Consider the following 57,671-nt stretch of genomic DNA (forward strand, 5'->3'; position numbering starts at 1 on the left):
ATCACCGTTCCTGCAGAGAACGTTGAGACCGAAGTAAAAAAACGCTTACAACAACTGTCAAAAACGCAGCGTATCGATGGCTTCCGTGCTGGTAAAGTACCAGTTTCAGTAATTAACAAGCGTTTTGGACCTGCGGTTCGTCAAGAAGTAGCTGGCGAAGTAATGCAGCGTAACTACATTGAAGCAATTGTTGCTGAAAAAATTAACCCTGCTGGCGCACCATCATTTGCACCTAAATCACTTGAAGCAGGTAAAGATTTAGAGTTTACAGCAACGTTTGAAGTATACCCTGAAGTTGAAGTTCAAGGTTTAGACAAAATTGCAGTAGAAAAACCAGCGGTAACAGTAACTGACGAAGATTTAGCAAACATGCTAGAAACACTTCGTAAGCAACACGCTTCTTGGGCTGATGTTGACGCAGCTGCTGGCGAAAACGACCGTGTAACAGTTGATTTCGTAGGTACTATCGACGGTGAAGAGTTTGAAGGCGGCAAAGCTGAAGACTTCCCACTTGAGCTTGGCCAAGGTCGTATGATCCCAGGTTTTGAAGACAACATCGTTGGTAAAAAAGCAGGCGAAGAAGTAGTTGCTGATGTAACTTTCCCTGAAGATTACCACGCTGAAAACCTGAAAGGTAAAGCGGCTCAATTCACTATCACAGTGAAAAAAGTTGAAGCACAAGAGCTACCTGAATTAAGCGAAGAGTTTGCAACTAAGTTCGGTGTTACCGAAGGCGGCGTAGACGCGCTTAAAGAAGAAGTTAAAAAGAACATGACACGTGAGCTAGACCAAGCGGTTAAAGCTAACGTGAAAGACCAAGCGATTAAAGGTCTTTTAGAAAACAACGAAATCGAAGTGCCTAAAGCACTTATTGATCAAGAAGTTGACGCATTACGTCAGCAAGCAGCTCAACGTTTTGGTGGCGACGCTAAAAACATGCCTGAGCTTCCAGCTGAATTGTTCCACGAGCAAGCTGTAACTCGCGTTAAAACTGGCCTATTACTAGGTGAAGTGATCAAAGCAAACGATATCAAAGTTGATGATGAAAAAGTTGAAGCATTAATTGCTACAGTTGCATCTGCTTACGAAGATCCAACTGAAGTAGTAGAATACTACAAAGCAAATGATCAACTTATGCAGCAAATGCGTAATGTTGCAATGGAAGAGCAAGCTGTTGAAGCTATTTTAGCTAAAGCAAACGTGTCTGACGTTGAAAAAGCATTTGATGACATCATGAATCCTCAGCAAGGTGCTTAATAAGTCATTGACTTAAGCGCTCGCTAACGATTAAATGGCTCGTGTTACTCTGTTTATGCAGTGTGCCCGGGCCATTTTAGTTTGTGCCCCATAATTTGCGAAAAATGATAACTATGCTTCCTTTAGTAAGAAAAAGCATAAGCGCATAAGGAATTAAAAAAGTATGAACACTGGTATGACAGATCCCCTAAATGCATTAGTCCCTATGGTTGTTGAACAAACAGCTAAAGGTGAGCGCTCGTATGACATTTATTCGCGTCTATTAAAAGAGCGAATTATCTTTTTAACGGGCCAAGTTGAAGACAACATGGCAAACCTAATTTTAGCGCAAATGCTATTTTTAGAATCAGAGAACCCTGAAAAAGATATCTTTTTATATATTAATTCACCAGGTGGTTCGGTAACCGCTGGTATGGCAATTTACGATACAATGAACTTCATCAAACCAGATGTAAGTACAATTTGTGTTGGCCAAGCGGCAAGCATGGGCGCATTTTTGCTTACTGCTGGCGCTAAAGGTAAGCGTTTTTGTTTACCAAACTCACGTGTAATGATTCACCAACCGTTAGGTGGTTTCCAAGGTCAAGCATCTGACTTTGAAATACACGCAAAAGAAATTCTGTCTATTAAAGACAAACTTAACCGCTTAATGGCAGAGCATACAGGCCAGCCATTAGATGTTATTTCACGCGATACTGACCGTGATAACTTTATGAGTGCATCACAAGCTGTAGATTACGGCCTGGTTGACTCAGTGTTTACAAGTCGCGAAAGCAAGTAAGCGTGTAGGCAAGCAAATAATTGCTTGCCACTTTGAGTTACTATGCGAAAACCAGTAAATTTTGGTATAGTTAAAAGCGAATTTGAAATAGTTGCCAACCTTATTTGGCAGCCAACGTATAAAAGAGGTAGCTGAATGTCTGACACTCCTACAGACGGCGACAAAAGTAATAAATTGTTATACTGCTCTTTTTGTGGCAAAAGCCAACACGAAGTGCGTAAATTAATTGCAGGTCCTTCAGTATACATTTGTGATGAATGTGTAGAGCTGTGTAACGATATTATCAGGGAAGAAATCAAAGACATTGCTCCTAAGCATAATTCGTCTGATAAACTACCTGTGCCAAAAGAAATTCGTAATCACTTAGATGACTACGTAATTGGTCAAGACCATGCTAAAAAAGTATTGTCTGTAGCGGTATACAATCACTACAAGCGCCTACGTAACCAATCTACAAAGCAAGAAGTAGAACTAGGTAAAAGTAACATTTTGCTTATTGGCCCTACAGGTAGTGGTAAAACATTACTGGCAGAAACACTTGCGCGTTTACTTGATGTACCGTTTACTATGGCAGATGCAACTACACTAACCGAAGCCGGTTATGTAGGTGAAGATGTAGAAAACATCATTCAAAAACTGCTACAAAAATGTGACTACGACGTAGAAAAAGCGCAACGTGGTATTGTTTACATTGATGAAATTGACAAAATTTCGCGTAAATCAGATAACCCATCTATTACACGTGACGTGTCGGGTGAGGGCGTACAACAAGCGCTGCTTAAACTAATTGAAGGCACGGTTGCCTCAGTACCACCACAAGGTGGTCGTAAGCACCCGCAGCAAGAGTTTTTACAGGTTGATACCTCTAAGATTTTATTTATCTGTGGTGGTGCATTTGCAGGCCTAGATAAAGTAATCGAACAGCGTAGCCATAAAAATACCGGAATTGGCTTTGGTGTTAACGTTAAAGAGTCAGCGTCGAGCCGCTCTTTAAGCGAAACATTTAAAGACGTAGAGCCAGAAGATTTAGTTAAGTACGGCTTAATTCCTGAGTTTATTGGTCGTTTACCTGTTGTTGCTACATTAACTGAGCTTGATGAAGCGGCACTTGTACAAATATTAAGTGAACCTAAAAACGCCATTACTAAACAGTTCTCTGTATTGTTTGGTATGGAAGACGTTGAATTAGAGTTCCGTGATGATGCACTAAGCGCTATTGCTCACAAAGCAATGGAGCGTAAAACAGGTGCTCGCGGACTACGCTCAATTGTTGAAGGCGTACTGCTTGATACTATGTATGAGCTGCCATCAATGGATGATGTAAGCAAAGTGGTTATAGATGAAACCGTGATTAAAGGTGAATCTGACCCAATCTTGATTTATGAAAACAATAATCAAGATAAAGCTGCATCAGAGTAGTTTTTAAGCTATTTGTATAAAAAAGGAGCCTTAGGCTCCTTTTTTTATAATTAATTTGAACGAGTTGGAGAAAATTGTTGAACTTTAATTAGATTATCCCCATATACTTGAGTAATCTTTTAAATAAATGAAGTGCGAAGAGAAACTATAATGACGCTTGAGAGAACCGATCGAGTCGAAATCCCAGTGTTAGCACTGCGCGATGTTGTGGTATATCCGCACATGGTGATCCCGCTTTTTGTAGGCCGTGAAAAATCAATAAAATGCCTCGAAGCGGCAATGGATAAAGACAAACAAATTTTCTTGGTTGCACAAAAAGATGCAACTGTAGACGAACCTGAGCAAGACGATATTTACCGTATCGGTACTATTGCTACTGTACTTCAGTTATTAAAGTTACCAGACGGTACAGTTAAAGTTTTAGTTGAAGGTACGCAGCGCGCACAAATTGAAGAATTTGTAGATAACGATGAGTTTTTTGTAGCGAATGCTCAGTTCATCGAATCTGATTCAGTGGATGAGCAAGAACAAGATATTTTCATCCGCAGCGCTGTTAGCCAGTTTGAAGGCTATGTAAAACTTAATAAAAAAATTCCACCTGAGGTATTAACCTCTGTTTCAGGCATTGATGAGCCAGCACGCCTTGCCGATACAATGGCAGCGCATATGCCATTAAAAGTGCCTGAAAAACAAAAAGTGTTAGAAATTTCAAGCGTTACAGAGCGCTTAGAATACTTAATGGCACTAATGGAAGGTGAAATAGACTTATTGCAAGTTGAGAAAAAAATTCGTACCCGCGTGAAAAAGCAGATGGAAAAGTCTCAGCGCGAGTACTACCTCAACGAGCAAATGAAAGCCATTCAAAAAGAACTTGGTGAGCTTGATGATGTACCTGACGAATTTGAAGCGCTTAAAAAGCGTATTGAAGAATCAGGTATGCCAGAAGAAGCGAAAGAAAAAGCATCAACTGAGCTTAATAAGCTTAAAATGATGTCGCCAATGTCTGCAGAGGCCACTGTAGTGCGTTCATACATTGATACGTTAATTAACGTACCATGGAAAAAACGCTCGAAAGTGAAAAAAGACTTAGCAGGCGCGCAAAAAATTCTTGATAGCGATCACCACGGCTTAGATAAAGTTAAAGAACGCATAATTGAATACCTCGCGGTGCAACAACGTACTAATAAGCTTAAAGGGCCTATTTTATGTTTAGTAGGACCACCGGGTGTAGGTAAAACGTCACTAGGGCAGTCTATTGCACGCTCTACGGGTCGTAAATATGTTCGTATGGCTTTAGGTGGTGTACGTGACGAAGCTGAAATTCGTGGTCATCGTCGTACTTACATTGGCTCTATGCCAGGCAAGCTGATTCAAAACATGACAAAAGTGGGCGTTAAAAACCCATTATTCTTGTTAGATGAAATCGACAAAATGTCATCTGATATGCGCGGCGACCCAGCATCAGCACTATTAGAGGTGCTCGATCCGGAGCAAAACAGCCACTTTGCTGATCACTACTTAGAAGTAGACTACGATTTATCGGATGTAATGTTTGTAGCAACATCAAACAGCTTTAATATCCCTGGTCCATTATTAGACAGAATGGAAGTTATTCGCTTATCGGGTTACACCGAAGATGAAAAGCTAAACATTGCAAAAGAGCACTTAATTACTAAGCAAGTTAAGCGCAATGGTTTAAAACCTTCTGAGCTAGTAATAGAAGACAGTGCAATTATTGGCATTATTCGTTACTACACGCGTGAAGCGGGCGTACGTAATTTAGAGCGCGAAGTATCTAAACTATGTCGTAAAGCCGTTAAAAATATCTTACTTGATAAAGAGACTAAAACAGTCACTATCAATCAAGATAACCTAGAAGAGTTTTTAGGTGTACAGCGCTACGACTACGGTAAAGCTGAAGACGGTGACCGCATTGGCCAGGTAACAGGCTTAGCGTGGACCGAAGTAGGCGGCGATTTACTGACCATTGAATGTGCGGCTGTGCCAGGTAAAGGCAAGCTAAGCTACACAGGCTCACTGGGCGATGTAATGCAAGAGTCGATACAAGCGGCCATGACGGTGGTTCGTAATCGTGCTGATACGTTCCGTATTAATAACGATTTTTACGAAAAACGCGACATTCATGTGCATGTACCAGAGGGCGCGACCCCTAAAGATGGCCCAAGCGCCGGTGCAGCAATGGTAACGGGTTTAGTATCGAGCTTAACAGGTAACCCCGTTAAAGCCGATGTAGCAATGACAGGTGAAATAACACTGCGCGGTGAAGTACTGCCTATTGGTGGTTTAAAAGAGAAACTACTTGCTGCACACCGTGGTGGAATTAAAACAGTCATCATTCCTAAAATTAACGAACGTGACTTAAAAGAGATCCCAGATAACGTACTGGCAGGCTTAGATGTTCACCCAGTTACGTGGATTGATGAAGTATTAAAGTTAGCTTTAGTGCATCCTGTTGAGAGTTTTTCAGTCGAAACACCGAAAAACCAATAAAAAACCCAAAAAAAGTGCTTTAAAGGGCTTTTCAAATCTAATCGGTATGATAAGTTAAGCACTGGTTTTCGAGCCTAGCCCTTATGGGGCCTAGGCTTAAGAAAAATATAATCATGTGAGCATTAAAAGTTTGCTCTAAAATTTTCAAAAAAGTGATGTTAGTTTAAAAAACAATCGCTCTTGATAATAACAATGAAAGAGGATGATATTGTGAATAAATCTCAATTAATCGATCAAATCGCAGCTGACGCTGACATTTCTAAAGCGGCTGCAGGTCGTGCACTAGATTCATTCATCGAGTCTGTATCTGGAGCGCTTAAAGATGGCGATTCAGTTGCACTTGTAGGTTTTGGTACTTTCTCAGTACGCGAGCGTGCTGCTCGTTCAGGCCGTAACCCACAAACTGGTGAAACTATCCAAATCGCTGCGGCAAATATTCCTTCTTTCAAAGCCGGTAAAGCGCTGAAAGACGCAGTAAACTAATCACTGTTTAAATACAGATTAGTTATGGCGAGTGTATATAAACTTAATTATCCTAATCGATGAATTAAGTAACTTCACCGCCAGTTACTTCAAGTGAAAAAGCGTATCTGGTAAGATACGCTTTTTTTACATATGACAAGGTAAAATACCTTGATCAATAAGAGATAAACAAATGCTTGAGAAAATCAGAGAGGGCTCACAGGGTCCTGTAGCCAAAATAATTTTAGGCGCGGTGATTTTATCTTTTGCCTTAGCAGGGATCGGTAGTTACTTAGGTCAAACCCCAGAACAACCCGTTGCTGAAGTAAATGGAATTAAAATTAGCCAAACCGAATTTAATCGTGCTTATCAAAACGAACGTAGCCGTTTAGAGCAACAATTTGGCGAATACTTTGCACAAATCAGTGCAGATCCAAATTACATGGCGCAAATTCGTCAAGGTGTAATTGACCGCTTAGTACAACAAGAATTGCAATCACAATTAGCGGCAGATTTAGGCCTTCGCGTAAGCGACGACAGCGTACGTAAAACAATTTTAGAACTACCGTACTTTCAAATTGGTGAAAAATTTAATAACGACCGTTACCTACAAGTAATTCGTCAAATGAACTTTCAACCAGATGCTTTTCGTGAGTACTTACGTAAAGACATGACACGCAGCCAATTAGTGTCTGCGGTTGCTGGTACTGAGTTTGCACTTGAAAACGAGCTTAAACGCGCTGCAGCCCTGCAGCAGCAAACGCGTAGCATAGACTACCTTGTGTTAAGCAAAGAAGCGTTACAAGCAAACGTAGACGTATCTGAGCAAGAAATTGCTGATTACTACGAGCTAAACGCATCACAATTTTTATCGCCAGAGCGTGTATCGGTTGATTACATTGAGCTTAAAGCACAAGATATCACCGTAGAGTCGGTAACAGAAGACGACGTAAAAGCGTATTATGAGCAAAATAAAGCACAATACATCGAGCCTGAAAAACGCCGTGTATCACACATTTTAATTGATAACAGCGAAGATGATGATGCCGCGCTTGAAAAAGCCAACGCATTACATGAGCAGTTAGAGCAAGGTGCTGATTTTGCACAGCTTGCAGAGTCATCATCTGATGATGTTGTGAGTGGCGAAATGGGCGGCGACCTAGAGTGGATTGAGCGCGATGTAATGGACCCAGCTTTTGAAGATGCTGCATTTGCGCTTCAAAACAAAGGTGATATTTCAGAAGTTGTAGCATCAGAGTTTGGTTATCACATTATTAAACTTACTGACTTACAGCCAGAGCAAGTGAAAGCGTATGACGACGTAAAAGCCGACTTACGTGCAGAGCTTGAGCAAACTGAAAAAGTAGATGCGTTTTACGAAAAGCAAACAGAAATGGGTGCCTTAGCATTTGAGATTTCTGACCGTTTAGACGATGCAGCAGAAATGGCAGACGTTGAAGTTAAAACCACGCCACTTGTTGCACGTAATGCATTGCCAGAGCCACTTAATACACCTGCGGTAATTTCACAGTTGTTCTCAGTAGAATTACTTGAAGATAAAGTAAACTCAGAAGTGATTGAGCTAGGTGATGAGCACGTTATTGTAGTACGTGTAAATAAATACGAGCCATCTGCAACTAAACCGCTTGCGCAAGTGAGTGAGCAAATCAAAACACGTTTAGTTAATGAAAAAGCATCAACACTTGCTAAAGAAAAAGCACGTGAGTTATTTGCACAAGTCCAAGCAGGTAAAACGCTAAGCGATGTGGCCAGTGAGCAAAACCTAACGGTACGTGAAGAAGCGAGCTTAACGCGTCAAAGCTACACGGTTTCGCCTGCTATTGTAACACAAGCGTTTAAAATGCCTCGTCCTAATGATGCACCAAGCACAGACGTGGTTGATTTAAACAACGGTGATGCAGCAATTGTTGCACTTAAATCGGTAAGCGATGCGCAAGTAACCGCAAATATCGACCCGCAAGTACAGCAAAACATTACTATGGCGCAAGCTAACAAAAACTACTTAGCGTTTATTGAGTCTTTAAAGGCTAAAGCTGAGCTAAACCTACCCGTGGAAGAGCAAGCAGCAGAATAATCGCGACACATTAAAAAAGGCGCGTTACTTTATAAGTAACGCGCCTTTTTTATAACTTCAATGTGTGCTTAGTAAAATGATTAGGCAGTATTGTTTTATAAATATAAGCTTAGAATTAACAGCAAATTAGGCGCTGTGTTACTTTTGATTGCGGATTTTGAAACACCTCTTCGGTACGCCCATATTCTACTACCTCACCTTTTTCAAGCACCACTAGCTGATCGCTGATATGGCGCACTAAACTTAAATGGTGCGTAATGAGTACATAAGTTAGACCGGTTTCTTTTTGCAGCTTAAGTAATAAGTTAACTGTTTGAGCACGAACGGAGGGATCTAAAGCCGATAGAGCTTCATCAAGCACCACCACTTTAGGGTCTAAAATGAGCGCCCGCGCCAACGCTACACGCTGCAATTGGCCTACACTAAACATGTGAGGGTAATAATGTTGATGATCGATTAGCAGCCCTACTTTAGAAAGCGTGGCATCTATTTTTTCTTGGCGAGCCAGTTGGTCTGAATCGGTATTATACTGCAAGCAATCATCTAGCATATCACCTATGGTGAGACCTGGGTTGAGCGAGGCAGCGGAGTCTTGGAATATCATGCGGATATGTCGACATTGATCATCGCGCACGCCGTCATCTTCAATAATATTACTTTCTAATAAAATTTGCCCACTGTCGGCGCTATCGGCCCCTGCGAGTAATTTAGCGAGTGTACTTTTACCCGCACCGGTTTCACCGATTACTGCGATTGTTTCGCCTTTGCCCACACAAAAAGAGATATTTTTTAGTACCTCAAATTTTTTGCGGCTAAATAAACCGGCACGTATGTTAAAGGTTTTACAAAGCGCTTGTACTTTTAATACCGGTTGCATTACTTCATCTCCTTAATAAGCGGAAAATGACACGCATAGCTGTGCCCATGGTGCTTAGTAAGTGCAGGGGTAATTACACATTCTTTTTGTGCTTGAGGGCAGCGTGGGCCTAATCGGCAACCGATAGGTAAATGTTGCAAAGTAGGGATAGTGCCTTTAAGTGCATAAAAGGGTTCTTTGTGTGCTAAGCCTTGCTCGTAATTGGGTAAGCTTTTTAATAACGCTTGCGTGTAAGGGTGGCGAGGCTGGCGAAAAATACGTTGCGTTGGGCCGGCTTCAACCATTTGCCCACAATATAAAACATGAATACCGTGCGACCAGTCGGCTATTTCTTCAAGCTCATGAGAAATCATCAAAATAGACATGTTTTTTAATTGATTTAAGCTTTTTAGCAACCTAAATACCTGTGCACGGGTGGTGCTTTCAAGCGCTGTAGTCGGCTCATCAGCAATTAGTAGCTTAGGAGTGCGAGCTATGGCCATGGCAATCATCACCTTTTGGCACACGCCTTCTGAGAGCTCGTGCGGGTAACTATCAAGCACAGCGTCGTGGTTTTTAATACCCACTTTATGGATAAGTGCTTTTACGCGGTCTTTACGTTCTCTATTGCGCTTTAAAAAAAAGCCTTTAGTGGATGTTTCAGGCAGTGTTTCGGCTATTTGGTCAAATATTTTAGCGGTTGGGTCAAGGCAGCGGCTAGGGTCTTGGTAAATCATCGCAATGTCTTGGCTGACTGTTTTTCTGCGTTGCTCTGGGGTTAAGCGCATTAAATCAACACCGCGCCAATGCATTCTATCGGCTGTTATATGCCAGCGTTCGTTAAGTACCCCAACAATGGCTTTGGCTATTAAGCTTTTACCAGAGCCCGACTCTCCCACCAAGCCATGTACTTCGCCTTCTTTTAGGCTAAAGCTGACTCTGTCTACAGCGCGAATTACCGTTTCAGAGGTACGCAGCTCTATGGTTAAATTTCTAACGTCGAGTAATTGCATTAATCAGCCTTACGTGCTTTAAGCACTTTTCGTAGGCCATCACCTACTAAATTGGTAGACAAAACCGCTAAAAATAATAATACACCCGGTAGCGCAACGGTCCAAGGTGCTAAATATATAAGGCCTAAATTCTCAGCCAGTATGGCGCCCCATTCGGTAGTTGGGGGCTGTGCACCAAGTTTTAAAAAGCCTAAGGCAGCAATATCTAAAATAGCAGTAGAAAGCGCGGTGGTAAAAATAACCACAATGTGCTCATAAATATTAGGAAAAATACCCCGCGACAAAATATGCCAGTTAGAGGCACCATCAAGCCTAAAAGCGGTAATGTAGTCTTTGCTTAGCTCATCAACAATTAAATTACGAATAGAGTGAATAAATTGCGGTAATAACGCCAGTATAATGGCCCACACTGTATTCATTAAGCCCGGCCCAAGCACTGCGATAATAATAATCGCCAATAGCAAAGACGGAATAGAGAGCGTGATATCAAGCAAGTGATTTAAAAAGCTTGAGCGAAGGCCGCGGCTAATGCCGGCAAAAGTGCCAACAAGCACACCAATAATGGTAGTAATAAAGGCAGCCACCACCGATAAGCCAAACGTGTAAGTTGCGCCATTCATCAAGCGTGAGAGTACATCGCGTCCTAAATCATCGGTGCCTAAAATAAAGCGCACATCACCCATTTCTCGCCATGATGGCGGTATAAGTAAAGCATCGCTATGTTGCTGGTTAACTCCATACGGCGCTAAAAAGGGCGCACTGGCGGCCAATAACGCAAACGCCATAAAAATCCATAACCCCACCAAGGCGGGGTGATTGTTTTTAAATTTGCGCCAAAAACGCGCCAGCGGCGATTTATTCGACTCTTCAGAAAATAATTTAAACTTTACCATGTGCCTGATTCCGCGAAATTGGGTCGAACAGAGTATATGTAAGCTCGGCAACAATAGTGGCAATAATAACAAACATAGACACCGCCATTAAACCGCCTTGAATAGCAGGGTAGTCTCGTTGGTAAATACTATCGATTAGCCAACGGCCAATACCAGGCCAAGAAAAAATAACTTCGGTTATCATGGCAAGCGTAATAAGCGTACTAAATTGCAGCCCTATTTGTTTTATTACCGGCAATAGCGCATTGCGCAGCGCATGATGCATGATTAATTGGCGGCGATTAAGGCCTTTTGCCCTGGCTGTTTTTATAAAGCTTTGATCCATTACTTTAAGCATAGAGTCGCGGGTAAAGCGCACTAAAACAGTGGTAGGAAACATGGCTAGCACTATGGTTGGCAATGTTAAGTGATGCAGTGCATCTATAAATGCTTCACCTTTGTAGGGGAAGCCTGCGAGCATAATATCGATTAATATAAACCCGGTATTAGGCGGTATTTCAAATAGTAACCCCATTCTACCCGACATAGGAAACCAGCCCAGTTTGAGCGAAAAAATCATAATAAGTAACAGCGCTAACCAAAAAACCGGAATAGAGTAACCAATCATGGTGGTAGAGCTAATTAATTTATCTGGCCAACGGCGTGTATATGCTGAGGCCAAAATGCCCGCTGGTACACCTACCACAACCGATACAATAAGCGCATAAACACACAGCTCTAAAGTTGCTGGAATTAAATCTAAAATGTGCTGAAAAACGTTATCTCCCGAGGCAAACGACACGCCCCAGTCACCTTGAAATATACGCCCTAAAAACGCTAAATACTGCATAACGTAGTTGCTGTCATACATGTATTTATCTTCAAGCTCACTGTGCTGAGAAAAATTACCGCTAGGAATGCCACTTAGGTTGCTAAGCGGATCCCCTGGGAACAAGTAGCTAAGCGAAAAGGTAAATATGCTTAGCATTAAAATCATGAACAAAAACAAGCCAAGGCGGCGTAATATATAATCAAGTATCATTATTTTTTCCTCGCATTTGCGAGTGAAATCGCCCCAAATGGGCCAAGGGTTATCCCTTCTACATCGGCACTATTTGCTTGAAAACGCATACCATGAGCAATAGGCACTAACGGAAGCTGATCTACAATGAGCGCTTGAACCTGATCGTAATACTGTTTGCGTAAGCTTAAATCGGTGGTGTCGAGCGCTTGGGTAAGCAATAAGTCAAACTGCGGGTTACACCAATTGGCTGGGTTTTTACCGCTAAAAGTGGCAGTGCAGCTTAGCAATGGGCTAAAAAAGTTATCTGGATCGGGGGTATCGGCAGCCCAGCCGAGTAATACGCTATCGTGGCGGTGCTCACCTATACGCTGAATAAAAGTATTCCACTCGTACTCAACAATACTCACGTTAACACCTATTTTTCGTAAATCGCTTTGCATCAGCTCAGCCATTTTACGGGCATTAGGATTGTATATTCGACTCACCGGCATTGCCCAAATGGTCATATCAAAGCCATTCGGTAACCCCGCTTCTATGAGTAGTTTTTTAGCTAGCTCTGGGTCAAACATAGGCATGTTTTCTTGTGGTTCAAAGCCCCACGAGGTTGGCGGTAAAATAGATTGCGCGCGTATACCATTACCGTAATAAACGGCTTGCATTATTTTGTCTATATCAATTGCATGCGCAAGGGCTCTGCGTACTCTAATGTCATCAAAAGGGGCGCGCTCAGTATTAAAGGCCCAATAACCAATATTTAAATTGGTTTCTTTTTCAACGTTTATATCGTCTCGTTGCGCTAAAATACTCAGTTGTGCACTACTTGGGTGCGCGGTTACATCGCACTCTTTAGTGAGCATTTTTGCTATGCGCGTAGTGCCGTTTGTCGTAATGTCGTAAACCAGCTGTTCAAGGGCAACATCGTGCTTCCAATAAAGGGGGTTGCGGTAAAAGCGCACTAAGTGATCGCGTCGGTACTCTTTATAAATGTAGGGGCCTGTGCCAATAGGGTACTGATCAAATAAATTAGTTTGATCTCGCGCTTTTAATTGCATTGCGTATTCTTGCGACAGCACCACGGCAAAGTCGGTGGCCATGTTCGTTAAAAAACTGCTTTCTGGGTGAAATAGCTCAAAGCGCACTTGATAGTCAGACACGCGCACAATTTTACGAATAAGCTGATCGAGCCCCACACTTTGAAAATACGGGTAGTTTGCATCGCCTACAAAATGGTACGGGTTGTACACGTCAAATAATCGGCTAAAGGTAAAAATAACATCATCAGCGTTAAAATCGCGAGTAGGGGTAAAGTACGAGGTAGAATGAAATTTTACGCCTTTACGCAGCGTAAAGGTAACCGACTTTCCATCGTTGCTAATTTTCCAATCGGTTGCCAGCTCACTTTTAAAATCTGCAGTAACAGGGTCAATACTAATTAAACGGTCAAATAACTGATTAGCAATAATATCAATAGTTGAGCCAGTGGTTGTTACTTGCGGATTAAACGACACAGGGTTCGCTTCGGCGCAATAAACGAGGCCTTGGTTTTTCTCTGCTATTATTTCTTCTTTACTATCAAAGCAGCCTGTTAAGATGCTGGCTAGTAAAACAAGTAGTATTTTATGCACTCGCATAACCTCTAACTATTTATCTTCTAATAAATTGTATTTTTTAAGATAACCACGTAATTGATGATACGTTAAACCGAGTACTTCTGCAGTTTTCTTTTGATTAAATTGGCTATGCTCAAGGGCTTTATTAATCATATTTATTTCAAATTCGTTAGAGCGCTCTTTTAAGCTACACGGAAATTCAATTGGGGCGCTAAGCTCGTTACTAAGCTCGCTAACAGGTGTGGCTAGTGTTGTAGGCTCAGCTGGGGCAACCGGTGTTGCAATAGGAGCTTTAATGCGTGCTTTGGGTCTAAAACGGCTTTCAAACGGGTCTAAAATAATCTGGTGAACGGGGATATGTTCATTGCCATGACGATACAAGCTTCGCTCAACTACATTTTTAAGCTCGCGTATATTACCCGGCCAATCGTAATTTAGCAGGGTTTCGGTGGCGCTGCGGGTAAAGCCACTAAATAACTCCCACTCTAAATCGCGTGCCATATTCATGGCAAATTGCTCAGCGAGTAGCATAATATCGTCTTGACGTTCGCGCAGTGGTGGCAGGGTAATTACATCAAAGGCTAAGCGGTCAAGTAAGTCACTTCTAAATTCGCCCTGCTCAGCAAGGTGGGGTAAATCTTCGTTGGTGGCACACACTAAACGAGTATCTACCTTTACGGTGTGTTTACCACCAACCCGCTCAAATTCACCGTATTCTATAACGCGCAGAAGCTTTTCTTGTACCATGGCCGATGTATTAGCCAGCTCATCTAAAAATAAGGTACCGCTGTTAGCGCGCTCAAAGCGACCTTCGTGACGTTTACTTGCCCCGGTAAAAGCACCGCTTTCATGACCAAATAATTCGCTTTCGAGGAGGTTTTCGTTAAGGGCTGCACAGTTAAGCTTTACGTAGTTTTGATCCCAACGCTTTGATAAAAAATGTAAACGGGCGGCTATAAGCTCTTTACCGGTTCCTCGCTCGCCAATAATAAGCACTGGCTTATCTAAATTAGCTAACTGCGATACCTGATCAAGTACAGCTAAAAAGCTATCAGATTGGCCGAGTAAATTATCCTGTTGGCGATATTGGCTCATTTTTCCTAACTCTTGGTCATTTTTGCTAACAGTTAGTGTATTTCATAATCAGGGATAACTAAAGGAATTTGTATATTTAGTTTAACTTAATGAAAATAAAGTGTATTTTAGATTTTAAAAAGTTGGCAAGCATATTGATACTAGTTACAGCAGACCAACTAAGTTTATATTACAGAGGTAAATGTTATGGGAATTTTTTCGCGTTTTGCAGACATTGTTAATTCTAATATCAATGCCATTTTAGATAAAGCAGAAGACCCAGAAAAAATGGTTCGTCTTATTATCCAAGAGATGGAAGACACATTAGTAGAGGTGCGCTCTACGTCAGCTAAAACACTGGCTGAGAAAAAAGAATTAGTACGTCGTGTAGACACACTAAAAGCACAAGTAAGCGATTGGCAAGACAAAGCAGAGCTTGCACTAAGTAAAGACCGCGACGATTTAGCGCGTTCAGCATTACTTGAAAAGCAAAAATCGGCAGAAGCAGTTGCAGCAGTAGAGTCTGAGCTTGAGCATGTAGAGTCTCATATTGAGAAACTTCAGCAAGAAGTCACCACTCTACAAGAAAAGCTAGCCGATGCTAAAGCACGTCAAAAGGCAATTATTTTACGTCAACGTTCGGCTGAGTCGCGCCTTGAAGTGAAAAAAGCCCTTGATAGCTCTAAAGTAGAAGATGCACTTAATCGCTTTGAGCGCTACGAAACTAAAATTGATGGACTAGAATCTCAAATAGAGTCTTACGATTTAGGTAAAAAGTCGCTTGCAGATGAAATTGCCGACCTACAAAAAAATGAAAAGATAGATGATGAGCTTGCCGAACTTAAAAAGAAGCTAGCTGATAAATAACTTATAAAGGGGTACTTAAAGTGCCCCACTGCTTAAACATCGATTACGGATTGTCAGGAGAGGATTATGTTTGATCCAGAGATACTAATTGCACCATTTATCTTGTTCATGATTTTTGTTGCGCCACTGTGGTTAATTTTGCACTACCGTAGCAAAAAGCAAGTGAGCCAAGGGTTAAGTGAGCATGAACATCGCCAGTTATTGGAACTTGCCCACAAGGCCGAAAAAATGGCTGATAGAGTAGAAACCCTTGAAGCATTACTCGATCAAGAGTCACCACAATGGAGACGCAAAGTATGAGTGCCAAACGCGAATTATTAAGAGACCCACAGCGCGGTAAAATCGCCGGTGTATGTGCGGGATTAAGTGACTACTTTAATATGGAGTTATGGTTAGTTCGCATTATTTTTGTTAGTGCGGTACTGCTAACGGGTGGCCCATTATTTGTGGTAGCGTATATTGCAGCGTGGTTTATTTTAGATAAAAAAGACCCCACAACTATACATACTAGTAGCTCAACTAAAACTGACGATCCGCTAGAAGTTAAATTTAAAGTATGGCAAAAAGGCGAGCCACCGCGCCGCGCATTGCAAGACTTAAAAGAGCGTTTAACGCGAATAGACACGCGCCTTCAAGATATGGAGCGCCATGTTACTTCAAGCGAGTTTACGGTTAGCCGTGAAATCAACAAACTTTAAAGGATTTAATAGCACTTTGTTCGGTGATTAACAGCATCAATGAAGTGCTAGCCCATTATGAGTAGCACTTCATTTGCCAAAAAAACCTTTAAAAGCATTAAAGGTTCAGCCCAGAAAGCCCTTCATCGTAGTTTAGATCAACACGTAAAATTAGCCGTAACGGGTTTAAGTGGTAGTGGTAAAACCGCGTTTATTACCGCACTTGTTAAGCACCTTACAACACAAAGCGATGATAAAAACTTACCGTTTTTTGATGTAATGCGAGAGCACCGCCATATAGCCACCAAAGTGGTGCCGCAAGAGGCGTTAAAAGTCCCTACGTTTGACTATCCGCGCGCGCTTAATGCCTTGCTCCCAAGCGATGGGGAGCCTACATGGCCTGCATCAACCGAGCGCATTAATACCCTGCGTTTAGCGATTAAATACCAAAGCGCATCTGGGTTACGTGGGCATTTTTCGCCGCAATCTACGCTGTATTTAGATATTATTGACTACCCAGGTGAATGGCTACTTGATTTACCTATGCTTGAGCAAAGCTATAGCTTGTGGTGCGAGCAACAATATCCGCTATTGTTACAGCACCCGCGTGTGAACACCTCTACTGAATTTTTAAACGCGCTTGAACAGCTTGATTTAAATGCCCCCGTAGATGAAGCCTTACTTGCACACATTGCAGCGCTTTATCAAAGTATGCTGGTGGGCCTTAAAAAAGATACTAAGCTTGCCATGTTACAACCTGGGCGCATGCTAATGCCTGGCGACTTGCAAGGTGCGCCGCTATTGTTGTTTTTTCCGGTAAATGCGCAGCATATAAAAAGTGATGAGGTAGTGCCTGGCTCTAACTTAGCGCACTTAATTAAGCGCTTTAACGCCTATGTAAAAGAGGTGGTTAAGCCATTTTATAATGAGCACTTTAAACACTTTGACCGCCAAATTGTGTTGGTAGACGTACTCAGCGCTTTAAACGAAGGCCACGAAACACTCCATGAGCAAAGTAGTGTAATAAACCAATTACTCGCACATTTTAATTATGGCGAGTCGGGCTTTTTTAAGCGTTTATTTAAACCCAACATAGATAAAATACTGTTTGCTGCAAATAAGTCAGATCATATAAGTGCTAAGCACCATAAAGACTTAGCACTACTACTTGACTCACTAGTGCATGAGCAAAGTAATCACTTAAAGTTTGATGGCGTACAAATAGAAACCATGGCAATGTCGTCAATTGCAGCAACGCAGCCGCGCCAAGTGGCCGATAAAGGGCAAACGCTTGATTGTATTTATGGTAAACCATTAAACGAGCAAGATTGGCTTACTTATTTACCCCCACAGCCACCAAAGCGCATGCTTAATAAAAATGAGTGGCCAGCGCAGGGCTTTGAGTTTTTATCGTTTGCGCCTATGCCAAACCCCGATAAGCAACTTAAGCATATTCGCCTTGATCATGTGATGCAGTACTTGTTAGGAGATAAATTATCATGAACGACACACAGCAAACTTTTCAAGCAGGTAGGCGAATTGATAGCCAAGCTGATGAGCAGGTTGAGGCGACGCTTGCTCCTGCAAAAATAATTACCCAGGGTCAAAGTGAATACATTGAAGAGCCTGAAGATGAACTTCTTGATGATGAAATAGACCTAGAGCCGGTATATAAAAAGTCTAAATGGCAAACGCTTAAAGGGGTGTTTGCTGTAAGCTTTTTAGTGTTAGTGCTTTTAGAATTTGCGTATTCGTTAGTGTTTGCGTTTGAGCAGTCGGCCATTTTAGGCGGTGTTTATTTAACGGCGGTGGTAAGCGGTGTGTTGCTAATTGGGCGCATGCTATGGCGCGAATACAGAATGCTGCGCAGTTTAAAGCGTAATCAATTACACCGCCAAGAAGCCGACAGACTCTTAAATAGTGAGCAAGTAGGTGGCGCATTACCCTGGCTTGAAAAACTAAATAAGCACCAACAGCTCGACAACTTCGATGCGTTTAAAAACCAAGTGGCTACCCATCATAGCGATAAAGAAATAATGACCCTTTACGCAAATAGCTTACTTATAACGCAAGACACGCAAGCTAAAAAGCTTATAAACCGCTTTGCGACAGAGTCAGCGTTGCTTGTTGCCCTAAGCCCCCTTGCGCTGGTGGACATGATGGCGGTACTTTGGCGCGGTACTAAGTTAATAGAGCAAATTGGTAAAATTTATGGCATTGGTTTTGGTTACGCAAGCCGCATTAAGCTCTACCGTATGCTAATAAAACAAGTTATGTTTGTAGGCAGTGCTGAGCTTGTATCTGATTTAGCAGCCACAGCATTAAGTGCTGAGCTTTTAGGTAAGCTTTCGGGGCGTGCAGCGCAAGGTGTAAGCGCCGGTATTTTTACAGCACGTATTGGTTACAAAGCAATGGAGCTTAGCCGCCCATTACCACGGCTTGAAAACAAACGCAGCTTGTTAAAAGGCACAGTGCAAAGTATTGCCAGCAAAATTATGAGCCGTAAAAAGGCCGAGCCAACGTCCTAAAGTAGCAGTGGCAATATTTGTGTACAAAACCGCGCTGAGCGGTTTTTGCACAAATAGCCATCTGAGCATCCGGCATGCTTGTGATTTAAACTGCGGTGCGTTTTATTTATGTAATTGACACACATAATAAAAACGAGAGCACACAATGAGCAAGCAGCATATTAATACCCAATGTATTCATGGCCCGCAAAAAGCAAACGATCCGCATGGCGCACTCACGTCGCCTTTGTATCAAACCTCTACCTTTCATTTTGAAAATGCAGCACAAGGTGCCGCGCGTTTTGCAGGCGATGAGCCCGGTTATATTTATACCCGCCTGGGTAACCCAACCACCACCGAACTTGAGCAAAAAGTAGCACAGTTAGAGGGCTGCGAAGCTGCTGCTGCTACCGCCACAGGTATGGGCGCTGTATCGGCGTCGGTATTAAGCTTTTTATCGCAGGGCGATCATTTAATTGCATCAAGTGCATTGTATGGATGTACTTTTGCGTTTTTTGCTCACATGTTACCGCGCTGGGGAATTGAAGTTACTTTTGTTGATATGACCAACGAGGGCGAGCTTCGCGCTGCTATAAAACCTAATTCAAAAATGATATTTGTAGAAACGCCAATCAACCCCACAATGGCAGTCATTGATTTAGCCTTAATTGGCGGGCTCGCTAAGCAACATAATTTAATTAGTGTGGTCGACAACACCTTTTTAACGCCACTGCTGCAATCACCTAAGCAGTACGGCATAGATATTATTGTGCACAGTGCCACTAAGTACTTAAACGGACATGGCGATGTAGTAGCGGGGCTTGTGTGTGGAACGCATGAGCACATTACCTTAATAAAAATGACGGTACTTAAAGATATTGGTGCCACCATAAGCCCGCACGACGCATGGCTTATTAATCGCGGATTAAAAACTTTAGCCATACGCATGGAGCGCCATTGCCAAAGCGCGCAAACGGTTGCCGAATATTTAGAGGCGCACCCACAGGTTAATATTGTTTATTACCCTGGACTTAAATCGCACCCTGGCAACAAATATATAGGCAAGCAAATGAAAGCCGCAGGCGGCGTTATTGCATTTGAAATTAAAGGCACCCTTGCTCAAGGAGCGCAGTTTATAGATAGCATGAAGCTTTGCACACTTGCTGTAAGTTTAGGTGATGCCGAAACGCTTATTCAGCACCCCGCATCAATGACGCATTCCCCTTACACACCCGAGGAGCGAGCAGCCGCAGGCATAAGTGATGGCTTAATAAGACTCTCTGTAGGGCTTGAAGATGTTAACGATATTATTGACGACTTAAACCAAGCTTTTACATTAATTTGTTAGGTGTATTTATTTGTGTACAGTTGAATTTACCCTTAACACCTTTAATTTAGTGGTTGTATAATATTAACGCCGGTGGTGTAATATTAACTATACACTTTAGGGGGTCGTGCTAAATGTAGATATCCGCCTAACTATTAAACTTTTCTTCACTTTTGCATAGTATGGCTGCATTAGATATTCAGTAATCTTGAGTATCACACTGACACACATTTAGGGCTTAACCCCAAGAAGGTTATTATGGCTAAAGCAAGTAAATACACCTCTAAAACACCTGATGAAAACGGTGTTATTCATTGGAGCGAAGAAGAAAACAAAATTTGGTCTGAGCTTGTTACGCGCCAACTTGCGTGCATAGAAGGCAAAGCTTGTGATGAGTACATGGATGGGCTTAAAAAAATAAACCTACCACACGATCGTATTCCGCAGTTAAGCGAACTTAACGAAGTGCTTCTTGCCACAACAGGTTGGCAAGTAGCGCCTGTACCTGCGCTTATCGATTTTGATGAATTTTTTAGGTTATTGGCAAACAAACAATTTCCGGTAGCGACGTTTATTCGTAGTCGAGAAGAGTTTGACTACCTGCAAGAGCCTGACATTTTCCATGAAATATTTGGCCACTGCGCTATGCTAACAAACCCTGACTTTGCCGAATTCACACACAAATACGGCCAATTAGGGTATGCAGCGCAGAAAAAAGATCGTGTATACCTTGCACGTATGTATTGGTTTACCGTTGAGTTTGGTTTAATGCAAACCGAAAACGGCCTGCGTATATACGGCGGTGGTATATTATCAAGCCCAGGTGAAACCCAGTACGTGTATTCAGATACACCAGAGATAACGCCTATGAGCGTAATTGATGTGCTGCGTACGCCGTACCGCATTGATATTATGCAACCACAGTACTACACCATAAATTCGATTCATGATCTGTTTGATATATCGCAAATGGATATTATGACTTTGGTTGAGCAAGCTAAAGCGCTTGGTTTGCACGACCCAAAATTTCCACCTAAAGAAAAATTAGCCGGTTAACTTTAATTTAAAAGAAACGCTAAAGTAAGGATTTAAAATGTCTTCATTAAGTGAACAAAAATGCGAAGCCTGCCACGTAGATGCGCCAAAGGTATCTGAGGAAGAGCTTGCCCAACTTATTACAAAAATTCCAGACTGGGTACCAGAGGTACGCGACGGCATTATGCAACTTGAGCGTGTCTATAAGTTTAAAAACTTTAAACAAGCTATGGCGTTTACCAATAAAGTAGGTGATATGGCAGAAGATGAAGGCCATCACCCAGGTTTATTAACCGAGTGGGGCAAAGTAACCGTAACGTGGTGGAGCCATTCAATTAAAGGCCTACACAAAAACGATTTTATTTGCGCAGCTAAAACAGACGACGTATTTAACGCGCTGTAATTAAAAAATTAACTGAGCAGATTAAAAAGGCACTTTTAAGTGCCTTTTTTATTGGTTTAATAGAAGTTTCTAGTTGTCAGCTATCAGTGACGAGCTGCTCGAAGTTAAATTTATCGCCGTAGGTTGGGTTGAGTGAAGCGAAACCCAACAGGGTTATAGTACTCTGTGTCATCTCAATTTTATTGTTTTGTATAAAAGAGTTAGACTCGGAGTTAATCTCGGGAATTTTTTAGGCTTTAAATATGGATTATGTTTATCACTACACTTCTGCGGATGGTTTAAAGGGAATTTTAGAGAGCAAAAGTTTATGGGCTACTAACGCAGAGTATCTTAATGACTTTAGAGAAATTAAAGAAGGTATTGATAAGATAAAATCGCTTAGAGATAGCTTGTCTGAATTTTCACAAAGAAAGCTTGAAGAAATTTATGCAAAGCATAAAAAATTGCCTTTGGATGTAGTTCAAAAAGCAATGCAAAACGAGGAAGTACATCTTGCGAACCATTTTTTACAATTCCTTTGGGACATCATTGAAAAAACTGAATTAGATGAAATTTATACTACTTCATTTACAACTGAGCGAGATAGTCTAAATCATTGGCTTACTTATGGGACAGAACAAACTTCATACTGTATCAAGTTTAATAAAGAAGAGTTGCACGATGACTTGTATTTTAGGCAACGAAAATTTTTAAGCAGCTATGATGCTGTTGAATATAAGCCGGCTACGAATATTTTAAACTCTGTGCTCGAGAAACATTACCTGCCAGAGCTATTAGGCTATATCTTAAATTCAAATTTAGATGAAAAAGAGCAAGATGAAAAATGTGCAATAGCAGCTATTGAAGCTTTTAATGAAGTTATCTTTAAAGTAGCTAGTATAAAAAATAGAGCATTTGAATACGAAAAAGAATATCGTTTTACATTATTTGATCCTGGAATAGTTTCATTAAATGGTAATGAAAAAGTTGATTATTTTGATTTTATAGACTCGTCACATTTTGAATTCTTGGAACCAGAACATGGCGAGTTTTTTCCTTTACATTATAGAACTTTGAAGTCAGGAGTAATTGCTCCTTATAGAGCGATACCTTTCCCTAAAAATTCAATTGAAGAAATTATAATAGGACCATCAGAAAATAATGAGTTGGCTGTTAAAGGCTTGAGGTCTCTTTTGGCTTCTTTAGATTTTGATGTAGAAGTATCCAGTACTAAAACTTCATTTAGAAGAATTTAATAAAGCTCTAAACCCAAAGGGTTTAGAGCTTTTTTTATATACAATTAAAGTTCAGCTCAAGCACTTAACTTCAACGTATCGTTGGGTTTCGTTTCACTCAACCCAACCTACGTTTAACACCAATCAGCTTAGGGCTTACAGCTAAAAGCTTATCGCTTATTTTAATCATCAATTGAGCGTAGTAGGGCGTTGATGCCTACTTTTTCGCGTGTTTGTTGATCTACCTTTTTCACGATGATTGCAGCGTATAGGCTGTGAGTGCCATCTTTTGATGGTAGTGCGCCTGGTACTACTACTGCGCCTGCTGGTACGCGGCCGTAATGAATTTCGCCGGTTTCACGGTCGTAAATACGGGTGCTTTGGCTAATGTAAACGCCCATTGAAATAACAGCGCCTTCCTCTACTACTACACCTTCAACAATTTCAGAGCGTGCGCCAATAAAGCAGTTGTCTTCAATGATGGTAGGATTAGCTTGTAGTGGCTCTAAAACGCCGCCTATGCCCACGCCGCCCGATAAGTGTACGTTCTTACCAATTTGTGCACACGAGCCAACAGTTGCCCATGTATCAACCATAGTGCCTTCATCTACAAATGCGCCAATGTTCACATACGATGGCATCAGTACTACGTTTTTACCTACAAAGCTGCCTTTACGTGCTACTGCGTTAGGGACTACGCGCATGCCACCTTGTTGAAACTGCTCCGGTGTGTAGTCGCTAAATTTAAGCGGTACTTTATCGTAAAACTGGTTTACGCCGTCGTTCATTGGTTGGTTGTCGCGAATACGAAATGATAGTAAAACGGCTTTTTTAAGCCATTGGTGTACGACCCATTCGCCTGATATTTTTTCAGCAACACGGGCTGCACCGCTATCAAGAAGCTCTAGTGCGTCAATAATTGCTTGTTTTACATCGCTAGATACACTGCTTGGGCTAATGCTATCGCGGTTGTCCCAGGCGTTTTCTATCATAGTTTTTAAATCTGACATGGTGTGTCCTTATTCTGTTTCGGCGTTGAATTTTTTACGTAATGCCTGATGAATTTTGGCTTGCTCTTCATCAGTCAGCGCTTGGTATTCGTTATTTGATACGACAAAGAAATCCTCTGCACGTTCACCTACCGTTGTAATACGGGCTGCGTGAATGTGTAATAAATGCGCTTGGAAAACTTCGGCAATTTTAGTAAGTAAACCGGGTATATCAACAGCTTGAATTTCTATTAGGCTGCGATCTTTACGTGCATGAGGACGCAGCACTATTTTAGGTTTAATATTAAAGTCTTTAAATCGTTGTGAGCGATTCTTTTTAAAGCGTATTTTTTTGCGTGGTTCGCTAAGTGCTTGCTCAAGCCCACGTTTAATTGACTGAGCACGGCTACTTGCAATAGGGTCGCCGCTCACTTCAAGTATTACAAAGTTAAATAGGGCATAGCCATCTTTGGTAGTAAGCACTTGAGCGTGTTGTATTTGCGCTTTTTTAGAGCCAATTACGCTAACTAAGCGAGCGAATAACGGCCCAGAATATGGGCTATAAGCAAACACTTGCGTGCCGCCATGCATTGCTTTATCAGAAACAATGACACTGGGTAGGCTTAAGTCTGCGCATTTTAATAGGTGCTCGGTTTGCCATGATATTTGCTGCTCGCTAAAGGCAGTAAAGTAATTGGCTTTAAAGCGGCTCCAAATTAAATCAATTTGGTTTTCTAGGTAGCCCAAATTAAGTAAGCGCTGTTTAGCTTGGTGTTTTTTATCGCGTATTTGGTCGCGTTGATCCATTGGGTTTTCAAGCCCTAGGCGTAATGCACGCTGAGTATGCAAGTATAATTCGCGTAGTAGGGTGTTTTTCCAATCATTCCATAAGTTGTCGTTGGTTGCGCGTATATCGGCAACGGTTAAACAATAGAGGTAATCGAGTTGGCGCTCTGTTTTTACGCGCGAAGCAAAGTCTTTAATAACACCTGGGTCATTTATGTCTTTACGCTGCGCAGTAACCGACATAAGTAAATGGTTACCAACTAGCCACGATATAAGCTTGCCATCAGATGATGGGAAGCCATGTAATTTAGAAAAAGCAATGGCATCAACCGAGCCTAGCTCTGAGTGATCGCCGCCACGCCCTTTAGCAATATCATGAAAAATACCTGCTAAATAAAGCAGCTCAGGCTTATCCATACGGGTTACTATTTCACTACAAATAGGAAACTCACTCACTTTAGATTTATCAAAATATTGGTAAATATTATTGATTAATTTATGGGTGTGCTCATCTACTGTGTAGGCATGAAATAAGTCAAATTGCATTTGCCCAAATATATTACGCCACTGCGGTAAATACGCGGCCAACATGCCGTGTTTGTGCATGAGCGTGAATGCGCGGCCCATGCCATTAGGATGCTTTATGATTCGTAAAAAAGCTTCTCGGCAGGCTGCGTAGTCTTGTAGGTCGCCTAATAAACGGCGACGAACTTGGCGAATAGTGCGAATTGTGCTTGGGTATATATGGGTAATTTCAGGGTGGTCAGCAATATGCTCAAACAACACAAAAAGTTGATCGCGTCTAAAGAATACAGACGGACTTTTTACCCGAATTTGATGGCCAACGCGCTCAAAGTTACGATCAAGCTCTTCAACGGTAGCTTGACTGCTGTCTGGCGAAATACTTTGCTCAAAGTACGAAAGCAACATTTGGTTAAGCTCACGTACTCGGCTCATGATTCTGAATAAACGCTTCATCATGCGCTCAACCGAGGCTTTACCATCGCTACCAAAACCTAAAATTTCTGCGGCTTGGGGTTGATGATCAAACAATAAGCGGTTTTCTGAACGTTCTGCGGCTAAATGCAATGCAAAGCGGATATTCCATAAATTTTCAAGACACTCTAACAGCTCTTGATATTCCTCATGGGTCAGGTAGCCGTGACTAATTAGCTCTTGCAGAGTTTCTGCCCTAAAGTGCTTTTTAGCGACCCAAATAATAGTTTGCAGGTCGCGAAGCCCCCCTGGGTTTTCTTTTATATTTGGTTCTAAATTGTAGGCAGTACCGTGGCACTTTCTGTGACGCAAGTTTTGTTCTTGTACTTTTGCGACAAAAAATTCACCTGAGCCCCACACCGGGGTTTCAATAATATGGTTTTTGAGTTTTTCAAACTCAATATGATTGCCAAAAATAAGACGGCTTTCTAATAAGCTGGTGGCAAAGGTAACGTCTTCACGTTTTTGATCTATGGCTTGTTCAATAGTACGAACACTATGACCTATCTCGAGATTAAGATCCCACAACATAGTAACGAATTGGCCGATTTTTTCGCAAATATCATCATTAGGCTGTTTCGTAACAAGTAACAAAAAGTCTATATCAGAGTAGGGATGTAGCTCGCCACGACCATAACCACCTACTGCAATTAAAGCCAAGTCTGGTTCGTGAGCTAAATCATAAACCTGAAAAAGTTTGATTAGCAACCGGTCAATAAATTCTGCACGGGCATTAATTAATTTACCAACAGGTTGTTTGGAGAATTCATTATGCAACCATTTATAGAAATAGGCGGAGCAATCGCGGTAATCGCTTAATTGCTCAGCATCATTGAGCAACTTTTTTACTTTGTTAGGTAATGCCACTTAGGCTGGCTCCTATATGGACTGCATTGTAAGTTGAAATTTATTTTTATAATATATTTGCTGTAAGGGCAATAAGTTATGTTACCCCCCTTACAGCAAACCGCTTAAGCGATATACGGCAAATCTGTTACTATCGCGATTAAGCGCGCACTTAAAATTAGTGCTCGATAATTCTATCGATTGTATCATCTGATCGTAGTGTTAAAATTTCAACACCATTTTCAGTTACAAGTAAGGTGTGTTCCCACTGAGCTGATAAACTACGGTCTTTTGTTACCACAGTCCAGTCGTCTTTAAGTAATTTACATTGGCGTTTGCCCGCATTTACCATAGGTTCGATGGTTAAACACATACCTGCTTTTAATGTTTCTCCAGTACCTGCTTTACCGTAATGCATTACTTGTGGTTCTTCATGGAACTCGCTGCCGATACCGTGGCCGCAGTATTCACGTACGATAGAGTAGTTAAAGCTCTCTGCATATTTTTGAATAGCGGCACCAATATCACCAAGGCGAACACCCGGTTTTACCATTTTAATGGCAAGGTAAAGACTTTCTTGAGTAACTTCTGCAAGGCGTTTACCCTGAATATTAGGCGTGCCTACATGAAACATCTTTGATGTGTCACCGTGGTAACCATCTTTGATAACGGTGATGTCAATATTTACACTGTCACCCTCTTTTAATGCTTTGTCGTTCGGAATACCGTGACAAATTACATGATTTACTGAGGTACAAATTGATTTTGGAAAACCATGATAATTAAGAGGAGCAGGAACGGCATCTTGCACATTAACAATATAATCATGACAAATTGTATTTAGCTCATCGGTGGTGATACCTGGTACCACATGTGGTTCGATCATTTCTAGCACATCAGCAGCCAAACGGCCGGCTACACGCATTTTCTCGATTTCTTCAGGGGTCTTAATCACAGCGCTCATTGAGGCTCCAAAGTTGCGTTTTTAGATGATTATCGTCGCACAATTTTTGCACGAGACGTTGAGTATTTATTTTTAATATGGTATAAAGCGCGCCGTCTTTTTACAAATAAATTCTTAAATGATTTTTTGTATTTAAGGCAAACACAATTTTATTTTAACACACACACGTATCGTCACATACACTTGGGTGCATTTCAGTTTCATTTAACTGCGGTGTTGGTGCTATGGGATATGTGGAGGCCTAACCCTAAACAACTTAGAGGATTTACAAAATGGCAAACGTTTCAATGCGCGATATGCTTCAAGCTGGTGTTCACTTTGGTCACCAAGCACGTTACTGGAACCCAAAGATGAAGCCTTTCATCTTCGGCGCACGTAACCGTGTACATATCATCAACCTTGAGCAAACTGTACCAATGTTCAACACTGCACTTAAGTTTTTATCTGGTGCTGCTGCAAACAAAGGTAAAGTTCTTTTCGTTGGTACTAAGCGCGCAGCAAGCGAAGCAGTAAAAGAAGCTGCTTTACAAAGCGATCAATTCTTCGTTAACCACCGTTGGTTAGGCGGCATGTTGACTAACTGGAAAACAGTTCGTCAATCAATCAAGCGTCTTAAAGACCTTGAAGCTCAAAGCCAAGACGGTACTTTCGAGAAGTTAACTAAGAAAGAAGCGTTAATGCTTACTCGTGAAATGGACAAGCTTGAAAAGAGCCTTGGTGGTATTAAAAACATGGGTGGCCTTCCAGACGCTATCTTTGTAATCGATGCTGACCACGAGCACATTGCTATCCGTGAAGCTAACAACCTAGGTATCCCAGTTGTTGCAATCGTTGATACTAACTCTAATCCAGACGGTGTTGATTACATCGTACCTGGTAACGATGATGCTATCCGTGCAATCAACCTTTACACTAGTGCTGTTGCAGCTGCGATCACTGAAGGCCGTGAGAGTAACATCGTTGCTCAAGCTGAAAAAGATGACTTCGTAGAAGCTGAGTAATTAGCTGTCATCAAGTCTTCATCTTTTAAAGGTGAAGACTTGCTATTCTTGTGGAGCGGGTAACCCGCTTATCTAAACCTGATTTCAGATTTGAGGATTTACTAATGGCTGTAACTACTGCCCTAGTTAAAGAATTACGCGAGCGTACTGGCGCTGGCATGATGGATTGTAAAAAAGCGTTAACTGAGACTGATGGTGACATCGAGTTAGCGATTGAAAACATGCGTAAGAGCGGTGCTGCAAAGGCTGCTAAAAAAGCAGGTAATATTGCTGCTGAAGGTACTATCATCATCAAGCAAAACGCGGGTGTTGCAGTACTTGTAGAAGTTAACTGTCAAACTGACTTCGTTGCTAAAGATGCAAGCTTCCTAGCATTTGCTAACAAAGTTGCAGATGCTGCTATCGCTGACACTACATCTATCGAAGACTTACAAGCTAAGTTTGAAGAAGACCGTGTTGAGCTAGTAACTAAAATTGGTGAAAACATCAATGTACGTCGTCTTCAGTACATCACTGGTGAACAACTAGTTGAGTACCGTCACGGCGAGCGTATTGGTGTTGTTGTTGCAGGTGTTGCTGATGAAGAAACACTTAAGCACGTTGCAATGCACGTTGCTGCTTCAAACCCAGACTACCTAACTCCAGATGACGTACCTGCTGATGTTGTTGAAAAAGAAAAGCAAGTACAAATCGACATCGCGATGAACGAAGGCAAGCCTGCTGAAATCGCTGAGAAGATGGTTGTTGGTCGTATGAAGAAATTTACTGGTGAGGTTTCTCTTACTGGTCAAGCTTTCATCATGGAACCGAAAAAATCTGTTGGCGAAATTCTTAAAGAGAAAAACGCAACAGTTACTGGCTTTGTACGTATGGAAGTTGGTGCAGGTATCGAGAAGAAAGAAGAAGATTTTGCTGCTGAAGTTGCTGCTCAAATTGCAGCTGCTAAAGGTCAGTAAGACATACTATTTGTGATGCAAAAGGAAAATACATGCAATTAAAGTACTATTTGCTTTTGCGTCACGCTTAGAAATTCTTTAAAATAACCGCGCTTTTATGTTTAACATAAGCGCGGTTATTTTTTATCCATAATTCAATAAAAGTTGGCCCCAAAACTATGACTATCAATCGCAAACCTATTTTTAGACGTGTTCTTCTCAAATTAAGTGGTGAAGCTTTAATGGGAGACGAAGGCTTCGGCATCGACCCTAAAGTTTTAGATCGTATGGCACAAGAAATTAAAGAGCTCGTAGAACTCGACGTAGAAGTGGGTTTAGTTATTGGTGGCGGTAACTTTTTACGCGGTGGCTCATTAGCCGAAGCGGGCATGAATCGCGTTGTTGGTGACCACATGGGGATGCTTGCAACTGTAATGAACGGCCTAGCTATGCGTGATGCGCTACACCGTGCGTTTGTAAATTGTCGTTTAATGTCGGCAATCCCTCTAAATGGTGTATGTGATGCCTATAACTGGGCTGAAGCTATTAGCTTGTTGAAAACAGGTCGCGTTGTTATTTTTGCCGCTGGCACAGGTAACCCGTTCTTCACTACTGACTCTGCAGCGTGTTTACGCGGCATTGAGATTGAAGCTGATACGGTAATTAAAGCGACCAAAGTAGACGGTGTATTTAGTGATGATCCGGTGAAAAACCCTGATGCGACACTTTACCGTCACTTAAGCTACAATGAAATTATTGATAAAGAATTAAAAGTAATGGATTTAGCGGCATTTACTCTTGCTCGCGACCATAATATGCCATTGAGCGTATTTAATATGAATAAATCAGGCGCATTAAAACGCGTAATAATGGGTGAAGAAGAAGGAACCCTTATTTCTTCACAAGCCTCAGATGAAGTTAGTAACTAGATTAGGATTAAACCGTGATTAACGATATTCAAAAAGATGCGCAAGAGCGCATGCAAAAAAGTGTAGCAGCACTTGGTAGTCAACTATCAAAAATTCGTACAGGTCGTGCTCACCCAGCAATTTTAGACGGCATTATGGTATCGTACTACGGTGCTGATACACCGCTTAACCAAGTGGCTAATGTAACGATTGAAGACTCGCGTACGCTGGCTATCGGCGTATTCGATAAGTCTTTAGCGCAAGCTGTAGAAAAAGCAATTATGGCGTCTGACTTAGGTTTAAACCCTATGTCTGCTGGTACAGTAATTCGCGTACCACTTCCTCCGCTTACAGAAGAGCGTCGTAAAGATTTAATTAAAATTGTACGTGGCGAAGTAGAAAGCGGCCGTGTTGCTGTGCGTAACATTCGTCGTGACGCTAATGGCGATGTAAAATCTTTATTAAAAGATAAAGAAATTTCTGAAGATGAAGCGCGTCAAGCAGAAGATACAATTCAAAAGCTTACAGATAAATTTATCAAAGAAATGGATGCACAACTAACAGCGAAAGAAGCTGAGTTGATGGAAATCTAAACAGCTAAATAACCTCAATGCAGGTTATGAAATATATTAGTTTTGAAACGCCGTCTAGGGTATACTAGGCGGCGTTTTTTTATGGAATACTCAATATTTATGGTTCTAGACGCTGATACAATTTCACAGCAATGTTTACCTAAACATGTTGCCATCATCATGGATGGTAACGGGCGTTGGGCGCAAGCTAGAAATAGACCTCGTGTGTTCGGGCATAAAAAAGGCGTGGACGCAGTTCGTCAATCTGTTCAGTTTTGTACTAAATTAGGGATACAATCGTTAACCTTATTTGCTTTTAGTAGTGAAAACTGGCGCCGCCCCGAGGACGAAGTAAATACGTTAATGGAGCTTTTTTTGTTTGTTTTAACAAAGGAAGTTAAAAAGCTTCATAAAAATAATGTAAAACTGACCATTATTGGAGATTTATCACGATTCTCTGAAAGTTTACGTAGCAAAGTATATGCTGCGCATGAGCTAACAGCAGATAACACTGGCTTGCATTTAAACGTGGCCGCTAATTATGGCGGTAGATGGGATATGGCAAATGCCGCTAAGCAACTTGCACTACAAGTTGCTAGCGGACGACTCAAGGCAGAGGATGTTACAGAAGAGCGCTTAGCACAGCATATGAGCATGGCAGACCAAGCGGAGCCGGATTTACTAATTCGCACGGGTGGTGATGTTCGTATTAGTAATTTTTTACTATGGCAAGCTGCTTATGCGGAACTTTACTTTACCGAAACTCTTTGGCCTGATTTTAACGAAGCAGCATTTGCTGAGGCCATTGCGTGTTACGTTGCCAGAGAGCGACGTTTTGGTTGTACGGGTGAACAAATAAAACAATTACTCGCGCATACCTAAAATAGAATAAGGGTCACTATTTTGTTAAAACAACGAATTTTAACCTCGGTTGTATTAGCGCCGTTAGCGCTAGCCTTGGTTTTTTATACTCCACTAACATTGTTTAGTTATTTTGCCGGTATTATTGTTTTACTTGGCGCGTGGGAGTGGTCTGCTTTTATGGGCCTATGCACAAAATTAAAACGTGGTGCGTTTGTGGTGTTAATTGGCGCGTTATTGGCGCTGCTAAATTTACATTGGCCGATTGAATCACTATGGCAAAACGGCCAGCTGGTCGGGGATGCAAATTACTTATTTACGCTCTCGTTTGCTTGGTGGATTGTGGCCAGTTATTTAATTTGGCGCTACCCAGCCATGGCCAAAGCATGGAACGAAGGCTTGGTAATGCGCGGCATTGCCGGGCTGCTTACTTTAATTCCACTTTGGCTTGCACTCAATACCTTACGTAGCGCGCAATACGCTGAATCTACACACTTTGGCTCGGTACTGATTTTAGTGGTACTTGGTATTGTATGGAGTGCAGATGTAGGGGCTTATTTTACAGGTAAAAGTTTTGGTAAGCACAAGCTCATGCCAAAGGTGAGCCCAAATAAAACCATCGAAGGCCTAGCAGGCGGTGTGGTTGCATCAATTATATTTGTTTTAGCTTTTTGTCATTTTACCGGTGTGGATTTTGCTGTATGGCCTATTTATGCCGTAATGACCGCCTTTATAGCTTTATTTTCGGCTGTCGGTGATTTACTTGAAAGCATGTTTAAACGTGAAGCCGGCCTAAAAGACAGTGGTCGCTGTTTACCCGGCCACGGCGGTATTTTAGATAGAATTGACAGCTTAACCGCAGCAGCCCCAATGTTTGTAATGTGCTATGCATGGACCTTGAGTTTATGAGCCAACAGCAGCAACTTGTTATTTTAGGCGCTACAGGTTCAATTGGGTTAAGTACATTGGATGTTATAGCGCGAAATAAAGCGCTATTTAACGTGTTTGCCCTCACTGCAGGCCACAATGCAAAAAAAATGGCTGAGCTATGTATTGAGCACGAACCGTTATATGCGGTTATGGCCACACAAAGCGCTGCAGAGCAATTATCATCGTATTTAAATAATACGCCATGCCAAACCTTAGTAATGCATTCACAGCAGGCTATGATCGATTTATGTGCGCATCCCGATGTCGATACCCTCATGTCAGCTATTGTTGGCGCTGCCGGTTTACTGCCTACACTAAGCGCCGTTGAAGCAGGTAAAAAAGTACTGCTTGCCAATAAAGAATCGTTGGTTATGTCAGGGCAGTTGTTTATTGATAAAGTAAAACAGCATAAAGCCACGTTGTTGCCTATTGATAGCGAGCATAACGCTATTTTTCAGTGCTTACCTCATCCACTTCAAAACGCAAACGCTGATCAAAATTTACAAGAGCATGGCGTAAGTAAAATATTGCTTACCGGCTCTGGTGGGCCATTTTTAACGCGCGATATAAATACCTTAAAAGAGGTTACGGTTAGTGAAGCCGTCGCTCACCCTAATTGGTCTATGGGGCAAAAAATATCGGTAGATTCAGCCACCATGATGAACAAAGGGCTTGAATTTATCGAAGCTAAATGGCTGTTTAATTGTGACACCAGCGATATTGATGTGGTGATCCACCCGCAAAGTATTATTCATTCTATGGTGCAATACCACGATGGCTCCATTTTAGCGCAAATGGGTAACCCCGATATGCGCACGCCTATTGCACATGCACTCGCTTACCCAGATCGAATTAACGCCGGTGTAAAACCACTCAACTTTTCGGATATTTGTGATTTTTCGTTCACAAAGCCTGATTTTGCGCGTTATCCAAATTTACAACTTGCTATTGATGCGTGCAGCGCAGGGCAAGGCGCAACCACAACGGTAAATGCAGCAAACGAAATAGCGGTTGCGGCATTTTTAAAAGGCCAAATTGGCTTTACTGACATTTATAAAATTAATGCACAAACGCTTGATGCGGCCACATTCACTAACGTACAAAGCCTAGATGAAATATTAGCGTGTGACCAACAAGCCCGCCAACGTGCAGCGGACCTAATAACAAAAGTGACTCATTAATATGTTAGATTTTTTTTGGAATCTTGGCTCGTTTATTTTAGCGCTGGGCATTTTAGTTGCTATTCATGAATATGGGCACTTTTGGGTGGCCCGTAAAATGGGTGTTAAAGTGCTGCGCTTTTCGATTGGTTTCGGTAAACCGCTTTTAAAGTGGCACGATAAATACAATACAGAATACGTAATTGCCGCTATTCCACTTGGTGGCTACGTTAAAATGCTTGATGAACGCGTGGATGAGGTACCTGAAAATGAGCGCCATTTGTCATTTAACGCTAAATCGGTTCAGGCCCGTATAGCCATAGTAGCAGCCGGCCCGCTGGCTAATTTTTTATTTGCTATTGTGGCGTTGGCGGCTATGTACATGGTGGGCGTGCAATCGGTAAAACCTGTAGTGGGTAGTATTACCGAAGGTAGCAGAGCAGAGCAGGCGGGCATTATGCCCTCTGAACAAATTATTAAAATTGGTGATGACACAATTGCCACCTGGCAAGATGCAACTTTTGCACTTATGTCGAGCTTAGGTGAGCAAAGCGTGCCCGTAGTAGTGCGTAACGAAAACTACCAAGAGCAAACAAAAATGCTTAACGTAGAGGGTTGGAAGCTCGATCAACAAGACGTGCCGCCACTGAGTTCGTTGGGTATTGTACCGTTTAGACCGCAAGCCACATTAACCATTGCGGCTATTACTAAAAATTCAGCAGCCGAACTGGCTAATTTGCAGGTTAACGATACGATTATCGCTGTAAATGGTGAAACAATAAGCGATTGGCAGCAATTAGTTAATCTTATTACGCAATCGGCTAACAAATCTTTACAATTTAGTGTAAAAAGACAAGATAGTATTAATAGCGTAACAGTAACGCCTAAATCGCGCATTAATGAGCACGGTATTGAACAAGGGTTTTTAGGTGTTGCGCCGGTTGTTCAACCTTGGCCTGAGGGCTATGTTGAAACCCGAAGCTTTGGTCCGCTTGATAGTATTGCTCGTGGTACCCAAGAGACCTGGCGCCTTATAACGCTTAGCTTTGACATGATTGGTAATTTAATTACAGGTCAGGTTTCGGTTAAAAATTTAAGTGGCCCTGTGGGCATTGCAGTTGGTGCAGGAACTAGCGTAAGCTACGGGCTAGTCGCCTTTTTAAGCTTTTTAGCGCTAATAAGCGTTAACTTGGGAGTATTTAATTTATTACCTCTGCCAGTGCTTGATGGTGGACACTTAATGTATTACATAATTGAACTTTTCCGTAAAAAGCCGGTCTCTGAAAAGACACAAGAATTTGGTTTTAAAGTGGGCGCCTTGCTGCTCATATTTTTAACATGTTTCGCTTTGTTCAATGATGTATCGCGTTTGTAGTTACAGCGTGACAATTACTAATTAGAACACGATTGTAAGCATCACTAATTATTAGTTTTGATGTTAAGCGGTAATACAGTTGTAAAGGATAAAGATAATAAAATGGCTATAAAAAAACATTTGGCAGTTTCAAGTTTATTGGGTGCAAGTTTTGCAGCCCTGGGCCAAAACTCCTTTATTGTTGAAGATTTAAAAATTGAAGGTTTGCAACGTGTAGCACTTGGTGCAGCACTAACGCATGTTCCTATCAATGTGGGCGATAACGTTGATGACTATACGATTTCAAAAACAATAAAGTCACTTTATCGTTCAGGTCACTTTGACAACATCAAAGCGTTACGCGATGGTAATAACGTTATTTTTAAAGTGACTGAGCGTCCTACTATTAGCTTTATTGAGTTTGAAGGCAATAAAGATATAAAAGACGAGCAGCTTAACGAATCACTCGATCAGCAAGATATTCGCCAAGGTGAACCGCTTGATAAAACCGTTATCGATAATATTGAAAAGGGGTTGGTTGAGTTTTTCCACAGTATTGGTAAATACAATGCCACCGTTGATATTAGCGTAACTAAGCTGCCACGTAACCGTGTAAAGCTTAAGCTAGAATTTGACGAAGGCGAAGCCGCCTCTATTCGTCAAATCAACTTAGTGGGTAACGAATTATTCTCTAACGAAGAGCTTTTAAAGCTTGCTGAATCGCAACAAGATTTACCGTGGTGGCAGTTTATGGGTAGCGACCGTTACCAAAAACAAACCATTGAAGGCGATTTAGAAAAAATTCGCAGCTTTTACTTAGACCGCGGTTACTTACGTTTTAATATCGATTCTACGCAAGTATCAGTAAGTCCTGAGCGCGAATCTGTGTATGTAACTGCTAACTTAACAGAAGGTGTTAAGTACACAGTAAAAGGTTTTGACTTCATCGGTGATTTACTTGGCCGAGAAGAGCTAATCAAAAGCGTTATCCCACTTCGCGCCGGCGAGCTTTACAATGGCTCAGTGGTGACCTCATCTGAAGAATTTATCAAAAGCTACTTAGCGCGCTTTGGTTATGCCAATGCCGAAGTACGCACAATTCCAGAAATTGATGATGAAAAACAAGAAGTGCAACTTACGCTGTCGGTAAATCCGGGCAAGCGTGTGTACGTACGTCGTATTATTGTAGGTGGTAACCAAAATACAGCTGATGAAGTACTTCGCCGCGAAATGACACAACTTGAAGGCGCATGGTTATCTAATCAAAACCTTGAGCGCTCAAAGCTGCAAATTCAACGTTTACCATACATGGAAACTGTTGACTTTAACGTAGTACCGGTACCGGGTGTAGATGACCAAGTAGACGTAGACTTTACCGTAAAAGAGCAATCGGCCGGTAGCTTTAACGCGGGCTTAGCGTATGGCTCATACGCAGGGCTTCAGTTTAATATTGGTGTGACCGAATCTAACTTTTTAGGTACGGGTAATCAAATAGGCTTAAACTTAAATACCTCTACTGGTTCTGAAAGCATTAGCTTGTCGTACACTGACCCTTACTTTACGCCAGATGGTGTATCGCAAGGCAGCAGTATTTTTTACAACAACTACGATGCCAGTAAGTTTAGCTTAGTAGATTATAAATCAACAAGTTACGGTATTGGTACCAATATTGGCTTCCCAATTGATGCGGTTAACCGTGTTAACTTTGGCGTACGTTGGATTCAAGAAGAACTTTCAGAAATTGCCGAGTACGAACAAACTCGCGTACTACGCGAAACCTTCTTAGATGAAGAAAACCCAGATGCTGGCTTTGACTTTACTAAATATGAGCTAAGTGTTGGTTGGTCGCGTATCACAGTTAACCGTGGTTTATTTCCAACAGCGGGTTCGCGCCAAACATTAAATTTAACAGCCACAACGCCTAACTCTGACCTTCAGTACTTTAAACTGAACTACGATTCGCGTTTTTATTGGCCAATTTCGAATGACCACCGTTGGGTGTTCTCAACACGTGCAGCGCTTGGTTACGGTAATGGTTATGGGTCAACAAACGGTTATGAGCAAACACTGCCATTCCAAGAGTACTTCCGTATAACGGAAATGGAACTACGTGGCTTTGACCGTAATACAATATTACCGCGAGCTGTATCACGTGTTCCTTTATCAATCCCTGGTACGCCAGGTGCTGATGGTACTACAACAGGTAGCATTGGTGGCTCTGATGAGTTTGATATCTTAGTACCACAAGGGCGTATTGGTGGTAATGCAAAAGCGGTTGCAGGTATGGAGCTAATTGTACCTACGCCGTTCTTAGATGAAGAAAACACCAGTTCTGTACGTACCAGTTTCTTTGTAGATGCTGCCAACGTATGGGATACTGAATTTAACGTTGACCGTTTCCAAAACTTAGCGCCAGATGAGCGTGCTAAGTTAGATGATTACTCTGATCCAATGCGCTTTAGGGTATCAACCGGTTTATCTTTACAATGGATCTCTCCGATGGGTCCAATGCTGATTAGTTTTGCGTATCCATTGCAAAAAGAAGAAGATGACGATACAAAGACCATCAGCTTTAATATTAGTAACACTTTCTAAAGGAGTTTTTTGTGAAAAAATTATTTAAATCAACAGCAGTAGCCGTGTTAGCAACATTGATGATGGGCACCTCTGCAAGTGCATTTGCCCACAAAGTAGGCATTGTTGATATGCAAGAGATCTACAAGCAAATTCCTCAAATGGCTAAAATTGAGCAGTCTTTACAAACTGAGTTTGCTGAGCGTCGTCAAGAGCTTGAAAAACTACAAGGCGACATTCGCTTTGAAGCAGAAAAATTTAAGCGTGAAAGCACTACAATGAGCCAAGCTCAAAAAGATGCACTACGTGATAAAATTCAAGGCATGCAACAAAACCTTGCTGAAAAAGGTCGTCCTTTAGAGCAAGAAATCAAAGCACGTCAAAACCAAGAGCTTGCTAAAGTTCAGGGTTTAATTATTAAAACAATTGAAGAAATTGCTAAAGATGGCGACTTCGATGAAGTTAAAGTTAAAGACACTACTATTTACTTTAACCCTAAAGAAGTAACTGATCTTTCAAGCAAAGTTGTATCAGCAGTTAGTAAGAAATAATCACTCTATGCAAAATTATACGCTTTCGCACATTGCGGAACTTCTAGGCGCCGAACTTCAAGGTGATGGCGCTTTAGAAATTACAAAAATAGCTACACTTGCAAATGCCCGTTCTGGGCATATTGCATTTTTAGCGAACTCAAAATATCGTACGCAGCTTGAAACCACACAAGCCAGTGCTGTTATTCTTAGCGAAGCCGATGCACCGTATTTTAGTGGCGCAAAAATCATTGTTGGAAATCCGTATGTGAGCTACGCAAAGCTTGCACAATTTATGGATACAACCCCGCAAGCGGCGCAGCAAGGTATTCACGCTAGTGCGACTATTCACCCAAGTGCAACGGTAAGTGCAAGTGCTGCCATTGGCGCAAATGTAGTTATAGAAGCCGGTGCTGTAATTGGTGATAACGCACAAATTGGTCCGAACAGTTTCATCGGTGAACGTGTTAAAATAGGTTCTGGCACAAAGCTTTGGCCGAGTGTGACTATTTATCACGATGTTGAAATTGGCGCTGATTGTTTATTTCAAGCAAACAGTGTGGTTGGCAGTGATGGATTTGGCTATGCAAACGAGCACGGGCAGTGGGTTAAAATTCCTCAGCTAGGCTCTGTGATTATCGGCGACAAGGTAGAAGTGGGCGCAAGCACAACAATTGACCGTGGCGCACTCGATAACACGATTATTCATAGTAATGTGATCATCGATAACCAATGTCAAATAGCACACAACGTTGAAGTTAACTCGGGTACTGCAATTGCAGGCTGTACTGTACTAGCAGGTAGTGTAACCATTGGTAAAAACTGCCAAATAGGTGGCATGACCGCAATTAATGGTCACATGTCAGTATGTGATGGTGTTATAATTACCGGCATGAGTATGGTGACTAAATCGATCACCGAGCCGGGTATTTACTCATCTGGTATGCCCCATACAACTAATAAAGAATGGCGTAAATCAATTGCCCACTTGCGTAATCTTTCAGACATGAAATCACGTCTTAAAGCGCTTGAAGCATTGGCTAAGTCATAACGTTGAACACTAATAAGGATGCTATTTTGGCAAACGAATTAAATAGCCTTGATATTCAAGAAATTTTAAGTTTATTACCACACCGCTACCCGATGCTTTTAATTGATCGTGTAATTGACTTTACGCCTGGCGAGTCACTGCATGCGATTAAAAATGTATCGGTTAACGAGCCTATTTTTACTGGCCACTTTCCAAATCAGCCAATTTTCCCTGGTGTGCTAATATTAGAAGCCATGGCGCAAGCCACCGGTTTATTAGGATTTAAAACAGTAGAAAACCGTAGCGATAACGAGCTTTACTTATTTGCTGCAGTAGATAACGCACGTTTTAAACAGCCAGTTATACCGGGCGATACAATGCATTTGCATGTAGAGTTTTTAAAAGAGCGTCGCAATATATGGAAATTTGCCGCTGAAGCAAGAGTCGACGGCAAGGTTGTATGTAGTGCCGAAATTATGTGTGCGAGAAGAGAGTTTTAATAGTGATCCATTCTACAGCAATAATCGAACCTGGCGCTAAACTAGGCAACAATGTCTCAGTTGGTCCATATAGCTATATTGGCAATGATGTTGTGATCGGTGATGACTGTATTATTGAGTCTCACGTTGTTATTAAAGGGCCTTCTACTATTGGCTCTGGCAATCATATTTTTCAATTTGCGTCAGTAGGCGAAGCCTGCCAAGACAAAAAATATAACAACGAACCAACCACTCTTATTATGGGCGATAACAACGTTATACGTGAGTGTGCAACCATTCACCGTGGTACTATTCAAGACCAAGGTGTGACTAAAATTGGTAGCAATAACTTATTTATGGCGTATACCCACGTTGCTCACGATGCCGTAATTGGTAATAACGTTATATTTGCTAATAACGCAAGTGTTGCAGGCCACGTGCATGTAGGCGATTGGGTTATTTTAGGTGGTAACTCAGGTGTGCATCAATTTTGTAAAATTGGTGATCACGCATTTATTGGCATGTACTCAGGCGTTAATAAAGACGTACCGCCATTTGTAACCACCATTGGTATGCCAGCAGGCCCTGCTGCGACCAATAAAGAAGGTATGAAGCGTCGTGGCTTTGAAAGCGACGAAATTATGGCTGTACGCCGTGCTTATAAAGCGTTTTATCGTAAGAGCTTAAGTGTAGACGAAGCAATTGCCTCACTAAGTGAAGATGCCGCTAAGTATCCTGCGGTACAAACCATGATTGATTTTGTGAAAAGCTCTGAGCGCGGTATCGTAAGATAAGCGCCTTGTGCTTTTAAAAAAAACCACCTAAGAGTAATCGACGGTGGTTTTTTATTGCCTATAAAATATTTTAATTCAGTACACACTCAGCCACGTAAGGTTAACCTTTGCGCGAATTTTTATAATTAAAGCGCATCTATGTCTTTTACTAAGTTAATTTTTACCCTCAGTTTTTTATCAATTTTAGCTGCGTGTAGCAGCCAACCTATAGTTACCTCTGCTAATGGCGAGCGTACTCAGTTAGGTAAAGCCTCTTATTACGCTAATAAATACCATGGCCGCACAACAGCAAACGGCGAAACATTTAGCCAAAACGCATCCACTGCTGCGCATTTAGAATTACCCTTTGGTACAAAAGTGAAGGTTACAAACTTGGCAAATAACAAATCGGTGATCGTGAGAATAAACGATAGAGGCCCGTACGTTAGAGGGCGGGTTATTGATTTATCGTTAGGTATGTTTAAAAAAATTGCCGACCCTAAAGTCGGCGTTATAGATGTATCAATCAGCGTATTAGAACCGAGTAGTTAAGGCAACATAATCGGTATATGTTTCGCTAAGCTCTTTATGAGTGCCTTGCGCTACAAGGCTGCCATTTTCTAGCCAAATAATGTTATCCATTTGCGCTAAAAGAGCAGGGTCGTGGGTAATGGTAAGTACGCTTGCGTTACTCATTACCTGCATAATAGCGCTCATTACCGTTTGCTTAGATTGGTTATCAAGCCCTTCAGTAGGCTCATCAAGTACTAAAATGGCAGGGTTTTGTAATAAAGCTTGCGCAATGGCGATGCGCCTTGATTGGCCCTGAGAAACACTTCTCCCACCTGTACCTAAACGGGTTTTTAAACCATCTTGTAGCTCATTAAACCAAGGTTTTAGCTGTGCAAGGTTAATGGCTTCAAGCATTTCTTCTTTTGTGGCGCTTGGCTTTGCATAGCGTAAGTTTTCACTTAATGTGCCATCAAAAATATGATGCTGCTGCGCGAGTATATTAATAATGCTTGCGCGGGTGTTGCTGCTTAGTGCGTGGAGTTCTTCTGCGTTATTTTCATCGCTTAGCCTAATACTGCCTTGCTGCACAGGCCATAAACCGGTGAGTAAATTAACCAAGGTGCTTTTACCACTGCCGCTTCTGCCTACAATCGCTACTTTTTGCTGTGCTTTAAGGGTAAAGCTGATATTAGCTAAAGCACTGTGCTCTTGGTATTTATAGCCAATGTTATTAAGCGCCAAAGTTGTATTGTTTTTATCAAACTGCATCTTAACTAACTCAGCGCTATTAGCTTCTTGCGCTGTGACTTTATCTTCCAGTGTAAATAGTCGATCAGCGGCTTTGAGTACAGTGGGCAGCTCTATAAATGCATTGGGCAACAGCAATACAGTTTCAAAGCTTGCTAATACAAATAGGCTTAACATAGCAAGCTCAACATTTACCATAGCGCCGCTGTAAACCAAAGGCACAATAGTGACTATGGCGCCAAGCATAGCTAGCTGCACAACCAGCAAACTTAAACCGTCGCTATTTGCGAGTGCTTTATGGCGACTATAAAGTTGTTGGTTATATTGCTCGTTTAGTTCATTACATTTTGAAATTTGCCCAGCACGTGCCTGATAAATACTCAGCTCTCTAAGGCCGGTTAGGGTGTCAGAAAGCTCTGCTCTAAGTTGTGCACTGAGCTGTGTTTCTTTATGGCTATTTTTATTTAATTTAGCACTTAACAGCGCAGGTAAAACAACACCAATTAATAAAATGCCTATAAAGCAAATAAGCGCAACATTGGCGTTATAGGCCGCCATAAACACCATAATTATGGGCACACTCAACAGCGCTACCAGCATAGGTAGTAATATGTTTAAGTAAAACTTATCAAGCGCATCCACATCATTTTGTAAGCGGTTAACTAAATCGGCGCTGCGGCTCATTGCTAAATCTACATTGTTTAGCTTACTTAGCGTGGCAAACATATTAACGCGTATTTCACTAAGCAATAAAAACGTCGCGTTATGTGTTACTAAGCGCTCACCATAGCGTGATGCAGTTCGTACAATCGCTAAAAATCGAATGGTTCCTGCAGGTGTAAAATAATTCATTTGTACGCCAGCGATACCCGCTGCCGCCATTGAGGCTAAAAACCACCCCGATATAGCGAGTAAGCCCAAGTTTGCAAGTACAGTTAATGTGGCTAAAAAAGTACCCAGTAGCATGGCTTTATAATGGGGGCGGCAAAGCTTTAATAGCCTAATAAAATTAGTCATTGTTTGCTCCTTGCGCTTGTAAATTAAGGAGTGATTTAAATGCGCCTTGTTGCTGCTCAAGTTGGCTGTAAGTACCTTGCTGTGCTATTTCGCCATTTTGCATAACAAGAATATTGCTTGCGTTTTTCACTGTATTTAGGCGGTGGGCAATGACCAACACTAAGTGGTTTTTAGCGTAATTATTTATAGCCTGCTGAATAAGCTGCTCGGTTTGGCTATCAAGGTGGGCTGTCGGTTCGTCAAGCACTAAAATAGGTGCTTGTTTTAAAAACGCCCGTGCAAGGGCTATACGCTGCTTTTGACCGCCAGAGAGTCCTTCACCTTGCTCACCTATCAGGGTGTCGAACCCATTCTCTAACGTGTTTATAAAATCTAAGGCGCCCGCTTGGTGTGCCGCTTGCTCAAGCTCTAGTTGCGTAGCGGCTGGCTTAGCTATTTTTATGTTATCGCTAATGCTTTGATAAAAAAGCGTTGGGGTTTGGGGGATCCACGCAATTGCGTTTTGTAATGTACTCATGCTTGTAGCATCAAGTGGTTTATTATTAATGCTTATTTGTTCAATTACCTGCGGATGAAACCCTAATAAACAATCAAATAAAGTACTTTTACCTGAGCCACTAGCACCTACTACTGCCACTAGCCCTTTAGCGGGTAGCGTAAGGTTTATATTTTTTATGCCTTCGTTACTGTTTGGGTAGGTAAAGTTTAAGTTGTTTATGTTTATTGAGCTTATATGCTCCTCAAACTTTGTTTCATGTTGCTGTGATTGCTCAGGAAGTGGGGCATTTAAAATAGTAACCATATCGGCCGCAGCGCTTATGCCTTGCAAGCGGGCATGGTAGTGGCTGCCTAGTTGGCGCAGGGGTAAGTAAAATTCTGGGGCAAGTAGTAAAACAACAAAGCCGGTTGCAAAATCAAGCGTGCCAAAAAACAGTCTAAAACCAATGATTACCGCCACCAGCGCCACACTAATTGTGGCTAAAAATTCCAGCGCAAATGATGATAAAAAGGCAATTTTTAAAACTCCGAGTGTAGCGTGCCTAAAGTCATCAGAAATTTTGGCTATTTGTTTTAGCTCTTTTTGCGTTGCGTTAAACAATTTAAGTTGTGTTAAACCTTGTACGCGGTCAAAAAAGTAATTACCTAGTACGGCCAGTTGCTGCCATCTTTTTTGATTTAACGCCTCGGCCTTTGAGCCCACCAAAATCATAAAAAACGGAATAAGCGGAGCGGTTAATAAAAATATTAAGCCTGCTTTATAGTCGGTTGGAAAAATAACCACCAATATTGCCAGCGGAATAAGCGCGCTATAAGCAACGCCAGGCAAGTATTTAGCGTAGTAGTCGTGCAGTGCTTCAACGCCATCGTGCACGGTGTTAAGCGTTGCTCCTTGGCCGTGTTGTTCAATATAACTTGGGCCAAGTTGCGTTAATTTGGTTAATAAGGTTTGGCGCATAGCCGACTTTATTTTAAGTGCCGCATAAGCACTGAGCCTTTCACTGATAGCTAAAAACAGGGCTCTGAGTAAAATAATACCCGCAAGTGGCCAAAGTAAATGGGTTACTTGGCTAAGGCTTGCACCTTCAAACATTACGTCATGAATAGTTTGTGCCAGTAAATAGGCGCCTGCAATCATTAAAATAGCGTTAAATGTGCCCAGTGCAATACTTAACTTTAACCATGCACCCGCAGGCTTACTTTGCCGTTTTAAAAAAGCGCGCAGAGATTGCTGCTGCGCGCGATTTGGTCGGGGATTAGTCGTCATCTTTAGTGTTGTTAGCTTCGTTTAGTAAATCGTGCATCGGTTGTTCATCATCAGCTATGCTGTTTTTATTTTGATGAAACTCGTACCACATTACGTTTATAACACCTAAGGTACAGGCTAAAAGTACACCTAAAATCCAAGCGAAATACCACATAATTTAGTCTCCTTAGTAGCTACCGTGCGTGTTGTTTTCAATTTCGTCTACCGTTACTCTGCGCCACATTTTTACGTAACACCAGGTGGTGTAGGCCAAAATTAACGGAATAAATATAACAACAGCAACAAACATAATATTAAGCGTTCTGTGGCTCGACACCGCATCCCAAATAGTTAAGCTAATATCTGGGTTATTAACAGATGGCATAATAAATGGGAACAGCGACACACCCGCCGTCATAATAACGCCAATTAACATAATGCTGGTTGAAATAAGCCCTAGCGCTGGCTTGTTTAGTTTAGAGAACAGTAAAGCACTGAGTGCCATAACAAAGCCTAAAATAGGGAAGGTCATTGTCCATGGGCGCTCGCTGTAATTATTAAGCCACGCACCTTGCGCTGTGCTTACAACTTTTGCCAACGGATCTGCATGGCTTTGCGTATCAGGCATAGAAACAATTCGGTAGCCATTTATGTTTGCTACCCAAAAACCCGCAGCCGCAAACAGTACAATAAATACCACTAATGCGTAGCGGCCATATTGCGCTGAGCGCTCTGCAACGGCATCTGCTGTGCGCAGTTGTAGCCACATGCCAGCATGGGCAATTAACATGGTGATACTAATTAAACCTGCCAGTAGGCCAAATGGGTTGAGTAAGCCAAAAAACGAGCCTTGGTAACTTACACGCAGTAAGTTATCAATATTAAACGGTACACCTAAAAATAAGTTACCAAATGCCACACCAAATACTAAAGCCGGAATGGCGCTGCCTGCAAATAAGCCCCAATCCCAGTTATTACGCCAGCGTTTAGAGTCTATTTTTGAGCGGTAATCAAAACCTAAAGGTCTAAAAAATAACGCAAACAATACCAGCATCATGGCAAAGTAAAAGCCCGAAAATGCGGCGGCATACACCATAGGCCACGCTGCAAATAAAGCGCCGCCTGCGGTAATAAACCATACTTGATTACCGTCCCAGTGGGCGCCAATGGTGTTAATTACCGTGCGGCGCTCTGAGTCTGTTTTACCAACTAGGCGAAGCAGCATCGCTACGCCCATATCCATGCCATCGGTAATTGCAAAGCCTATTAGCAGTACGCCTATGAGCAACCACCACAGCATTTTTAATGTTTCATAATCAAAAATCATAATTGCTCTCCTGCGTCTTTATCTGCTTTGTTTGGTAACTCAAAGTGATACTTACCTGTATGTAACGAGCTTGGGCCTTGTTTAATAAAGCGCACCATTAACCAACCTTCTACAATGGCAAGGCCAGTGTAAAAAATAATAAACCCAGTTAAGCTAATTAAAATATCGTTTACCGTCAGTGACGAGGTCGCTAAAAAGGTCGGTAATATTTCTGATATAGCCCAAGGCTGGCGACCATATTCAGCAACGATCCAACCAAATTCAATTGCAATCCATGGTAGCGGAATACTTAATACTGCAGCCCACAGTAGCCAACGTTTTTGCTCAATAATACGGTGTGCGTTGTAATAAAATGCCAATACAAATACGACCAGCATAGCTACACCACAGGCCACCATAATCCTAAATGACCAAAACATAGGCCCCACTTTAGGGAACGAGTCTTTAACTGCCATTTGAATGTGCTCCTCTGTGGCATCTACCACATTGGGGGTATAGCGTTTTAGCAGCAAGCCATAACCTAAATCGGCTTTAAGAGAATCAAATTTAGCTATGTTTTCTTCGCTGTCATCGCCATTTCTTAGCTTTTGGAGGAATTCGTACGCTATCATGCCGTTACGAATGCGTACCTCGTGTTTTTTCTCTAAATCAGAAATACCAATAACTTGCTCATCTAAAGAGCGGGTAGCAATAATACCCAGTGCGTAAGGTATTTTTACTGCTGCATGCGTTACCTGCTCATCTGAGTCAGGAAAACCAAGCGCGGTAAACGCAGCGGGTGCTTCTTCGGTATGCCACTCAGCTTCTATGGTGGCAAGTTTTACTTTTTGAACTTCGCCTACTTCGTAGCCTGATTCGTCACCTAATAAAATGACACACAATATGGATGCTAAACCAAAGCCCGATGCCACCGAGAACGAGCGCTTAGCAAAGGCTAAATCACGGCCTTTTAATATGTACCAACTACTAATGCCCAGTACAAACATAGAAGCGGCTACGTAACCTGCCGATACAGTATGAATAAACTTAACCTGCGCCACTGGGTTAAATACAAGCTCTGCAAAGCTGGTCATTTCCATGCGCATGGTTTGATAGTTAAACTCTGCCCCTACAGGGTTTTGCATCCACCCGTTAGCAATTAATATCCACAGCGCCGACATATTAGTACCTAGCGCCATTAAAAATGTAGCGCCCAAATGTTGGCGTTTAGTTAACCTATCCCAGCCTAAAAAGAACATACCCACAAAGGTCGACTCTAAAAAGAATGCCATTAAGCCTTCAATAGCGAGCGGGGCGCCAAATACATCGCCTACGTAATGCGAGTAATAAGACCAGTTAGTACCAAACTCAAACTCCATGGTCAGGCCCGTTGCCACCCCAATAGCAAAGTTAATACCAAACAATTTTCCCCAAAACTTAGTCATATCACGATAAATTTCGCGACCGGTCATAACATAAACCGATTCCATAATAACTAAAATCCAGGTCATACCTATGGTTAAAGGCACGAATAAGAAATGGAAGAGTGCGGTAACAGCAAACTGCAATCGCGATAGATCCACAAAGGTTTCATCTATCATTTTTGGCTCCTTGAGGGTGACGGGTTAACAAGGCAATTAATAATTGGCAAAGTTAAAATTAATGAACTTTCAGTAATTACTGAAAGTTTGTAATATTATTTACGTTTGCACAATTTTTGTCAATAAACATATTAGAAAAAGTTAATATATATTCACCATGCTACATCAGTATGAAATACATACAATCGTTTGGTACTAAATTAGTTACAAATAATCGTTAATTTAAAGCGTTTAACCAAACATTAAAACACGGTAAACTAACCGCTATGAACGCCTGATAAATAAAGTCGAATGAATAAAGAGAAAAAACAACTACGTATTGGTATTGTGGCAGGTGAGCTGTCGGGCGATATTTTAGGCGAAGGCTTAATTAAAGCACTTAAAATGCACTTTCCAGATGCCATATTTGAAGGCATTGCAGGGCCAAAAATGCAGGCGCAAGGCTGTAAAACGCTTTACGACATGGACGAGCTCTCGGTAATGGGGCTGGTTGAAGTATTAGGGCGTTTACCGCGTTTACTTAAAATACGTAAGCAGCTGGTGCAGCACTTTAAAGATAACCCACCCGATGTATTTATTGGTATTGATGCGCCCGATTTTAACCTACGCGTAGAAAAGCCTTTAAAAGATGCCGGTATTAAAACCATTCAATACGTAAGCCCGTCGGTTTGGGCGTGGCGCGAAAAACGCATTCATACCATTAGTGCTGCCACAAATTTAGTGCTTGCTTTGCTGCCGTTTGAAAAAGAATTTTACGATAAGCACCAAGTACCGTGTACATTTGTAGGGCACACCTTAGCTGACGATATAGCGCTTGAGCACGACGATAGCCAAGCTCGCCAAGAACTTGGCCTAAATACCGACGACAAAGTACTGGCTTTACTGCCAGGTAGCCGTGGCTCAGAAGTAGGCTTACTCAGCGAAACCTATATAAATACAGCTGCGCAGTTACAAGCGCAAAACCCAGACCTTAAAATAGTGGTACCGCTGGTTAACGAAAAACGCAAAGCGCAATTTAGTGAAATTTTAAATGCCACTGCACCAAATTTAAATGTAAACCTACTCGATGGTCAGTCAAAACTAGCCATGCAAGCAGCCGATGCCATTTTACTGGCATCAGGCACAGCAACGCTTGAAGGCATGCTGTATAAAAAGCCTATGGTGGTGGGTTATAAAATTAAGCCAATGAGCTATTGGATTTTTAAAACATTGTTTACCTTTAATATTAAATATTTTTCACTGCCAAACTTATTAGCCGATGAAGAGCTAGTGCCGGAGTTTTTACAAAGTGAATGTAACGTGGCTAATTTAACGGGCGCACTTACGCCTATGCTAAATACCGATAATAAAGAACTAAAAGCACGCTTTTTAGCCATCCACGAAAAAATTAGATTAAATGCCAGCAAACAAGCAGCCAAGGCTGTGGCGGAGTTAATAAATGCAAATTGAACGACCCAACGTAACCTTAATTGCCGGTGTAGATGAAGTAGGGCGAGGCCCGCTTGTCGGCGATGTTGTTACCGCTGCGGTAATACTTGACCCAGCGAATCCTATTGCAGGTTTAGCTGATTCTAAAAAGCTAACCGACAAAAAGCGCCAAGCACTGGCTATAGAAATAAAACAAAAAGCGCTGTGTTATGCCATTGGTCGTTGTAGCCCAACAGAGATTGACGAGTTAAACATTTTGCATGCAACTATGCTTGCAATGACGCGTGCAGTTGAGGGGTTAAGTACGCAACCAGAGTTTGTATTTGTAGATGGTAACCGCTTACCTAAATTAGCTATGCCGGCTCAAGCAGTTGTTAAAGGCGATAGTTTAGTGGCTGAAATTTCAGCAGCCTCTATTTTAGCCAAAGTAGCGCGTGATGATGAAATGCTTGAGCTTGATACACGCTACCCGCAATACGGGTTTGCAGGGCACAAAGGGTACCCAACTAAAGCACATTTTGCAGCGCTTGAGCAATACGGCGCTATTGATGAGCACCGTAAAAGCTTTAAGCCAGTACAGCGTGTGCTAATGCAAGCAAAGGGCGAGGCATAAATAATGGCCGCTCCAGATTTTGTACATTTACGGGTTCACTCAGACTTTTCGATGGTCGATGGCTTAGCTAAAACCAAGCCTATTGTTGCTAAAGCGCAAGAGCTTGAAATGCCAGCGCTGGCAATTACCGATCAAATGAACTTTTGTGGTTTAGTGCGTTTTTATGGCGCAACCCACAGTGCCGGTATTAAACCCATAGTGGGAGCCGATTTTTGGTTGCGCAGCCCAGAGTTTCCAGATGAGCCAAGCCGTATTACGTTGCTAGCTAAAAATAACGACGGTTATAAAAACATTACCTTATTAATATCTGAAGCTTACCAACGCGGGCATATATTTCATCGCCCGGTGATTGACCGAGAATGGCTAGTTAAACACAAAGAAGGGCTTATTATTCTCTCAGGCGCAAAAGACGGTGACTTAGGTAAAGCCTTATTAAAAAATAACCCAGGCGTTATTGAATCTGTAGTGAGCTTTTATAAGCAGCATTTTAGCGATCATTACTATTTAGAGCTTATTCGCACCGACCGCCCGCTTGAAGAAGACTACCTGCATATGGCGGTAGAGCTTGCAGCTAAAGAGCAACTGCCCGTTGTTGCCACAAACGAAGTGGTTTTTTTAAAGCCCGAAAATTTTGAAGCGCACGAAATTCGTGTGGCTATTTTTGACGGTTATACCCTTGATGATAAACGCCGCCCTAAACGATTCTCACAAGAGCAATACCTAAAAACGCCTGAGCAAATGGCAGAGCTATTTAGCGATATTCCTGAAGCGCTGCAAAATACCGTAGAAATAGCCAAACGCTGTAACGTAACGGTGCAGCTAGGCACTTACTTTTTGCCTGATTACCCAACAGGCTCGTTAAAAATTGAAGACTTTTTAGTTAAGGTTTCAGAAGATGGCCTTGAAGAGCGCCTGCAGTTTTTATTCCCCGATGAACAAGAGCGACAAGAAAAACGAGGCGAATACGACGAGCGCTTAAAAGTAGAGCTTGGTGTAATTAACCAAATGGGTTTTCCAGGCTACTTCTTAATCGTAATGGAGTTTATTCAGTGGAGTAAAGATAACAATATTCCAGTGGGGCCAGGGCGTGGTTCGGGTGCGGGTTCATTAGTGGCGTATGCCCTAAAAATTACCGACCTTGATCCGCTTGAATTTGACCTACTTTTTGAGCGATTTCTAAACCCTGAACGTGTATCAATGCCCGATTTCGATGTCGATTTTTGTATGGACAGGCGTGATGAGGTAATTGACCATGTATCGGCATTGTATGGCCGTGATGCGGTATCACAAATTATTACCTTTGGTACCATGGCTGCAAAAGCGGTAATACGCGATGTAGGGCGTGTACTTGGCCACCCTTATGGTTTTGTTGATCGAATTTCTAAGCTGATCCCAGGGGATCCCGGCATGACGCTTGCCAAAGCGTTTGAGGTAGAGCCGCGTTTACAAGAAGCCTACGATGGCGACTCAGAAGTAAAAGATTTAATCGATATGTGTCGCATCCTAGAAGGGTGTACACGTAATGCCGGTAAACACGCCGGTGGTGTTGTAATATCGCCAACGACCATTACCGACTTTGCTGCACTTTATTGCGATGACGAAGGTAAGTTTCCGGTAACACAGTTTGATAAAAACGACGTAGAAACCGCAGGCTTAGTTAAGTTCGATTTCTTGGGCTTACGTACCTTGACCATTTTGCAGTGGGCTGTGGATATGACCAACGAGCGCATGAAGCGCGAAGGCAAAGCGCCCGTTGATATAAACACCATTCCACTGGATGATAAAAAAAGTATAGAGCTATTACTGCGCGCCGAAACAACCGCGGTATTCCAGCTAGAATCGCGCGGCATGAAAGACCTAGTACGCCGATTAAAGCCCGATTGCTTTGAAGATATGATTGCATTGGTAGCCTTGTTCCGCCCAGGCCCACTGCAATCAGGCATGGTAGATAACTTCATCGACCGTAAGCTTGGCCGAGAAGAAATTTCATACCCAGATGCCCAATACCAACACGAAAGCTTAAAGCCCATACTTGAGCCTACTTACGGCATTATTTTGTACCAAGAACAAGTAATGCAAATTGCCCAGGTACTAGCAGGCTATACGCTTGGTGGCGCCGACATGCTACGTCGTGCAATGGGTAAGAAAAAACCCGAAGAAATGGCCAAGCAGCGTTCAACCTTTGAAGAAGGCGCACGCAATAATGGTATAGACGGCGAACTGGCAATTAAAATTTTCGACCTGGTAGAAAAATTCGCAGGTTATGGTTTTAATAAATCTCACTCGGCAGCGTATGCACTGGTTTCGTACCAAACGCTGTGGATGAAAACGCACCATCCGGCAGAATTTATGGCTGCGGTAATGTCGGCCGATATGGATAACACCGACAAAATAGTAATCTTGGTGGATGAATGTGAAAACATGAAGCTCACCTTATTACCGCCTGATGTAAACGCCGGAGAATTTAAATTTACGGTAAACCTGCAAGGTGAAATTGTTTACGGTATTGGTGCTATTAAAGGCGTAGGTGAAGCGCCGGTAGAGGCCATTTTAGAAGCACGCGCAAAAGGCGGCCCATTTAAAGATTTATTTGATTTTTGTGCCCGTGTAGATTTAAAACGCTTAAATAAACGTGTAACCGAAAAATTAATTTACGCCGGTGCACTTGATCAACTCGGGCCAGAGAAAACCCAAGCAGGGCGTGCAACATTACTGGCAAGTTTAAAAGATGCCATGCGCGCTGCCGATCAGCACAACAAAGCTGAGCAACTTGGGCAAAGCGATTTATTTGGCTTACTGGCCACCGAGCCTGATGAAGTTGAGCAAGCCTTTATTAAAGCCACACCGCTTACCGATAACCAATGGCTTGATGGCGAAAAAGACACGCTAGGCCTTTATTTAACAGGGCATCCGATAAATCAGTATCGCCGCGAACTTAGACATTACACAAGCGGCAAGCTGGTGGATTTACAGCCAACAAATCGTGATGTACTCTCTACGGCGGCGGGTTTAGTTATTTCAGCGCGGACCTTAATTAATAAAAAAGGAAATCGTTGGGGCTTAATAACTTTAGATGACAAGAGCGCCCGTATTGATGTACGCTTGTTTCCTGAACAGTTCGAAATGTACCAAGAAATGCTTCAAGTAAACAATATCTTGGTAATATCTGGACAGGTCAGCTTTGATAACTTCTCCGGTGGCATTACAATGACCGCCAGAGAAATAAACACCATTGCTCAAGCGCGTGAAAAACGCATTAAAGCGATTAAAATGACGCTGAACATGGTGCAAATCGAGGCAGGTTTCTTCGATAAATTACAAAAAGTACTCGAACCTTATAAAATGGGAACGTGTCCGATCAAGGTTTATTACCAGCGCCCCGATGCGTTGGCTCAATTAACCCTAGGGATCGAATGGTGTGTTACGCCGAGCGACGACTTAATTCATAAGTTATCACTCATGGCGGCACAAGATGTAGAACTAGAATTTAACTGATTAGGTAGTTTAGAGCATGAGCCTCAATTATCTTGATTTTGAGCTTCCGATTGCAGAATTAGAAGCAAAAATTGAAGAATTACAAAGCATAAGCCGCGCTGGCGAATTAGACCTTGAGTTAGAAGAGGAAGTCAGCAAATTAAAAGAAAAAAGCGCTAAGCAAAAAGAGGAAATATTCTCAAATTTAGGCGCTTGGCAAGTATCGCAGTTAGCGCGTCATCCGTTGCGTCCTTACACTCGAGATTATATCGAGCGCATTTTCACGGAATTTGACGAGTTTGCAGGCGATCGTACTTTTGCTAACGATCCGGCTATTTTAGGCGGTGTTGCACGTTTAGATGGCGAACCAGTAATGGTGATTGGCCAGCAAAAAGGGCGTGATACAGCTGAAAAAATTAAACGTAACTTTGGTATGCCAAAACCAGAAGGCTACCGCAAAGCGCTACGTTTAATGGAAATGGCCGAGCGTTTTAAAATGCCAATTATGACCTTTATCGACACGCCAGGGGCATACCCAGGTGTGGGCGCTGAAGAGCGCGGTCAGTCTGAGGCAATTGCACGTAACCTAAAAGTAATGGCGGCACTTAAAGTACCCACAATTTGTACGGTTATTGGCGAAGGCGGCTCTGGTGGTGCATTAGCCATTGGTGTTGGCGACAGAGTTAACATGTTGCAATACAGCACGTACTCAGTAATTTCGCCAGAAGGCTGTGCTTCAATTTTATGGAAAAGCGCCGATAAAGCACCACTTGCCGCAGAGGCAATGGGTGTAACTGCAGAGCGTGTTAAAGAGCTCGATTTAATTAATAACTTAGTTGAAGAGCCTTTAGGCGGCGCACACCGCAATTACGATGCAATGGCACGTAACTTAAAAACACGTTTAAAACGTGACCTTGCTGACTTACAAGCGCTATCGCTTGAAGACATGCTTGATCAACGCTACAAACGTTTAATGTCGTTTGGTTACTGCTAATTAGCTAACCAACACATTTATTGTTAAAAAAGGCCGCTTATGCGGCTTTTTTGTTTTAAAATACTGCAAACATTAAATTTATAGCGTATCCATGCAAGCATCACCTATTTATCAGCACGTTAAACACGCCCTTGAGCACTTTTTTAAGCACCAGCAGTATAACTTTACGGTGGCGCTTTCGGGTGGCGTGGATTCGGTGGTATTGCTTCATATAATGCACTTATTAAAACAAGCGCAACCAAAGCTAAACGTAAACGCGATTTATGTTAATCATGGTTTAAGCCAATACGCGAATGACTGGCAGCGCTTTTGCCAAAACTTGTGCGCTGAGCTAAATATATCGTTTAATGCCGCGCAGGTAAGAATAAACTCAAAAACACGAACAAGCCTTGAAGCGCAGGCACGTGAGGCGCGTTACAAAGCACTTGATGAGCTAAGCCCCGCGGGCAGTGTTATTTTGTTGGGGCAGCATTTAAACGATCAAATAGAAACGTTTTTACTGCGGTTAAAGCGCGGCTCTGGCTTAAAAGGGTTAGGCGCAATGCAAAAAATGCGTGAACTACAAAGCGGGCGAATATGCTACAGACCGCTTTTAAACATAACGCGCAGTGATATAGAGCACTTTGCCACAGAGTTTAATATTACGCACATTACTGATGACTCAAATACCGATGAGCGTTTTGATCGTAACTTTTTACGTGCACGTGTAGTGCCTATACTTGCAAAGCGCTTTAAAGGTTTTGAACATTGTGCTGGGCGCAGCATTGAGTTACTACAGCAACAACAAGCGCTACTTGATGAGTACACTGAACTTGATTTAAAACAAAGCGTAAACGCCCATCAAGCACTGAGCGTTAGCCAACTAACCACCTACAGCGACGTGCGCATAACCAATGTGGTTCGTGCATGGCTTAGCTTATTTACCCAAGTAATGCCCTCACAAAAGCAGCTTTTGCAAATAATTAACCAAGCCATAAATGCGCAGGCTGATGCGCAAATGCAAGTTGATTTAAGCGAAGGGCAAATACGACGCCATCAAGGGTATTTGTATTTTGTTACACCACACACATTATTAGCCGATGAAGCGCTAACGAGCAATGAGCTTGCACTTAATGATGGGCGCGTTTTAATAAAGCAACAAGGTAAAGGCCTACGTGCCCCTTTACCAAACGAGCAAGTCACCGTGCGCTTTAATTGTAATAGTGCGCGTATAAAGCCGTTAAAAAAGCCAGGCAGCAATACGCTTAAACACTGGTTTAAAGATGCAAAAGTAGCCCCGTGGTTAAGAGAGCGGGTGCCTTTAATATTTTATAACGATGAGCTTGTGCAAGTTGTTGGTTATTTTGTAAGTGAAAAACACCAAGACGAAAACGGCATTTTTTGGGAGTGTAAATAAATGAAAGATCAGCCACATGTAGGCCTATCGCTAGTTAGCAAAGCGCCGATGGGTATGTTAATAACAGCGTTAGTTGCTGTTATAGCCAATGTATTACTAGAGCTTAATATTATTACATTAGGTTATGCCGTTGTGGGCGGGGTGATATCGGCGGTATTACTGCTTGCCTACTGGTTAGGTAAAGGCGGGTTATTTTTTATTTTAGGCGTAAGTTTACCATTGGTTTTAGTGTTATTTACCCCGCTTGCAAGCATAACAGCATTGCTTAATTTAGTGAGCGGCTTCTTTTTTGGCTTTTGTGCAGCCTTGTTTGTTTATAAATTACTGGCTAATAAATAATTAAACAGTAATAAAAAAGCTTAGCGGGGGAAGCTAAGCTTTTATAAATAATAGAGTTATATAAATACTAATATGCTTTTGCGCAGTTGCGCCCAGAGGCTTTTGCCTTATATAAGCCTTTATCGGCTCTTGCAAATATTTCTGTTTCGCAATCTTGGCTATTGGCTAGGGTAAAGCCAATGCTGGTGGTTACTTTGTATTTAGACATTAAACTTGAGTTTCTGACTAAGTGCATAATGCGCTCAGCAACCACTTTGTTTGTTGTAAACTCAGGGTCTTCAATAATCAGCGAAAACTCATCGCCACCAAATCTAAATACAGAGTCGGTGCCGCGTATACTGCTACAAAGTACCTGCGAAAATTCTTTTAAAACATCGTCACCTACTTTATGACCATAGTTGTCGTTTACTTGCTTAAAGTTATCTAAATCAAGCAGCATTAAACTAAAAGGACGCTGGTAACGGCGGCAATTTTCGAGCTTTTGCGATAACATGTCATTAAATTGGCTACGGTTATTTAACCCGGTAAGCGCATCTTTTGTGGCAAGTTTTAACACTCGGCTGTACATCATTGCGTTACGCAGTGGGTACACAAGGGCGCTGTGTAGGGCACGTAATTTGTTTTCAATCGCTTTACTAATAGGGTATTGGCTAAAGTAAATTAGCTGTCCTAAGTGCTCGCGACCAATAGCTAAATCGTAAGAATACGGGCTAGTGCTTGTGTTGCTATCTGAGGTTTGTGCAGTGCCGAGCGTTGATTGAAACTGCAGCCCTGAAAAGTTAAGTAGCTGTTTGGCAAATTTTGCATAAATAGCCAATACATCTTCTATTACTAGGCTTGTTTGTAGCTCGGTAACTAAATCGTGCGTTGCCGCTGTTTCGTTTGTGTGTGTTTGCTCTGCTGAAAACGGCAAAAAATCGCCGCGCCCAGACACGCGTTGTGTCAAAATATGGACATTTTCCATTAAAATCTTCCCCCAGGGTGTTACTTTGCAATAACTAAGCTATTTTTATGCCATATTTTAAAATTGCTTGATAAACATATGGTTGCTATATTTAAAGTTCATTCCGTAGTTTAATTGACGCTGGAGGCCGAATTTGCAAAGTATAAACGCTCAAATTTTTGGCTTGTTAGTGGCGGCGGTGCTTTTTGTATGGTTTTTTAAGCGCATTGGCTTGCCGCCTATTTTGGCGTATTTAGCAACAGGTGTTTTAGCGGGCAGCCATGGCATTGGTTGGCTTGCGCAATCTCACGAAATTGAGTTTATTGCTGAGCTGGGCATCGTATTTTTACTGTTTAGTTTAGGGCTCGAGTTTTCTATATCGCGGCTAATGGCCATGCGCAATATTGTGTTTGGACTGGGCTCGTTACAAGTTGGTGTTACCAGCTTGCTCTTCATTATTATTTTATATTGCTTAAATTTTAGCTTACTCACTAGTTTTACCATTGGCACAATAATGGCGCTTTCTTCAACCGCGGTGGTGGTTAAGCTATTAAAAGAAACTGGCGAACTAAACCAGCGCCGTGGGCAACTGGCGGTGGGCGTATTACTGTTTCAAGATATTGCCGTTGTGCCCCTACTTATTATTTTGCCATTGTTTGCCTCAAGCGATTCGCAAAGTATTAGTTGGGCGCTGGCATTTGCGCTTACAAAAGGCGCGTTTGTGTGCTTATTACTCTGGGCGATTGGTAAATGGGTGCTACCTAAAGTATTTAAAGAAATAGCGCAGGTACGAACCGATGAGCTGTTTGTGCTTACCACAATTTTGGTGGCGTTATTTGCCGGCTTTTTAACTTACATGTTTGG

Annotated in this window: 51 protein-coding genes (1 of these 51 running past the window's edge); 36 read left to right on the top strand and 15 right to left on the bottom strand. The window is 42.0% G+C overall.

The annotated features are described in order from the left end of the window. The 6 genes from tig to MTN96_RS28525 all read left to right on the top strand — a co-directional run. A partial coding sequence (tig, locus tag MTN96_RS28500; RefSeq protein ID WP_248533587.1) for a trigger factor occupies positions 1-1,257 on the top strand: 1,257 nt, incomplete at its 5' end. A 163-nt stretch (positions 1,258-1,420) separates the two neighbouring features. Further along, complete coding sequence (gene clpP / locus MTN96_RS28505) at positions 1,421-2,038, top strand: ATP-dependent Clp endopeptidase proteolytic subunit ClpP (RefSeq protein WP_055253119.1); 618 nt, start codon at positions 1,421-1,423, stop codon at positions 2,036-2,038. A 135-nt stretch (positions 2,039-2,173) separates the two neighbouring features. Next, positions 2,174-3,457: an ATP-dependent protease ATP-binding subunit ClpX gene (gene clpX / locus MTN96_RS28510; protein WP_004586896.1), complete on the top strand. Its 1,284-nt coding sequence runs from the start codon at positions 2,174-2,176 to the stop codon at positions 3,455-3,457. Between the two features lie 150 nt (positions 3,458-3,607). Then, a complete protein-coding gene (lon, locus tag MTN96_RS28515; protein WP_248533589.1) occupies positions 3,608-5,968 on the top strand; it encodes an endopeptidase La in 2,361 nt (786 codons plus the stop codon). Between the two features lie 183 nt (positions 5,969-6,151). Then, positions 6,152-6,451, top strand: a complete 300-nt coding sequence (locus MTN96_RS28520; protein ID WP_286247754.1) for an HU family DNA-binding protein — start codon at positions 6,152-6,154, stop codon at positions 6,449-6,451. 172 nt (positions 6,452-6,623) lie between these two features. Then, a complete protein-coding gene (locus tag MTN96_RS28525) occupies positions 6,624-8,525 on the top strand; it encodes a SurA N-terminal domain-containing protein (RefSeq protein ID WP_248533590.1) in 1,902 nt (633 codons plus the stop codon). Between the two features lie 115 nt (positions 8,526-8,640). Here MTN96_RS28525 and MTN96_RS28530 read toward each other — a convergent pair whose 3' ends face one another. The 6 genes from MTN96_RS28530 to pspF are packed head-to-tail and all read right to left on the bottom strand — an operon-like array spanning position 8,641 to position 14,995. Beyond that, a complete protein-coding gene (locus tag MTN96_RS28530) occupies positions 8,641-9,402 on the bottom strand; it encodes an ATP-binding cassette domain-containing protein (protein ID WP_004586900.1) in 762 nt (253 codons plus the stop codon). Further along, the gene (locus MTN96_RS28535) at positions 9,402-10,394 is read right to left on the bottom strand and encodes an oligopeptide/dipeptide ABC transporter ATP-binding protein (protein WP_004586901.1); all 993 of its coding nucleotides are present in this window, start codon (positions 10,392-10,394) and stop codon (positions 9,402-9,404) included. The genes MTN96_RS28530 and MTN96_RS28535 overlap by 1 nt, the downstream gene beginning before the upstream one ends. Then, positions 10,394-11,287, bottom strand: a complete 894-nt coding sequence (locus MTN96_RS28540) for an ABC transporter permease subunit (protein WP_024033801.1) — start codon at positions 11,285-11,287, stop codon at positions 10,394-10,396. The genes MTN96_RS28535 and MTN96_RS28540 overlap by 1 nt, the downstream gene beginning before the upstream one ends. Beyond that, the gene (locus MTN96_RS28545) at positions 11,274-12,308 is read right to left on the bottom strand and encodes an ABC transporter permease subunit (RefSeq protein WP_004586903.1); all 1,035 of its coding nucleotides are present in this window, start codon (positions 12,306-12,308) and stop codon (positions 11,274-11,276) included. The genes MTN96_RS28540 and MTN96_RS28545 overlap by 14 nt, the downstream gene beginning before the upstream one ends. Beyond that, positions 12,308-13,915, bottom strand: a complete 1,608-nt coding sequence (locus MTN96_RS28550) for an ABC transporter substrate-binding protein (RefSeq protein WP_248533593.1) — start codon at positions 13,913-13,915, stop codon at positions 12,308-12,310. Before MTN96_RS28550 ends, MTN96_RS28545 begins: the two co-directional genes overlap by 1 nt. Positions 13,916-13,930: 15 nt before the next feature. Next, on the bottom strand, positions 13,931-14,995 hold the full coding sequence (gene pspF / locus MTN96_RS28555; protein ID WP_055253116.1) for a phage shock protein operon transcriptional activator: 1,065 nt from the start codon (positions 14,993-14,995) through the stop codon (positions 13,931-13,933). 186 nt (positions 14,996-15,181) lie between these two features. On the opposite strand from pspF, the gene pspA reads away from it, so the two are divergent. The 9 genes from pspA (at position 15,182) to MTN96_RS28600 (ending at position 23,025) form a co-directional block, all read left to right on the top strand. Then, a complete protein-coding gene (gene pspA, locus MTN96_RS28560) occupies positions 15,182-15,841 on the top strand; it encodes a phage shock protein PspA (RefSeq protein ID WP_004586906.1) in 660 nt (219 codons plus the stop codon). 66 nt (positions 15,842-15,907) lie between these two features. Further along, positions 15,908-16,141: an envelope stress response membrane protein PspB gene (pspB, locus tag MTN96_RS28565; RefSeq protein ID WP_004586907.1), complete on the top strand. Its 234-nt coding sequence runs from the start codon at positions 15,908-15,910 to the stop codon at positions 16,139-16,141. Beyond that, the gene (pspC, locus tag MTN96_RS28570; RefSeq protein ID WP_004586908.1) at positions 16,138-16,539 is read left to right on the top strand and encodes an envelope stress response membrane protein PspC; all 402 of its coding nucleotides are present in this window, start codon (positions 16,138-16,140) and stop codon (positions 16,537-16,539) included. Before pspB ends, pspC begins: the two co-directional genes overlap by 4 nt. A gap of 57 nt (positions 16,540-16,596) precedes the next feature. Further along, positions 16,597-18,021, top strand: a complete 1,425-nt coding sequence (locus tag MTN96_RS28575) for a YcjX family protein (RefSeq protein ID WP_248533595.1) — start codon at positions 16,597-16,599, stop codon at positions 18,019-18,021. Next, positions 18,018-19,046, top strand: coding sequence for a TIGR01620 family protein (locus MTN96_RS28580; protein ID WP_248533597.1), 1,029 nt, complete (start codon positions 18,018-18,020; stop codon positions 19,044-19,046). Before MTN96_RS28575 ends, MTN96_RS28580 begins: the two co-directional genes overlap by 4 nt. 145 nt (positions 19,047-19,191) lie before the next feature. Continuing rightward, complete coding sequence (gene megL, locus MTN96_RS28585) at positions 19,192-20,373, top strand: methionine gamma-lyase (protein WP_248533599.1); 1,182 nt, start codon at positions 19,192-19,194, stop codon at positions 20,371-20,373. A 237-nt stretch (positions 20,374-20,610) separates the two neighbouring features. Further along, a complete protein-coding gene (phhA, locus tag MTN96_RS28590; protein WP_029774298.1) occupies positions 20,611-21,408 on the top strand; it encodes a phenylalanine 4-monooxygenase in 798 nt (265 codons plus the stop codon). A gap of 37 nt (positions 21,409-21,445) precedes the next feature. Then, positions 21,446-21,790 (top strand): 4a-hydroxytetrahydrobiopterin dehydratase, encoded by a 345-nt coding sequence (locus tag MTN96_RS28595; protein WP_004586913.1) that lies wholly within the window; start codon positions 21,446-21,448, stop codon positions 21,788-21,790. A 242-nt stretch (positions 21,791-22,032) separates the two neighbouring features. Continuing rightward, the gene (locus tag MTN96_RS28600; protein WP_248533601.1) at positions 22,033-23,025 is read left to right on the top strand and encodes a DUF2971 domain-containing protein; all 993 of its coding nucleotides are present in this window, start codon (positions 22,033-22,035) and stop codon (positions 23,023-23,025) included. A gap of 161 nt (positions 23,026-23,186) precedes the next feature. Here the strand turns inward: MTN96_RS28600 and dapD are convergent, their stop codons facing one another. From dapD to map, 3 genes are all read right to left on the bottom strand, one after another. Next, positions 23,187-24,014, bottom strand: a complete 828-nt coding sequence (gene dapD, locus MTN96_RS28605) for a 2,3,4,5-tetrahydropyridine-2,6-dicarboxylate N-succinyltransferase (RefSeq protein ID WP_064386073.1) — start codon at positions 24,012-24,014, stop codon at positions 23,187-23,189. A gap of 9 nt (positions 24,015-24,023) precedes the next feature. Then, on the bottom strand, positions 24,024-26,642 hold the full coding sequence (glnD, locus tag MTN96_RS28610) for a [protein-PII] uridylyltransferase (RefSeq protein WP_248533603.1): 2,619 nt from the start codon (positions 26,640-26,642) through the stop codon (positions 24,024-24,026). Between the two features lie 157 nt (positions 26,643-26,799). Continuing rightward, entirely contained in the window at positions 26,800-27,585 is a 786-nt protein-coding gene (gene map / locus MTN96_RS28615; RefSeq protein WP_010388111.1) for a type I methionyl aminopeptidase, read from the bottom strand. A gap of 272 nt (positions 27,586-27,857) precedes the next feature. Here map and rpsB point away from each other — a divergent pair, with 272 nt between their 5' ends. The 14 genes from rpsB to MTN96_RS28685 all read left to right on the top strand — a co-directional run bounded on the left by rpsB (position 27,858) and on the right by MTN96_RS28685 (position 41,244). After that, a complete protein-coding gene (rpsB, locus tag MTN96_RS28620) occupies positions 27,858-28,586 on the top strand; it encodes a 30S ribosomal protein S2 (protein WP_013465430.1) in 729 nt (242 codons plus the stop codon). 104 nt (positions 28,587-28,690) lie between these two features. Then, on the top strand, positions 28,691-29,542 hold the full coding sequence (tsf, locus tag MTN96_RS28625; protein WP_010388114.1) for a translation elongation factor Ts: 852 nt from the start codon (positions 28,691-28,693) through the stop codon (positions 29,540-29,542). Between the two features lie 158 nt (positions 29,543-29,700). Continuing rightward, a complete protein-coding gene (gene pyrH, locus MTN96_RS28630; RefSeq protein ID WP_016899281.1) occupies positions 29,701-30,450 on the top strand; it encodes a UMP kinase in 750 nt (249 codons plus the stop codon). Between the two features lie 14 nt (positions 30,451-30,464). Then, positions 30,465-31,022 (top strand): ribosome recycling factor, encoded by a 558-nt coding sequence (frr, locus tag MTN96_RS28635; RefSeq protein WP_004586921.1) that lies wholly within the window; start codon positions 30,465-30,467, stop codon positions 31,020-31,022. 81 nt (positions 31,023-31,103) lie between these two features. Continuing rightward, complete coding sequence (locus tag MTN96_RS28640) at positions 31,104-31,883, top strand: isoprenyl transferase (protein ID WP_096041411.1); 780 nt, start codon at positions 31,104-31,106, stop codon at positions 31,881-31,883. A 21-nt stretch (positions 31,884-31,904) separates the two neighbouring features. Continuing rightward, the gene (locus MTN96_RS28645) at positions 31,905-32,771 is read left to right on the top strand and encodes a phosphatidate cytidylyltransferase (protein WP_004586923.1); all 867 of its coding nucleotides are present in this window, start codon (positions 31,905-31,907) and stop codon (positions 32,769-32,771) included. After that, positions 32,768-33,973: a 1-deoxy-D-xylulose-5-phosphate reductoisomerase gene (gene ispC / locus MTN96_RS28650; RefSeq protein WP_248533633.1), complete on the top strand. Its 1,206-nt coding sequence runs from the start codon at positions 32,768-32,770 to the stop codon at positions 33,971-33,973. The genes MTN96_RS28645 and ispC overlap by 4 nt, the downstream gene beginning before the upstream one ends. A 1-nt stretch (position 33,974) precedes the next feature. Beyond that, a complete protein-coding gene (gene rseP, locus MTN96_RS28655; RefSeq protein ID WP_004586925.1) occupies positions 33,975-35,327 on the top strand; it encodes a sigma E protease regulator RseP in 1,353 nt (450 codons plus the stop codon). A gap of 102 nt (positions 35,328-35,429) precedes the next feature. Next, positions 35,430-37,901 (top strand): outer membrane protein assembly factor BamA, encoded by a 2,472-nt coding sequence (gene bamA / locus MTN96_RS28660; RefSeq protein WP_054983479.1) that lies wholly within the window; start codon positions 35,430-35,432, stop codon positions 37,899-37,901. An 11-nt stretch (positions 37,902-37,912) separates the two neighbouring features. Next, the gene (locus MTN96_RS28665; RefSeq protein ID WP_004586927.1) at positions 37,913-38,431 is read left to right on the top strand and encodes an OmpH family outer membrane protein; all 519 of its coding nucleotides are present in this window, start codon (positions 37,913-37,915) and stop codon (positions 38,429-38,431) included. Positions 38,432-38,438: 7 nt separating this feature from the next. Then, on the top strand, positions 38,439-39,461 hold the full coding sequence (gene lpxD / locus MTN96_RS28670) for a UDP-3-O-(3-hydroxymyristoyl)glucosamine N-acyltransferase (RefSeq protein ID WP_248533605.1): 1,023 nt from the start codon (positions 38,439-38,441) through the stop codon (positions 39,459-39,461). 26 nt (positions 39,462-39,487) lie between these two features. Beyond that, positions 39,488-39,940 carry a 3-hydroxyacyl-ACP dehydratase FabZ gene (fabZ, locus tag MTN96_RS28675; RefSeq protein WP_004586929.1) on the top strand — a complete coding sequence of 151 codons (453 nt, stop codon included), beginning with the start codon at positions 39,488-39,490 and terminating at the stop codon, positions 39,938-39,940. Positions 39,941-39,942: 2 nt separating this feature from the next. Beyond that, positions 39,943-40,713 carry an acyl-ACP--UDP-N-acetylglucosamine O-acyltransferase gene (lpxA, locus tag MTN96_RS28680; protein ID WP_029773689.1) on the top strand — a complete coding sequence of 257 codons (771 nt, stop codon included), beginning with the start codon at positions 39,943-39,945 and terminating at the stop codon, positions 40,711-40,713. Positions 40,714-40,851: 138 nt separating this feature from the next. Then, the gene (locus tag MTN96_RS28685; protein ID WP_248533607.1) at positions 40,852-41,244 is read left to right on the top strand and encodes a septal ring lytic transglycosylase RlpA family protein; all 393 of its coding nucleotides are present in this window, start codon (positions 40,852-40,854) and stop codon (positions 41,242-41,244) included. Here MTN96_RS28685 and cydC read toward each other — a convergent pair. From cydC to MTN96_RS28710, 5 genes are read right to left on the bottom strand one after another with little or no spacing between them, the layout of a single operon-like run. Further along, positions 41,227-42,969 carry a thiol reductant ABC exporter subunit CydC gene (gene cydC, locus MTN96_RS28690; RefSeq protein ID WP_248533609.1) on the bottom strand — a complete coding sequence of 581 codons (1,743 nt, stop codon included), beginning with the start codon at positions 42,967-42,969 and terminating at the stop codon, positions 41,227-41,229. The two genes, MTN96_RS28685 and cydC, sit on opposite strands and share 18 nt — an antisense overlap. Next, positions 42,962-44,734, bottom strand: coding sequence for a thiol reductant ABC exporter subunit CydD (gene cydD / locus MTN96_RS28695; RefSeq protein ID WP_248533611.1), 1,773 nt, complete (start codon positions 44,732-44,734; stop codon positions 42,962-42,964). The genes cydC and cydD overlap by 8 nt, the downstream gene beginning before the upstream one ends. Continuing rightward, positions 44,724-44,888 carry a cytochrome bd-I oxidase subunit CydX gene (cydX, locus tag MTN96_RS28700; RefSeq protein WP_004586934.1) on the bottom strand — a complete coding sequence of 55 codons (165 nt, stop codon included), beginning with the start codon at positions 44,886-44,888 and terminating at the stop codon, positions 44,724-44,726. The genes cydD and cydX overlap by 11 nt, the downstream gene beginning before the upstream one ends. Before the next feature lie 12 nt (positions 44,889-44,900). Continuing rightward, positions 44,901-46,040: a cytochrome d ubiquinol oxidase subunit II gene (gene cydB, locus MTN96_RS28705; RefSeq protein WP_282452123.1), complete on the bottom strand. Its 1,140-nt coding sequence runs from the start codon at positions 46,038-46,040 to the stop codon at positions 44,901-44,903. Continuing rightward, complete coding sequence (locus MTN96_RS28710; RefSeq protein ID WP_248533613.1) at positions 46,037-47,620, bottom strand: cytochrome ubiquinol oxidase subunit I; 1,584 nt, start codon at positions 47,618-47,620, stop codon at positions 46,037-46,039. Before MTN96_RS28710 ends, cydB begins: the two co-directional genes overlap by 4 nt. Before the next feature lie 291 nt (positions 47,621-47,911). Here MTN96_RS28710 and lpxB point away from each other — a divergent pair, with 291 nt between their 5' ends. From lpxB to MTN96_RS28740, 6 genes are all read left to right on the top strand, one after another. Then, positions 47,912-49,069: a lipid-A-disaccharide synthase gene (lpxB, locus tag MTN96_RS28715; RefSeq protein WP_248533615.1), complete on the top strand. Its 1,158-nt coding sequence runs from the start codon at positions 47,912-47,914 to the stop codon at positions 49,067-49,069. Then, complete coding sequence (gene rnhB / locus MTN96_RS28720) at positions 49,059-49,661, top strand: ribonuclease HII (protein WP_024033823.1); 603 nt, start codon at positions 49,059-49,061, stop codon at positions 49,659-49,661. The genes lpxB and rnhB overlap by 11 nt, the downstream gene beginning before the upstream one ends. A gap of 3 nt (positions 49,662-49,664) precedes the next feature. Beyond that, entirely contained in the window at positions 49,665-53,156 is a 3,492-nt protein-coding gene (dnaE, locus tag MTN96_RS28725; protein WP_054983466.1) for a DNA polymerase III subunit alpha, read from the top strand. Between the two features lie 16 nt (positions 53,157-53,172). Continuing rightward, entirely contained in the window at positions 53,173-54,129 is a 957-nt protein-coding gene (accA, locus tag MTN96_RS28730; protein ID WP_004586940.1) for an acetyl-CoA carboxylase carboxyl transferase subunit alpha, read from the top strand. A gap of 91 nt (positions 54,130-54,220) precedes the next feature. Continuing rightward, positions 54,221-55,525, top strand: a complete 1,305-nt coding sequence (gene tilS, locus MTN96_RS28735) for a tRNA lysidine(34) synthetase TilS (RefSeq protein WP_248533616.1) — start codon at positions 54,221-54,223, stop codon at positions 55,523-55,525. Next, entirely contained in the window at positions 55,526-55,864 is a 339-nt protein-coding gene (locus MTN96_RS28740) for a hypothetical protein (protein WP_055253102.1), read from the top strand. Positions 55,865-55,931: 67 nt separating this feature from the next. On the opposite strand, the gene MTN96_RS28745 is transcribed toward MTN96_RS28740, so the two are convergent. Further along, positions 55,932-56,828, bottom strand: a complete 897-nt coding sequence (locus tag MTN96_RS28745; protein WP_064386089.1) for a GGDEF domain-containing protein — start codon at positions 56,826-56,828, stop codon at positions 55,932-55,934. A gap of 133 nt (positions 56,829-56,961) precedes the next feature. Here MTN96_RS28745 and MTN96_RS28750 point away from each other — a divergent pair, with 133 nt between their 5' ends. Then, positions 56,962-57,671, top strand: partial view of a monovalent cation:proton antiporter-2 (CPA2) family protein gene (locus MTN96_RS28750; RefSeq protein ID WP_248533618.1) — the 5' portion only. 1,264 nt of this gene lie beyond the right edge of the window; only the first 710 of its 1,974 coding nucleotides appear in the window; its start codon is at positions 56,962-56,964; the stop codon falls past the right edge of the window.

This window comes from Pseudoalteromonas sp. 2CM28B (assembly GCF_023161935.1).

What these genes read in the sequence shown, in the direction of transcription:
- pyrH (WP_016899281.1), top strand. Translation starts at nt 29,701, where the DNA reads ATGACTATCAATCGCAAACCTATTTTTAGACGTGTTCTTCTCAAATTA.
- MTN96_RS28580 (WP_248533597.1), top strand. Translation starts at nt 18,018, where the DNA reads ATGAACGACACACAGCAAACTTTTCAAGCAGGTAGGCGAATTGATAGC.
- pspA (WP_004586906.1), top strand. Translation starts at nt 15,182, where the DNA reads ATGGGAATTTTTTCGCGTTTTGCAGACATTGTTAATTCTAATATCAAT.
- cydD (WP_248533611.1), bottom strand. Translation starts at nt 44,734, where the DNA reads ATGACGACTAATCCCCGACCAAATCGCGCGCAGCAGCAATCTCTGCGC.
- rpsB (WP_013465430.1), top strand. Translation starts at nt 27,858, where the DNA reads ATGGCAAACGTTTCAATGCGCGATATGCTTCAAGCTGGTGTTCACTTT.
- MTN96_RS28600 (WP_248533601.1), top strand. Translation starts at nt 22,033, where the DNA reads ATGGATTATGTTTATCACTACACTTCTGCGGATGGTTTAAAGGGAATT.
- MTN96_RS28535 (WP_004586901.1), bottom strand. Translation starts at nt 10,394, where the DNA reads ATGCAATTACTCGACGTTAGAAATTTAACCATAGAGCTGCGTACCTCT.
- megL (WP_248533599.1), top strand. Translation starts at nt 19,192, where the DNA reads ATGAGCAAGCAGCATATTAATACCCAATGTATTCATGGCCCGCAAAAA.
- MTN96_RS28685 (WP_248533607.1), top strand. Translation starts at nt 40,852, where the DNA reads ATGTCTTTTACTAAGTTAATTTTTACCCTCAGTTTTTTATCAATTTTA.
- MTN96_RS28525 (WP_248533590.1), top strand. Translation starts at nt 6,624, where the DNA reads ATGCTTGAGAAAATCAGAGAGGGCTCACAGGGTCCTGTAGCCAAAATA.
- MTN96_RS28710 (WP_248533613.1), bottom strand. Translation starts at nt 47,620, where the DNA reads ATGATAGATGAAACCTTTGTGGATCTATCGCGATTGCAGTTTGCTGTT.
- MTN96_RS28575 (WP_248533595.1), top strand. Translation starts at nt 16,597, where the DNA reads ATGAGTAGCACTTCATTTGCCAAAAAAACCTTTAAAAGCATTAAAGGT.
- clpP (WP_055253119.1), top strand. Translation starts at nt 1,421, where the DNA reads ATGAACACTGGTATGACAGATCCCCTAAATGCATTAGTCCCTATGGTT.
- MTN96_RS28640 (WP_096041411.1), top strand. Translation starts at nt 31,104, where the DNA reads ATGGAATACTCAATATTTATGGTTCTAGACGCTGATACAATTTCACAG.
- accA (WP_004586940.1), top strand. Translation starts at nt 53,173, where the DNA reads ATGAGCCTCAATTATCTTGATTTTGAGCTTCCGATTGCAGAATTAGAA.
- cydB (WP_282452123.1), bottom strand. Translation starts at nt 46,040, where the DNA reads ATGATTTTTGATTATGAAACATTAAAAATGCTGTGGTGGTTGCTCATA.
- lpxB (WP_248533615.1), top strand. Translation starts at nt 47,912, where the DNA reads ATGAATAAAGAGAAAAAACAACTACGTATTGGTATTGTGGCAGGTGAG.
- MTN96_RS28540 (WP_024033801.1), bottom strand. Translation starts at nt 11,287, where the DNA reads ATGGTAAAGTTTAAATTATTTTCTGAAGAGTCGAATAAATCGCCGCTG.
- rnhB (WP_024033823.1), top strand. Translation starts at nt 49,059, where the DNA reads ATGCAAATTGAACGACCCAACGTAACCTTAATTGCCGGTGTAGATGAA.
- MTN96_RS28745 (WP_064386089.1), bottom strand. Translation starts at nt 56,828, where the DNA reads ATGGAAAATGTCCATATTTTGACACAACGCGTGTCTGGGCGCGGCGAT.
- cydX (WP_004586934.1), bottom strand. Translation starts at nt 44,888, where the DNA reads ATGTGGTATTTCGCTTGGATTTTAGGTGTACTTTTAGCCTGTACCTTA.
- pspB (WP_004586907.1), top strand. Translation starts at nt 15,908, where the DNA reads ATGTTTGATCCAGAGATACTAATTGCACCATTTATCTTGTTCATGATT.
- map (WP_010388111.1), bottom strand. Translation starts at nt 27,585, where the DNA reads ATGAGCGCTGTGATTAAGACCCCTGAAGAAATCGAGAAAATGCGTGTA.
- MTN96_RS28530 (WP_004586900.1), bottom strand. Translation starts at nt 9,402, where the DNA reads ATGCAACCGGTATTAAAAGTACAAGCGCTTTGTAAAACCTTTAACATA.
- tilS (WP_248533616.1), top strand. Translation starts at nt 54,221, where the DNA reads ATGCAAGCATCACCTATTTATCAGCACGTTAAACACGCCCTTGAGCAC.
- pspF (WP_055253116.1), bottom strand. Translation starts at nt 14,995, where the DNA reads ATGAGCCAATATCGCCAACAGGATAATTTACTCGGCCAATCTGATAGC.
- MTN96_RS28740 (WP_055253102.1), top strand. Translation starts at nt 55,526, where the DNA reads ATGAAAGATCAGCCACATGTAGGCCTATCGCTAGTTAGCAAAGCGCCG.
- tsf (WP_010388114.1), top strand. Translation starts at nt 28,691, where the DNA reads ATGGCTGTAACTACTGCCCTAGTTAAAGAATTACGCGAGCGTACTGGC.
- pspC (WP_004586908.1), top strand. Translation starts at nt 16,138, where the DNA reads ATGAGTGCCAAACGCGAATTATTAAGAGACCCACAGCGCGGTAAAATC.
- rseP (WP_004586925.1), top strand. Translation starts at nt 33,975, where the DNA reads ATGTTAGATTTTTTTTGGAATCTTGGCTCGTTTATTTTAGCGCTGGGC.
- MTN96_RS28545 (WP_004586903.1), bottom strand. Translation starts at nt 12,308, where the DNA reads ATGATACTTGATTATATATTACGCCGCCTTGGCTTGTTTTTGTTCATG.
- dnaE (WP_054983466.1), top strand. Translation starts at nt 49,665, where the DNA reads ATGGCCGCTCCAGATTTTGTACATTTACGGGTTCACTCAGACTTTTCG.
- ispC (WP_248533633.1), top strand. Translation starts at nt 32,768, where the DNA reads ATGAGCCAACAGCAGCAACTTGTTATTTTAGGCGCTACAGGTTCAATT.
- phhA (WP_029774298.1), top strand. Translation starts at nt 20,611, where the DNA reads ATGGCTAAAGCAAGTAAATACACCTCTAAAACACCTGATGAAAACGGT.
- MTN96_RS28595 (WP_004586913.1), top strand. Translation starts at nt 21,446, where the DNA reads ATGTCTTCATTAAGTGAACAAAAATGCGAAGCCTGCCACGTAGATGCG.
- clpX (WP_004586896.1), top strand. Translation starts at nt 2,174, where the DNA reads ATGTCTGACACTCCTACAGACGGCGACAAAAGTAATAAATTGTTATAC.
- lon (WP_248533589.1), top strand. Translation starts at nt 3,608, where the DNA reads ATGACGCTTGAGAGAACCGATCGAGTCGAAATCCCAGTGTTAGCACTG.
- bamA (WP_054983479.1), top strand. Translation starts at nt 35,430, where the DNA reads ATGGCTATAAAAAAACATTTGGCAGTTTCAAGTTTATTGGGTGCAAGT.
- cydC (WP_248533609.1), bottom strand. Translation starts at nt 42,969, where the DNA reads ATGACTAATTTTATTAGGCTATTAAAGCTTTGCCGCCCCCATTATAAA.
- lpxD (WP_248533605.1), top strand. Translation starts at nt 38,439, where the DNA reads ATGCAAAATTATACGCTTTCGCACATTGCGGAACTTCTAGGCGCCGAA.
- dapD (WP_064386073.1), bottom strand. Translation starts at nt 24,014, where the DNA reads ATGTCAGATTTAAAAACTATGATAGAAAACGCCTGGGACAACCGCGAT.